The sequence below is a fragment of the Luteimonas sp. AC640a genome, assembly GCF_979256585.1.
In genome coordinates this window covers 486243-543913 of sequence record NZ_CEEDOV010000007.1, presented here as the reverse complement: position 1 = coordinate 543913, position 57671 = coordinate 486243, and the positions used below count along the sequence as shown (strand labels likewise).

The following is a 57671-nucleotide window of genomic DNA, read 5'->3' as shown; positions in this document are numbered from 1 at the left end:
CGGCGACATCATCTCGGTCATCGACGGCATCGCCTTCCAGACCAATATCCTGGCCTTGAATGCTGCGGTCGAAGCCGCGCGCGCCGGCGAACAGGGCCGCGGGTTCGCGGTCGTCGCCGCCGAGGTCCGCACGCTGGCCCAGCGCAGTGCCGGCGCCGCGAAGGAGATCAAGCAGCTGATCGACGACTCGACCGGCAAGGTCTCCGACGGTGCCGCACTGGCCGGCCAGGCCGGCAAGACCATGGGCGAGATCGTCGCCTCGGTGCAGCGCGTGACCGACATCATGGCGGAGATTTCCGCGGCCTCGCAGGAACAGGCCTCGGGCATCGACCAGGTCAACCAGACCATCACCCAGATGGACGAAACCACCCAGCAGAACGCCGCGCTGGTGGAAGAAGCCTCCGCCGCTGCACGCTCGATGGAAGAACAGGCCGCGGGCCTGGCGCAGACGGTCTCGGTGTTCCGGATCGAGGCCGCGCAGGCATCGGTGCAGGCCATATTGGCTGCGCACCAGGCGCCCGCGAAGACGGCGCCCGCCGCCCGTCGCCCGGCGACGCCGGCACGTCCGCCAGCCAAGCCTGCGACCGCGGTCGCCGAAGCCGACTGGGCGGAGTTCTGATCCAGCGCCTGACTGCCTGATAGGACGCGACGCCCCGGTCATCGACCGGGGCGTTTTTCATGGGAAGCATCGGTCAGCGCCTGACCGACCTCGACGCCGAGATCTGAGCGGCCTCCCAGGCGCATGTACCGGCATCGAACAGGCCAAGCGGACCATCACCGGGTTGGAGAATCGCCTAAAGCGCCGCGCTGGCGGGTCGCCGGTGACCGGTCATCACGTCATCAGGACCGGACAGACGGGGCGCCGTCCTGAACCGGTGTCGCCGTTCTTCAACACACGCTCAAGCTCGGATTTCACTCGCCGATAACGGAGTACATCCCGAATGCGATCCCCATTGGATCGGAGTGAACGTCATGACCCGTTTCCTGCACCGCGCCTCGATCGGCACCAAACTGTCGATCGCCGCCGCCGCCGCTGCCGGCCTCTGCCTGCTGCTGCTCGCGATCGTGGTCTATCGCGACTCGGCGAGCGCGTACGAGCGCGAAGCAGGTCTGGCCCTGGCCGACGCCGCCGATGCGATGCGCGAAAGCGTCGCGCTGTACGAGCGCACGCTTGCCGACAACACCGAGCGTCTCGGCAGCGCATTCGCCGCCGTGCTGCCGGCCGAAGAGCCCGTCCTGGATGCGGATCGCACCATCCTGGTGGCCGAGCGCGAGACGCCGCAACTGTCCTTCGGCGACCGCGTGGTCAATCTCGATTTCGACGTCGTCGACCGTTTCACCGATCACACCGGCGCAGTGGCGACCGTCTTCGCACGCGATGCGGACGACTTCGTGCGCGTGACCACCTCGCTGAAGAACGACAGCGGCGAGCGTGTGATCGGCACCGTGCTCGATGCCTCGCACAACGCCTACGCGCGCCTGCTTGCCGGCGAGTCCTACACCGGACGCGCGCGGCTGTTCGGCCGCGACTACATGACCCATTACCGCCCGCTGCGTGATGCGACGGGTGAAGTCATCGGCAGCCTCTTCATCGGCCTCGACTACACCGAAGGCCTCGCTGCCCTGACCACGCGTCTGCGCGAGACCCGCATCGGCGGTGACGGTTACTTCGTCGTCGTCGATCGCAGCCGCGATGCCGACACCCTGGTATCGCATCCCGCCGGCCTGCAGGGCGATGCGCTCGAGCTGACTGCGCCCGACGGACGCGACGCCCTGACCGCCCTGCTCGCCGGCACCACTGTCGATGCCCGCATCGCGATCTCCGCCGACGGCACGACCACGCCGGGCGCTGCCGATCTGCACGCGGCAGCGTTCGCGCCCTGGAACTGGACGCTGCTTGCGGTGAAACCGCGCCAGCACGCGGAAGCGGCACTCGCCGCGATGCGCTGGACGATCGCAGGCGTGTCGCTGCTCGCGCTCGTGGTGCTGGTGATCGCAATCGTCGTCGTCAGCCGTCGCCTGGTGTCGCGTCCACTCGCGCGCGCGATCGCAATCGCCGACCGCGTGGCCGGTGGCGACCTCGATACGAACATCACGTCCACCGGCCAGGACGAGACCGCACAGTTGCTGCAGGCGCTGGCGCGCATGCAGGACGGCCTGCGCCAGCGCGCCGAACACGACCAGATCAGTGCCCGCGAAAACCTGCGCATCCGCACTGCGCTCGACAGCGTGACTGCGAATGTGATGATCGCCGACACGGCGCGCGACATCCTTTATGTCAACCGCCCGTTGCAGCAGATGCTGGCCGAGGCCCAGGACGACCTGCGTCGCGACCTGCCGGCTTTCGATGCCGCGACGCTGGTCGGCAACAGCATCGACGGCTTCCACAAGGCGCCCGAACACCAGGCCACGATGCTGGCGCGCCTGCGCGATACCCACCGTGCACAGATCAAGGTGGGTGGCCGCACGATGCTGTTGATCATCAATCCGGTCCTCGATGCGGAGGGTCGCCAGGAAGGCTTCGTCGTCGAATGGGCCGATCGCACGTCCGAGGTCGAGGTTGAAGCCGAGGTGTCGCGCATCGTCGCCGCGGCAGCCGCCGGTGATCTGTCGGGCCGCATCCGTACCGAAGACAAGCTTGGCTTCATCCTGCAGTTGGCGACCCAGCTCAACGGCTTGCTCGACGCGAATGCGACGAGCCTCGACCAGGTCTCGACCGTGCTCACCGCACTGGCCGACGGCGACCTCACCGTGCGCATGGACGGCGATTACCAGGGCGTGTTCGCGACCATGCGCGACAACGCCAATGCCACCGTCGCGCAGCTGACCGGCATCGTCGCGCGCATCCAGGACGCCTCGGGCGCCATCGGCACCGCGTCGTCGGAAATTGCCGCCGGCAACCACGACCTGTCGCGCCGCACCGAGCAGCAGGCCGCGAACCTCGAAGAAACCGCCGCATCGATGGAGGAACTCACCTCCACCGTGCGCCAGAACGCGGATCACGCACGCCAGGCCAACCAGCTGGCGATCGGCGCGGCCGCAGTCGCCTCGCAGGGAGGTGAAGTGGTCGGCCAGGTCGTCACCACGATGGCCGACATCGAGCGCGCCTCGCGCAAGATCGGCGACATCATCTCGGTCATCGATGGCATCGCCTTCCAGACCAATATCCTGGCCTTGAATGCTGCGGTCGAAGCCGCGCGCGCCGGCGAACAGGGCCGCGGGTTCGCGGTCGTCGCCGCCGAGGTCCGCACGCTGGCCCAGCGCAGTGCCGGCGCCGCGAAGGAGATCAAGCAGCTGATCGACGACTCGACCGGCAAGGTCTCCGACGGTGCCGCACTGGCCGGCCAGGCCGGCAAGACCATGGGCGAGATCGTCGCCTCGGTGCAGCGCGTGACCGACATCATGGCGGAGATTTCCGCGGCCTCGCAGGAACAGGCCTCGGGCATCGACCAGGTCAACCAGACCATCACCCAGATGGACGAAACCACCCAGCAGAACGCCGCGCTGGTGGAAGAAGCCTCCGCCGCTGCACGCTCGATGGAAGAACAGGCCGCGGGCCTGGCGCAGACGGTCTCGGTGTTCCGCGTCGATGCGGTGCAGTTGGCGACGCCCGCGCCGAAAGCCGCACCCGTGCGGCGCACCGCGCCGGTGTCGCAGGCGAGCGCGCGTCGCGCGCCCGCAACACGCGCAACCCGTCCAGCCTCGCCGCGTCCCGCGCCGGCGCTCGCCGAAGCCGACTGGGCCGAATTCTGATCGTCGCCCTGTACGCGCGCCCTCGACATCCCCGGCGGTCAACTTTCCCCCGTCGGGGTCGATAAATCTGCTGACACTCCGCTCGAGCCCAATCGGCCCATGGCTGCGACCCACCTGCCCCACCCGCCGATCGGCAAACGCGATTTCGATTTCTCGGAGCGCGACTTCCGCCGTGTCTGCCAGCTGATCCACGACCGGGCCGGCATCGCCCTCGTGAACAGCAAGCGCGACATGGTCTACGGCCGGCTGTCGCGGCGTCTGCGCGCGCTCGGCCTGAGCGGATTCGGTGTCTATCTCGACCGTCTGGAGCAGGACAGCGACGGCGAGGAGTGGCAGGCCTTCACCAATGCCCTGACCACCAACCTCACCGCCTTCTTCCGCGAGCCACATCACTTCGAGCATCTGCACGAGCAGCTCGCCGCGTCCGGCGCGACCACGCGCAACCCGCTGACGTTGTGGTCGTGTGCGGCCTCGACCGGCGAAGAGCCGTATTCGATCGCGATCACCGCCTGCGAGGCATTCGGCACGATGACCCCGCCGGTGCGCATCCTGGCCACCGACATCGATACCCAGGTGCTGGCAACCGCGCAGCGGGGCGTGTATCCGGTCGAGCGCGTGGCCGGCATGGACGATGCGCGTCGTCGCGCGTTCTTCAAGCGAGGCACCGGGCCCAACGAAGGCCAGTGCCGGGTGCATCCACAACTGCAGGCGCTGATCGACTTCCGTCCGCTGAACCTGCTCAGCCCCCGCTACGACATCGGCGGTCCGTTCGCGGCACTGTTCTGCCGCAACGTGATGATCTATTTCGACAAGCCCACCCAGCGCGGCATCCTCTCGCGCCTGGTCACCCACATGGATGCGAGCAGCCTGCTGTACACGGGGCACTCGGAAAATTACTTGCACGCCGCGGATCTGATCCAGCCCTGTGGTCGCACGCTGTACCGGCGCAATTTCGGGACGGACGTGCGATGACCCGCACTGCCGTGCGTGAGGACGACGTCCTGCGCTATCGCGACCCGCACTTCAAGGTGCCGGCGGCCAAATTGATGCCGACCCAGTACCTGGTCGTCGACGACGGCACCGCGCTGGTCACGGTGCTGGGTTCCTGCGTCGCGGCCTGCGTGCGCGACCCGCTGCTGCAGTTGGGCGGCATGAACCACTTCATGCTGCCCGAAGGCAATGTCGGCGACGGCGCACCCGCACGCTACGGCAGCTACGCGATGGAACTGCTGATCAACGAACTGCTCAAGCGCGGCGCCAACCGCCGCCGCCTGGAAGCCAAGGTGTTCGGCGGCGCCAACGTGCTCAAGGGCTTCACCACCAACCCCGTGGGCACCCGCAACGCGGACTTCGTGCTGGCCTATCTCGCCGCGGAGCAGATTCCCGTCGTCGCCGAGGACATGCGCGGCATCCATCCGCGCAAGGTCTGGTTCTTCCCGCAGACCGGACGTGTGATGGTCAATCGGCTGCCGCACGCGCACGACGCCGAAGTGCTGGCCGCCGAATCCGCAGTGCGCGCGCGTCTGTCGACAACGCCCGTCAGCGGCGGCGTGGAACTGTTCGAGTGACGCGCTGCAAGGTGCTGGTGGTGGACGACTCGGCCGTCGTCCGCCAGTTGCTGAGCGAGCTGTTGGCGCGCGATCCCGGGATCGAAGTCGTCGGCACCGCCGCCGATCCTTTGATCGCCCGCGAGAAGATCAAGCGGCTCAATCCCGACGTGCTGACACTCGATGTCGAGATGCCACGCATGGACGGCCTGGCGTTCCTCGAAAACCTGATGCGCCTGCGCCCGATGCCGGTGGTGATGGTGTCATCGCTGACCGAGCGCGGCGCCGACATCACGCTGCAGGCGCTGGCGCTGGGCGCAGTCGACTTCGTGACCAAGCCCAAGATGGGCCTCACTCAGGGCCTGGGCGAATATGCCGACGAGATCACCACCAAGGTCAAGGCGGCCGCACGTGCACGCGTGCGGCCGCTGGCGGCTGCCGCAACGCCGGTCGTTCGCCTCGCAAGCGCGGCCGCCGCACCCGCGGTCGCCAACCGCTTCCGCACCACCGATCGTCTGATCGCGATTGGCGCATCGGCCGGCGGCACCGAAGCCATCCGTTGCGTGCTGGAACGCATGCCCGCGGACGCGCCGGCGATCGTGCTGACCCAGCACATCCCCGCGAGCTTCAGCCGGCCCTTCGTCGAGCGCCTGGACAAGCACTCGGCGATGCTGGTGCGCGAGGCGCGCGACGGCGAGATGATCCTGCCAGGCCATGCGTATCTGCCGCCCGGCGACCACCACCTGCGTGTGACGCGCGACGGTGCGCGCTGGCGCTGCCGCCTGGACGCAGGCCCGCCGGTCAACCGCCACCGCCCCGCGGTCGACGTGCTGTTCCACTCGGTGGCGCAGGCTGCCGGCAGCAATGCGGTCGCTGCCATCCTGACCGGCATGGGCGACGACGGTGCACGCGGCCTGCTCGAACTGCACCAGGCCGGCGCAGCCACCCTCGTGCAGGACGAGGCCACCAGCGTGGTCTGGGGCATGCCCGGCGCCGCAGTCCGCCTGGGCGCAGCGCAGGAGCAACTGCCGCTGGATGAGATCGCCGAACGCCTGATTGCGTTGACGCGCGCGTGATGCGCCAGCCGGCGCGTTGATCCCATTGACCCCCGCTGCCGTCCGACCCGCGTGACGCACTCGCGGCGGGCGTGCACTCGCATCCCATCCCGCGCCTCGGCGTGGCATGCGCTTCGGGGGGCCTCCTCTCCTCGAGGGACAAGGACCGGATGCGACAGCCGCGCGCACATAGGCCCGACGGCGTCAAGAAAAAACCCGGCGCAAGGCCGGGTTTTTTTGTGACCGCGAACCGCTGCCGTCAGGCGGCGGTCTTCTCGCCCGCGTCCACATACTCCGAAATCTGGTCGAAGTTCATGTAGCGGTAGATCTCGGTCGCCGACGCATCCAGCACGCCGACGTCGGCCATGTACTCGGCCTTGGTCGGGATGCGGCCCAGGCGCGAGCAGATCGCGGCGAGCTCTGCCGAACCCAGGTACACGTTCGCGTTGCGGCCCAGACGGTTCGGGAAGTTGCGCGTCGAGGTCGAGAACACCGTCGCGCCTTCGCGCACCTGCGCCTGGTTGCCCATGCACAGCGAGCAACCCGGCATTTCCATGCGTGCACCGGCGGCGCCGAAGGTGCCGTAATGGCCTTCCTTGGTCAGCTCGGCGGCGTCCATCTTGGTCGGCGGTGCAACCCACAGCTTGGTCGGAATGTCGCGCTTGCCTTCGAGCAGCTTGGAGGCCGCGCGGAAGTGGCCGATGTTGGTCATGCACGAACCGATGAACACTTCATCGATCTCGACGCCGGCGACCTCGGACAGCATTTTCACGTCGTCCGGATCGTTCGGGCAGGCCAGGATCGGCTCGTGCACGTCGGCCAGATCGATCTCGATAACGGCCGCGTACTCGGCATCGGCGTCGCCCTTGAGCAGCTGCGGATCGGCGAGCCAGGCTTCCATCTTTTCGATGCGGCGCTGGATCGAGCGGGCATCGGCGTAGCCTTCGCTGATCATCCACTTCAGCATCACGATGTTCGACGTGATGTATTCGATGATCGGCGCCTTGTCGAGGTGCACCGTGCAACCGGCCGCGGAACGCTCGGCCGAGGCGTCGGACAGCTCGAACGCCTGTTCGACCTTCAGATCCGGCAGGCCTTCGATCTCGAGGATGCGGCCGGAGAAGATGTTCTGCTTGCCCTGTTTGGCGACGGTCAGCAGACCGGCCTTGATCGCGTACAGCGGAATCGCGTTGACCAGATCGCGCAGGGTCACGCCGGGCTGCAGCTTGCCCTTGAAGCGGACCAGCACCGATTCCGGCATGTCGAGCGGCATGACGCCGGTCGCCGCTGCGAACGCGACCAGACCCGAGCCGGCCGGGAACGAGATGCCGATCGGGAAGCGCGTGTGCGAATCGCCGCCGGTGCCGACGGTGTCGGGCAGCAGCATGCGGTTGAGCCAGCTGTGGATGATGCCGTCGCCCGGACGCAGCGAGATGCCGCCGCGCGTGGAGATGAACTCCGGCAGCGTGTGATGCGTCTTGACGTCGACCGGCTTCGGGTACGCCGCGGTGTGGCAGAACGACTGCATCACCAGATCCGACGAGAAGCCCAGGCACGCGAGATCCTTGAGCTCGTCGCGGGTCATCGGGCCGGTGGTGTCCTGCGACCCCACCGAGGTCATGCGCGGCTCGCAATAGGTGCCCGGACGCACGCCCTGGCCTTCCGGCAGACCGATCGCACGGCCGACCATCTTCTGCGCCAGCGAGAAGCCCTTGCCGGTGTTGGCCGGCTGCTGCGGCAGACGGAACAGTTCCAGCGTCGGCAGGCCCAGCGATTCGCGCGCCTTGGCGGTCAGGCCGCGGCCGACGATCAGCGGAATGCGGCCACCGGCGCGCACTTCGTCGAACAGCACGTCCGACTTGACCTGGAATTCGGCGATGACGGTGCCGTTCTTGAGCGCCTTGCCGTCATACGGGCGCAGTTCGATGACATCGCCCTGCTCCATCTGCGACACGTCGAGTTCGATCGGCAGCGCGCCGGCGTCTTCCATCGTGTTGTAGAAGATCGGCGCGATCTTCGAACCGAGGCACACGCCGCCGAAGCGCTTGTTCGGAATGAACGGAATGTCCTCGCCGGTCCACCACAGCACGCTGTTGGTCGCCGACTTGCGGCTCGAACCGGTACCGACCACGTCACCGACGTAGGCGACCAGATGGCCCTTGTCCTTCAGATCGCGGATGGCTTGGATCGGGCCGCGCTTGCCGTCTTCTTCCGGCACGAAGGCCGCGCCTTCGCGCGCGTTCTTCAGCATCGCCAGCGCGTGCATCGGAATGTCGGGACGCGTGGTCGCGTCGGGCGCCGGCGACAGGTCGTCGGTGTTGGTCTCGCCCGGCACCTTGAACACCGTCAGCGTCATCGACTGCGGCACTTCCGGCTTGCTGGTGAACCATTCGGCGTCGGCCCAGCTCTGGATCACGGCCTTGGCGTTGGCGTTTCCGGCCTTGGACTTCTCTTCGACGTCATGGAACGCGTCGAACACCAGCAGCGTGTGCTTCAAGCCTTCGGCAGCGATCGCGCCCACTTCGGCGTCGTCGAGCAGATCGACCAGCGGCTGCACGTTGTAGCCGCCGAGCATCGTGCCCAGCAGTTCGGTGGCGCGCGCGCGGGTGATCAGCGCGCTGCGCTCGGTACCGAATGCGATCGCGGCGAGGTACGAGGCCTTGACCTTGGCCGCGTCGTCGACGCCGGCCGGCACGCGGTGGGTCAGCAGGTCGAGCAGGAATTCCGCTTCCCCGGCCGGCGGATTCTTCAACAGTTCGACCACGTCGGCGGTCTGCTGCGCATCGAGCGGCAGCGGCGGGATTCCCAGCGCTTCGCGCTCGGCAACGTGGTGGCGGTAGGCTTCCAACATGCGGGCAACTCCAGAGTCTTGTTCGTGTAGTACCGGGAGAACCGGTCTCAGGCCGACGGTACGATCAGCTTGAGACCCTTGAAATAGGTGCGGAAGAACGCGTCGTCGCGAGTGATCAGGCCATTGCATTGCAACAGCGCATGCGCGCCGACGAGGAAATCGCGCGACGGGCGACCGGCGATGTCGCCGCGCTGCCAGGAGCGTCGCTGCATCTCACCGGCGCGCAACGCGGACTTGGCTTCGATCGCGGAGAAACGCACGCCCATGTCCTCGAGCACGGACATCGTGTCGGCGCCGTCGTGCAACGCACCGCAGATCTCGGCCAGTGCGACGTCGCAGACCACGACCGGGCCCGCGCTCAGGTACTGGCGCAGGCAGGCCTCGGCGGCGTCGGCCTGCGGGCCGTCGGCCAGCAGATCCACCAGCACGGGCGCGTCGACGGCGATCACCGGTCGGCGTCTCCGTCCGTGGCGACGTCGACCTCGACCTCACCGGCTGGCTGGCCACGCACCGCGCGCATCGCGGCATCGGTGTTATCGAAACCTTCCAGCTTGAAACGACCGCGGGCGCGCGAGACGGCGTCGTCGACGCTCTTGCGCAGCACGATCCGGCTGCCTTCCAGTTCGACCTTGAGGATCGTGCCCTTGCTCAGGCCCAGCGCATCGCGCACAGCCTTGGGCAGGGTGATCTGGCCGCGTTCGGCGACGGTAGCTTCCATGGCGGCCTCCGGAAAGTATGCGCGCATTATACATACCTGAACCCGCATACCCAAGCCGAGCGCCCGGAATGCGACGGGCCGGATTCATGCGAACCCGGCCCGTTGGAATCACCGTGATGCCGGTCGAAGCCGTCAGAACGCGAGCTGGAACCGGGCATTGAGCGTGGTGCCACGGTCCTCGCCCTGATAGGCGCCGCTGCGGTTGTCGGTTTCCCAGCGAATCGCGTCGAGCATGACCCGGCTGAAATCGTTGAGATACCAGTTCACGCCCACGGTCAGCGCATCGCCGGTGCCGCCCGTCGGCAGCTCGGCATAGTCGGCGTTCTCATAACGCGCCTTGATTTCCCAGGCGCCCGGGCCGCCCGCAGTGACAGGACGTGCGATCTTGACCCGGCTCCAGGTGCCGGTTTTCGTCGCGTACGACGGGCTCGCGCCGGACAGGAACCAGCCTGCCGAGAGCGCCCAGGCATCGTGGGTCACCCCGTAGCGGCCGCTGCCTCCAAGCCCCGAGACCTCGCGCGTGCCCCACTCGCCATAGCCCCAGAATGGGCCGCGCACGCCGAGCAGTTCGACGCCGTAACCGTGGCCGTGGGTGGCGCCGTTGAGCGTACCGGGCGCGATCTTCACCAGATCGTTGAGATGACCGGAAATCGCCGAGCTGCGGAACACGCCGGTGCTGTTGGGCGCGATGTCCTCATAGAAGCCCCAGGCGCCGAGATGCAGCAGGCCGCCCTCGCCCTTCACCGGATTCCAGTGCGCGCGGCCCGCGACGGTCATCGAATCGTTGCTGTCGCCGACGTTGTTGAGGTCGTTGCCGGCGACCGACAGGCTGCCGTGCCAGCTGTCGCCGTAGACGCGCTGGGTCAAGCCGACGCCGAAGAGGCCGCGCTGCGGCACGATCAGGGTGCCGACCACGTTGCGGTCCGGGAACGGTGTATTGCCTGTTCCGCTGGAGCCGTCGATGCCGCGGTCGTTGAGGCGGTTGCCGACGGTGAGCTCCGCCTCGCGCCCGAACAGCGTGTGGCCGAGGGTCACGTAAGCCGACTTCCAGGCCACGCCGTTGTCGGCGAAATCACCCTCGACCGCGTAGCCGAGATTGCCGTAGCTGCCTTCGAAGCCGAGACGCACCGAACGGATCTCGGTGCCGGTGATGTTGCGCGCGTCGAAATCCGAGCCGCGTGTGCTGGAGGTGTCGACGAAGACGCGGCCGCGCGGACGGAACGTGATCTGCCCGTCGTTGCTGGTGAACTGCGGCGCCCCCTTGGACCAGCTGACCGCCGGCGCCTTGGCCTGCGCGGCTTCGACCTTCGCGATGCGCTCGACGAGCGCAGGATCGGCAGCGGGGGCGGCCGGCGCCTGCGCAGTGACCGGCGGCGTGCCGGTTTCAAGCACGGACAGGCGCGCTTCGAGCTGGCGGATCTGTTCGGCCTGCTGGCGGACCAGGGCTTCCAGTTCAACGGGCGCGGTCTGCGCGAAGGCGGTGGACGAAGCGAGCAGCAGGCCGACGGCCAGTGCGGTGGGACGGGGGCGGAACAACATGCGCATCGTGATCTCCGGGCACGGCACGCCCTCGGTACAGGCGGCCGCAGACAGGCCCGCCGGGTGGCGACGGGCAAAAATTCGGTAGGAAGGCGCCGGTGCCGACGAGGTGGCACCGGCGCGGAAGCGCACCCGGACGTGGGGAACGGGTGTCGAAGACGTCCCGGCGCAGCGCGCGTCGGGACGTCGGCGGTCAGCTCGTGGCTTCGCGCGAGGCGTTGGGACGCCAGGTGATCAGGCGGTTCTCGGCGATGTCGAGGAAGAAATCGATGATCAACACGAAGCCCGCCAGGATGATGATGCCGGCGAACACACCGACCGCATTGAAGTTGCCTTCCGCCTGCGCGATCAGATAGCCCAGACCCGCGGACGCGCCGAGGTACTCACCGATGATCGCGCCGACCACCGCGAAGCCCACTGACGTGCGCAGCGAGGACAGGATCCAGCTCGCGGCTGCCGGGAAGTACACATGCCGCAACAGGTCACGACGGTTCGCGCCAAGGATGCGTGCATTCGCCAGCACCACCGGGTTCACCTCGCGCACGCCCTGCATCGCGTTGAAGAACGTGATGAAGAACACCAGCGTCACTGCCAGCGCGACCTTCGACCACAGACCCAGGCCCAGCCACAACACGAAGATCGGTGCCAGCACGACACGTGGAATCGCGTTGAATCCCTTGATGAAGGGATCGAGGATCCGCGCCGACCGCGGACTCAGACCCAGCCAGACACCGCCGGTGACGCCGAGCACGGTACCGATCACGTAACCCAGCACGGTTTCGGTCAGGGTGATGTAAACATGGTTGTAGAAACTGGTGTCCATCAGCCAGGTGACCATCTGCTGGACGATGTCCCACGGCGCCGGGAAGAAGAACGGATCGATGAGGCCGGCCGATACACCGGCCTGCCAGCCGCCGAACACAACGACGACGAGCATGATCTGGATGGCGCGGTCAGTCTTGGCGTGCATAGCTCTTCTCCACTTCGCCGCGCAGGCAGGCCCAGATATCGCGATAGAGGTCGGTGAACCGCTGGTCGAGCTTGATTTCCGCCACGTTGCGCGGCCGCTCGAGATCCACCTGGAAACTTTCGACCACCCGGCTTGACGGGCCGGACGACAGCACGACAACGCGGTCGCCGAGCGCGATCGCTTCCTCGAGGTCGTGGGTGATCAGGATCACCGCGCGGCGGTCTTCCTGCCACAGGCGCAGCAGTTCGTTCTGCATCAGATGCCGGGTGTGAATGTCGAGCGCCGAGAACGGCTCGTCCATCAGCATCACCTTCGGCTCGACGATCAGCGCCTGCGCCATCTGCACACGCTTGCGCTGGCCGCCCGACAACTGGTGCGGATAGCGGTGCTCGAAGCCCTTGAGGCCGACCTTCGCCAGCCAGGCGTTCGCCCGCTGCTCGCGTTCTTTCGTATCGACGCCACGGAAACGCAAGCCGAGTTCGACATTCTGGAACGCCGTTTTCCACGGCAGCAGCGCGTCCTGCTGGAACAGGTAGCCCACCGATTCCTGTACGCCGCTGACCGACGTGTCGTCGATGCGGATGCCACCCTTGGTCGGGTTCAGCAGGCCGGCGACGGCATTGAGGATGGTGCTCTTGCCACAGCCGGTCGGTCCGACGATGGCGACGAACTCGCCGTCGGCGACTTCGATATTGACGTCGCGTACCGCGGTGAAATCACCGAAGGACATCGTGACGTTGTCGACCGACACCATCGAACGCGACGGGGTCGACATCGGTATTTCATCCCGGATGCGGGCAACACTGGCGACAGCCATGGAACCTCCTTACTGCTTCGCGTCCGCGGCGACGCGGTCGACGAATACGTTGGTGTAGGTCTTCTCGAGGTCGATATCGGCATTGGCGACATCGGTGTTGAACTCGCGCAGCACGAGCAACGGCGTTTCCAGATCCTTCGGTTCGAAGCGGCCGTCGCGGGTGAAGATCGCGCGGGCCTGCTCGACCGCCTTGGCATAGGTTTCGCGGTCGCCGGAAATGTATTTGTCCGGTAGCGCGGCCACGACTTCCGCCGAGGTGTGATCGGCGATGAACTCCAGCGCCATGCGCTCGGCGCGGACGATCTTCTCGACCGCTTCAGGACGCGAATCGAGGAACGACTGCTGGGCATACATCACCGAGGTCGGATAGATGCCGCCGTAGACCGCACGCGCACCTTCGTCGCTGCGCGCATCGATGATGATCTTGCCGACGCCACGCTCGACGAGCAGCGTGCCCGCCGGGTCGTAGTTCACCAGCAGGTCGATCTTGTCTTGCTGCAGCGCTGCGACCGCCGCCGCGCCCGAGCCCACGCCGATGATCGAAATGTCGTCGACCGGAATATTGTTGCGCGCGAGATAATGCCGCACGAAGAAATCGGACGACGAACCCGGCGACGTGATGCCGACCTTCATCCCGCGGATCGACGCCGGATTGGCCGGGTCGAACGTGCTGTCGGGACGACCGGCCAGCACCAGCCCGGAGTTGCGCGACAGCAGCACGAACGCGACGACGTCCTTCTGCTTGGCCTGCATCTGGATGGTGTGGTCGTAGAAGCCGACCGCGACGTCGGTGGAGCCGGCGACGAGCGCCTGCAGCACCTTGGAACCGCCCTGGGCGAAGTTCTCGGTCTGGACGTTCAGGCCCACGTCTTCGAAGTAGCCGTTCGCATCGGCAATGAAGAACGGCAGGTTGTTGAGGTTGTATGAGCCGACGCTGATGCGTACAGACTCGCCTTCAGCGGATCCGCGGCTACCGCTGCAACCGGCAGCACAGACGATGGTCGCCGCGAGCACGGCGGTGATGAGACGCTTGTACATCGATCCCTCCCAGGATGTTGATTGCTTCGAACCGGGCAGACGCCCGGCTTTTTTTCAGTTCACGCAGCCGAACTCCATGGCGCTGCTGCGTTGCGCCGCGGGTCCGTGCTGGCGAAGACGCGGCCCTCGAACAGTCGCCGTGCGGTCCGCACGACGCTGGCGACAATCGGGGCATCCATTGCGGGTCTGTGCAGTGCCACATCCAGGCAACCGCTCGGGTGTTCCAGCCGCACGCTGCCGGGCAGCGAGAGGCTGCCGGCCATGCGCTGCGCCACCGTCCCCTCGGTGACGCACGCGGTCGAGATGCCGACCGCGCCGGTGATCGCCAGTGCGCTGTGGCACTGGTGGGGCATGAAATAGCGCACCTGCAGCGCGCCGCCCGCGCGGGGCGGCAGCAGCAGTACGGGCTTGGGAATGACGCGATCGGCCGCATCGGCGATGCCCATCCTGCGCCCGGCCTCGATACGGATCCGTTCCAGACGGACCAGCATCTCGGTGTTCGCGTTGAGTTCGGCCACCGACTCCGATCCGGTCACGCCCAGGGCCGCGCCCTCGAGCATCACCATCGGCATCGCGCAGTCGATACAACTCACTTCGACGCCATCGATCCATTCGCTGGCCTCGCCTGTGGGCAGCAGTTTGCCGGTCCGGGCGCCGGCGGCATCGAGGAAGGCCAGCGAGATCGGCGCCGCAGTGCCGGGCGCGCCCGCGATCGCGGTCTCGCCGCGGTAGTGCACGCAACCCTGCGGCGTCTCCACGGTGGCCAGGATCACCTTGCCGGTATTGACGTTGTGGATACGCACCTCGGTCCTGGGATCGCCGGCGGCGACCATGCCCGACTCGATCGCGAACGGGCCCACTGCAGCGAGCATGTTGCCGCAGTTGGGCGTGGTGTCGACCAGTTCGCGGTCCAGACGCACCTGCGCAAACAGATAGTCGATATCGGCATCAGGCCGGGTCGGCGGGCCGACGATGGCGACCTTGCTCGACAGCGCGTTGCCACCGCCGATGCCGTCGATCTGCAGCGGATGCCCCGCGCCCATGACCTCCAGCAGCAGGCGGTCCCGCTCGGCGGGATCCGCCGGCAGGTCCGACGCGCGGAAGAACGGCCCTTTCGAGCTGCCGCCACGCATCAGCACACAAGGAACGCTGTAGAGATCGTTGGACATAAGGGTCGCAGATTGATATGAATATCGAATCAATTGATCGATTCGTTCCGATACTGGCATGGCCGAAATTGATCTGTGAAATGCTGATTTCAGGAGAATTGATACGTTATGAGCATCAATTGCGAAATCCTCGACCTGCGTGCGTTCCTGCTGGTTGCCGAGACCCGCAGCTTCCATCGCGCCGCCGAGGCCCTGCATGTCTCGCAGCCCGCGCTGAGCCGACGCATTCAGAAATTGGAGAGCGCGGTGGGCGCCCCCCTGCTCGAACGCACCACGCGCAGCGTTGCGCCGACGGCCGTCGGGCAGAATCTGCTGCCGCTGGTGCGCCGGATGATCGAAGAGTTCGACGGCTCGCTGTTCGCCTCGCGCGGCGTCGATGACGGCCGTGGCAGCCAGGTCACGATCGCCTGCCTGCCGACGGCGGCGTTCTACTTCCTGCCGAGCGTCATCGCGCGCTTCCACGAAGACCATCCCAGCGTCCGCTTCCGCATCCTCGACATCCCGGCCACCGAAGGTCTGCAGGCGGTCGAACGCGGCGAGGTCGAGTTCGGCATCAACTTCATGGGCGCGTCCGATCCCGAGCTGGAATTCGACTCGCTGGTCGAGGACCCGTTCGTACTCGCCTGTCGCCGCGATCATCCGCTCGCGACCAAGCGCCGCGTGACCTGGAGCGACATTGCCCAGCACCCGCTGATCACCGTCCATCGCACCAGCGGCAACCGCACCCTGCTCGACGGCGCGCTCGCCCGCGAAAACCTCAAGCTCAGCTGGTTCTACGAGGTCACGCATCTGTCGACCTCACTCGGCCTGGTCGAAGCGGGCGTCGGCATTTCGGTGCTGCCACGGATGGCCACGCCGCAGCAGGAACACTCCATTCTGGTGACCCGAGAGATCGCGCCGCCCGTGGTGTCACGTACGATCGGCATCGTGCGCAGGCGTGGCGCGATGCTCTCGCCCGCTGCCGAGCGGTTCCTGCAGATGCTCAAGAGCACCTGGCAGACACCGTGAAGCGCACCCGACCGATGACATGCCCGCCACGCCGGCCTGTCTACACTGGCCGCCTCGAAGCGGTGACGCGCATCGACCGGGCGTCGCTCTGCACCATCCCGCAGTACCCCCGGATGCCCGCGCATCCACGCATGCCCGCCACGACCGGCTCGACCGCGTCACCGCCAGCAACCCGCGACAGGAGCTTCCGCATGACCGATACCTTTTCCACGCGCGCCGATCTCGAAGTCGGCGGCCGCCGTTACGCCTATTCCAGCCTCCCGGCGCTGGGCAAGCAGTTCGATATCGCCCGCCTGCCCTACGCGATGAAGATCCTGCTCGAGAACCTGCTGCGCCACGAGGACGGCGAGACCGTCGCCGCGCACCACATCGAAGCCGTGGCGAAGTGGGATCCGAAGGCCGAACCGGACACCGAGATCGCCTTCATGCCGGCGCGCGTCGTGCTGCAGGATTTCACCGGCGTGCCCTGCGTCGTCGACCTCGCCGCGATGCGTGATGCGGTGGTCCGTCTGGGCGGTCGCCCGGAGCAGATCAATCCCCTGATTCCGTCGGAGCTGGTGATCGACCACTCGGTGCAGGTCGATGTGTTCGGCCGCCCGGATGCGCTGGACCTCAACGGCAAGATCGAATTCCAGCGCAACAAGGAACGCTACGGCTTCCTGCGCTGGGGCCAGAAGGCCTTCGACAACTTCAAGGTCGTGCCGCCCAATACCGGCATCGTCCACCAGGTGAACCTGGAGCATCTCGCCCGCGTGGTGATGACCGCCGAGCGCGATGACGGCGTGCAGTGGGCGTATCCGGACACCGTGTTCGGTACCGACAGCCACACCACGATGATCAACGGCATCGGCGTGCTCGGCTGGGGCGTCGGCGGTATCGAAGCGGAGGCCGCGATGCTCGGCCAGCCGTCGTCGATGCTGATTCCGCAGGTCGTGGGCTTCAAGCTCACCGGCCGCATGCCGGAAGGCGCGACCGCGACCGACCTTGTACTGACCGTCACCGAGACGCTGCGCAAGCACGGCGTCGTCGGCAAGTTCGTTGAGTTCTTCGGCGAAGGCCTGCAGCACCTGCCGCTGGCCGACCGCGCGACGATCGGCAACATGGCGCCCGAGTACGGCGCGACCTGCGGCATCTTCCCGATCGACCAGGAATCGCTGAACTACCTGCGCCTGTCGGGCCGCAGCGAAGACCAGATCGCACTCGTCGAGGCGTATGCGAAGGCGCAGCAGCTGTGGCACGAACCCGGTGCGCCGGAAGCCGAGTACAGCAGCGTGCTGGAACTCGACATGGCCGACGTGCGCCCGTCGCTCGCTGGCCCGAAGCGTCCGCAGGACCGTGTGCTGCTGGAGAAGGTGCAGCAGAACTTTCGCGACAACGTGGGTCCGCTGGTCGCCAAGCGCACGCAGGCCGGCAGCGAAGATCCGCAGGTCGACCGGTTCGAGAAGGAAGGCGGCGACCAGCCGCAGGCCGAGCGCCTCGCCGCCAAGCCGGTCTCGAAGATCACGCTCGATGACGGCGAGCACGAACTGACCGATGGCTCGGTCGTCATCGCCGCGATCACGTCCTGCACCAACACTTCGAACCCGGCCGTGATGCTCGGCGCCGGCCTGCTGGCACGCAACGCCGCGGCCAAGGGTCTCAAGGCCGCGCCGTGGGTCAAGACCTCGCTCGGGCCGGGCTCGCTGGTGGTCACCGATTACCTGGAAAAGGCCGGTGTGCTCGATGATCTCGAGAAGCTCGGCTTCTACGTCGTCGGCTACGGCTGCACGACCTGCATCGGCAACTCCGGCCCGCTGCCGGACGCGGTGTCGAAGGGCATCGCCGAGAACGATCTCGCAGTGGCCGCCGTGTTGTCGGGCAACCGCAATTTCGAAGGCCGCATCCACGGCGAAGTGAAGATGAACTATCTCGCCTCGCCGCCGCTGGTGGTCGCCTATGCGATCGCCGGCACGGTCGACATCGATCTGACGCACGATCCGCTGGGCAAGGACCAGGACGGCAACCCGGTCTACCTGCGCGACATCTGGCCGACGAACAAAGAGATCGGTGACTTCATCGCCAAGACGATCGGACCGGAGATGTTCGCCAAGAACTACGCCGACGTGTTCAAGGGCGACACGCGCTGGAACACGATCGAATCGCCCGACGGCGATCTCTACGCGTGGGACGAGGCCTCCACCTACATCAAGAACCCGCCCTATTTCGATGGCATGACGATGGACGTCGGCAGCATCGACGATATCCACGGCGCGCGGATCATGGGCCTGTTCGGCGACTCGATCACGACCGACCACATCTCCCCGGCCGGCAACATCAAGGGCGATTCACCCGCGGGCCGTTTCCTGCAGGCACGCGGCGTGCAGCCGACCGACTTCAACAGCTACGGCTCGCGCCGCGGCAACGACGACGTCATGGTGCGCGGCACCTTCGCCAACATCCGCATCAAGAACCTGTTCTTCGGCGGCGAAGAAGGCGGCAACACGCTGTACTTCGGCGACGGCGAACCGGAGAAGCTGTCGATCTACGACGCGGCGCAGAAGTACAAGGCCGCCGGCGTGCCGCTGGTGGTGTTCGCCGGCAAGGAATACGGCACGGGTTCGTCGCGCGACTGGGCGGCCAAGGGCACCAACCTGCTGGGCGTGAAAGCCGTGATCGCCGAGAGCTTCGAGCGCATCCACCGCTCCAACCTCGTCGGCATGGGCGTGCTGCCATGCAGCTTCCGCAACGGCGACAACGCGCAGAGCCTGGGCCTCGACGGATCGGAGACGGTGGAACTGACCGGCCTCGCCAACGGCAAGTCGAAGACCGCGCAGATCGTCGCGAAACGCGCCGATGGCACCGAGATCCGTTTCGAAGTCGACGTGCTGCTGCTGACGCCGAAGGAAGTCGAGTACTTCCGCCATGGCGGTCTGCTGCATTACGTGCTGCGGCAGTTGGCGGCGAAGAAGGCGGTGTAATACCGCGTTCGCATGACCTGCTCCTTCCCCCGCACGCGGGGGAAGGCTGGGATGGGGGCAAAGCCACAGGTCGCGCCGGAGCGCGGCCGCAAAGCAGAAATGCTCTCTCGTTTTTTCGTATACGCAATCTGAGGGTTTGCCCTCCCAACCCTCCACCCGTAAAGGGCGCAATGCCCCGCGTTCGGGGGAGGGCTTAGAGCGATGGCGCGATGCGCGCGTTCTAACCTCGCCTCAACCCACCGGACAGCGCGGCAAACCGTCGCCCACGCTGCACTCCACACAGCACGGCGCGGTCTGCGGACGCGGCGTCGTCTGACCCGGCTGCAACACGTCCGGCACAGCCGGCATCGGCGCCGGTGCGACATAGAGCCCCGGCGAAGGCGACAGCGCAGCGAGCTCGTTGGCCGGCCGCAACTGCAGCAGCACCGCCCAGTCCTGCCGGTTCGCGTTGCAGGCCTGCGGCGCATCCGGGCTGCACGGCGGATCGTCCAGTCCGCGCTGCGCCAGCGCGGCGAATTGTCCGCCAGCGGTCAGCGGCATCAGCCGCATCGTCACGCCGTCGAGCACGTTGCCACCGACCAGCTGCGCCTGCCCACCCTCGGCACCGACGACGATGTCGCAATGCATACCGAGTCCGCCGTCCTCGCTGCTGAGCAGCGTGGCGAGACCGGCGAAACCGAATACGCGATTCGCCGCGCGCACGTAGCAGAGCATGTCGCCGCGCGCGGGGCGCGACGTCATCGGATCGGCGACGCGATAGGCGTTGGTCTCCGGGCTGCGATAGGCGTTGCGCACGTAGTCGACGTGGCTCGGTGATCCGCTGAAGCCCGGCAGCGTCGCGCGCCGCGCGACCCACGACACGAACGCCGCCGACCACGGCACGTCGACGAGAAAGCTGCGGCAGGCCGGAGATGGCTGATTGCTTGTCGGCGCGAACATGCAGTCGTAGGCGCCCGGACGATGCTGGAGTTGCGACAGCTGATCCGCGCCGCGCCAGTAACCCGCGACGCGGCGCCAGGCCTGTTCGCCATTGGTCAGCAGCGCGGTCTCGGCCTCGCGCACGGTCGAGCCGGCGTAGCGGCCTTCGACATCGATAAAGGGTCGATGCCAGAGCAGATGTTCTTCGCACGCAGCGGCGGCGAGCCGGGTCGCCGGATCAGGCGATGCGACCTGCGCGCGCAGCAGTGGACAGGGATCGGCCGCCAGCGCGGTAAACGGCGCGGACAGCAGCAGGCAGGCAAGCAGAAACAGGTAGCGCGTCGATCGCATCGGGGCATCCATTCCGCGCGGAACGCGCGGTCGCCGCCATCGTGCCCCACAGACACGTGAAGAGCGGGTCCGCTCGTGCGGTCAGCCCGCGCAGAACGCCGCGTAGTCGATGTAGCCGGGGAACGCGCGGCCCGGTGCGCAGACCGGGCAATCGGGATCGGGCGCCAGTCGCGTTTCCCGGAACTGCATGCGCAGCGCGTCGAACTGCAACAGACGGCCGGCCAGTGGCGCACCGATGCCGAGCAGCAGCTTCAATGCTTCGGTCGCCTGCAGCAGACCGACGACGCCCGGCAATACGCCGAGCACACCGACTTCCGAACAGTTCGGCGCAGCCTCGGCGGGCGGCGGTTCGGGAAACAGGCAGCGATAGCAGGGGCATGCGCCGCGCCGGCGGCCGGCATCAAAGACGCTGACCTGTCCGTCGAAGCGATGCACCGCGCCGTAGACCAGCGGCACGCCATGCAGCACGCACGCGTCGTTGAGCAGATAGCGCACGGGGAAATTGTCGGCACCGTCGAGTACGAGATCGACGCCGTCGAGCAGGCGATCCACGTTGTCGCTGGTCACGCGCTCGGCAATCGCTTCGATACGCGTGCGTGGATTGAGCGCGCCGAGCGTCGTCGCCGCCGATTGCACTTTCGGCTGGCCGATGCGGTCCTCGGCATGCAGGATCTGCCGCTGCAGATTGCTGCGGTCGACGACATCGTCGTCAGCAATCCGCAACGTGCCAACACCGGCCGCGGCGAGATAGTACGCGGCCGGCGAACCGAGGCCGCCGGCACCGATGACCAGCACCGTCGCCTCGGCGAGCCGCTGCTGGCCGGCGAGACCGATCTCGGGAAGTTTGAGATGCCGCGAATAACGCTCGTGGAAATCGAGGTCGACATCGCCATCCGGCAGCACCGTCGGCAAGCCGTCGGCCTGCCAGGCGCTGGTGCCGCCGGCGATCGATGCGATGTCGGTGTAGCCGAGCGCGGCCAGCATTTCCGCCGTCTGCAGGGAGCGGCGACCGCTCTGGCAGATCAGCAGCAGCGGTGCCTGCAGGTCCGGCGCATGGGCCAGCGGCGTGGCTTCGAGCGTCGCGCGCTCGACCCCGTCCGCGCCTTCGGCCATGCCGGTCACGCGCTCGTGCGCAGCGCGCACGTCGATCAGGCGCACGCCCTGTTGCTGGCGTTGCCGGGCCTGCGCCGGCGTGAGTTCCTGTATGGCCATAGCGCGATTATCGCGCGGACGCGGTGCGTGCGCGGGGAACGCTTCGGTTCGATCAGCAGCATCCGGCCGACGCCCGCGGACTGTGTGCTTCCCTTCCCCCTTTGGGGGAAGGTGCCCGGAGGGCGGATGAGGGCGCTTTTGGACGCTTTCCTATAGAGCCCCAACCCTCATCCGACGCGCTTTGCGCGTCGACCTCTCCCAGGGGGAGAGGTGCTCAGGCTCTGCAGCACGCAGAAGCCGGACGGGTCCTCATGCGTCAGGGAGTCCGGGCGCCCGCGAGTCCGCGCGGCCCTGACAGCGCAGCACTCAGTACGGCAACACATCCACCGGCGTGCCGCTCGCGTATTCGCGCGGGCCCGCATCGAGCACGATCAGCGCGTCCGAATCCGCGGCGGCCTGCATGCGGTGCGAACCGTCTGCCGGATTCGGTTCGACCCAGGAGATGCCGTCGTCGTCGATCCACCAGCGGCCGCGCAGCAGTTCGAGGCGTTCGTGCGTTTTGGTCCAGTCCGACGCCAGACGCGCGCGTCGCAGCGCCCGCGGCGCCCTGCCCTGCAGGCCGTCGACGAGACGACGACCGAGCGCGAGCCAGGTCGCGAGCACCGACACCGGATTGCCCGGCAGGCACAGGAATAGTGCGGGACCGAGCGTGTCGCCCTCGGCCAGCAACAGCGGCATACCGGGTTTCATCATCACCTTCCACACCCGAACGCGGCCGCGGCGCTGCAGCAGCTCGGGCAGCAGGTCCTTCTCGCCGGCGGACACGCCGCCGCAGGTCAACACCAGGTCGAAGGCTTCGCCGGCATGACGCAGCGCCGACGTCACCTGCGCGGCGTCATCGGGCAGCGTCGGAAACGCGACCGGCTCGAGACCTTCGGCGCGCAGCAACGCCATCAGCTGATCGCGGTTGGAGTTGTAGATCTGCCCGGGACCGAGCGACATGCCGGGTTCGACGAGTTCGTCGCCTGTGGCGAACACCGCGACGGTCGGACGCCGTACGACGTCGAGCTGCGCGAGCCCCTGCGAGGCAGCGAGACCGATGCGCGCCGGCGTCAGCGTGTCGCCCGCGTGCAGCAACAGATCGCCGACATTCGAATCCTCTCCGGCGCGGCGCACGTGCTGGCCAAGTCTCGGTGCGATTTTCACGACCACATCGTCGCCATCGAGCGCGGTGTTTTCCTTCATCACCACGGTGTCGGCGCCGGCCGGCAGCGGCGCGCCGGTGGTGATGCGCACGCAACTGCCCGCCTCGACCGTCAGCGCCGCATCGGGGCCAGCGAATTGCTCGCCCGTGAGACGCAACCGCGTCAGCGCGCCGTCAGCCGCGAGATCGGCATGACGCAGCGCGAAGCCGTCCATCGCCGAGTTGTCGAACGGCGGCTGCGGCAGCGTCGCGACCACATCGCGCGCCAGCACGTGGCCATGCGCGCGCGACAGCGAGACCGTCTGCGGCTGCAGGCGACGCTCTGCGGCGACGGCATCGACGATCGCGCAGGCCTCGTCAAACGACACGCGGAACGGGAACGTGGGCTCAGTCATGGGTGACTCCGGCCCGGACCAGATCGTCGGGCGTGTTGAGGTTGCCGAAGCGCACCTGCGCGAAGCGCAGCGTGCACATGCCGAGTGCGCGCTGCAGACCGCGCACGGAGAAGTCGTCGCCGGTCAGCGCGTCGGCAGCGGCCACGCGCAATGCGGCCACCGGCCACAGCGCGACCAGCGGCTGCAAGCCGTCGTCGTCCTCGGCGCTCGCGCCCGTATCGCCGGCGGCATCGATCAATCGGGACAGCACGGATGAATCGACATGCAGCGCGTCCACCGGCAGCGTGAACAGCCACGGCGTCGTGGCCGCGGCTGCGAGCGCGTCGAGTCCCGACAGGGGACCGGTATCAGGATGGCGATCGGGGATCGCGTCGATGTGTGCGTCCACATAGCGCGACAGATCGCGATTCGCACTGACCAGCACGCGCGACGCATGCGCGGCGAAACGGTCACGAAGGCGTTCGACCTGCGACACGCCCCCGCGCAGCAGCCAGGCCTTGTCCAGACCGCCGAGCCGCGTCGCACGGCCGCCGGCCAGCAGGCCGACGGTCAGCGTGTCGCGGGACGGCGGCGGGATCACTTGCGCTTGACGTGCCGGATCAGCCGCTTCTTCTTCGCCAGCTGGCGATCGTTGAGCACGTTCTTCTTGTCCTTGTAGGGGTTGTCGCCCTCGCGGAACAGGAAGCGCACCGGCGTGCCGACCAGCTTGAAGCGCTTGCGGAAGAAGTTCTCCAGATAGCGCTTATAGCTGTCTGGCAGCGTCCGCAGGCGGTTGCCGTGCACGATGATCGTGGGCGGATTCTCGCCACCCGGATGCGCATACCGCAGCTTCGGCGCGTGGCCGCGCACGACCGGCGGCGGATTGGTCTCGTAGGCGATCTCGAGCGCCTTGGTGACTTCCGAGGTGCCGAACTTGTAGTTGGCCGACGCGTGCGCGCGGTGGATCGCCTGGAACAGCTCGCGCAGACCCGAGCCGTGTTTGGCGCTGATGCGCACCGCTTCGGCCCACGGCACGAACGCGAGCTTGCGCGACAGCAGCGCTTCGGTCTGCTCGCGCTGGTAGTCAGTCAGGCCGTCCCACTTGTTGACCGCGACGACGAGCGCGCGGCCCGAATCGAGCACCGCGCCGAGCACGCTGGCGTCCTGGTCGGTCACACCCTCGCTGGCGTCGATCATCACCACCGAGACCTGCGAATGCTCGATCGCCTGCAGCGTCTTGATGATGGAGAACGTCTCGACCGCCTCGTCGACCTTCGACTTGCGGCGGATGCCGGCGGTGTCGACCAGCCGATACTTGCGACCATCGCGTTCGAGATCGACCTCGATCGAATCGCGCGTGGTACCGGCGACCTCGGAGGCGATCATCCGCTCCTCGCCGAGGATGCGGTTGACCAGCGTCGACTTGCCCACGTTCGGGCGGCCGACGAAGGTCACGCGGACGCGTTCGGGATCGCTGTCGAGCTGTTCGGACTGCCCGACTTCCGGCAGCCGTTCGAGGATCTCGTCGACCAGTTCGTCGATGCCATGCCGATGCGCGGATGAGATCGCATGCGTGTCGGAGAAACCGTAGCGTGAGAAATCCGCCTCTGCCGCGCGCGCGTCCAGTCCGTCGGTCTTGTTGATGACCAGGAATGTGGGTTTGTCGATCTTGCGCAGCCAGCGCAGGATCTCGTCGTCCAGCGCCGAGGCGCCTTCGCGGCCGTCGACGACGAACAGCACGAGATCGGCCTCGGCCGCGGCGGCGCGCGACTGCTTCGCAGTCGGGCCTGCCAGACCTTCGTGTTCGAGATGGATGCTCTCGCCGGCGATGCCGCCGGTGTCGACCAGCGCGAACGGCACGTCGGGATTGAGCCGGCACACGCCGTAATGGCGGTCACGGGTGACGCCCGGCTCGTCGTGGACGAGCGCGTCGCGGGTGCGGGTCAGCGCGTTGAACAGCGTCGACTTGCCGACGTTGGGGCGGCCCACGAGGGCGACGAGGGGAAGCATGCGGCGGATTCCGTTCGAATGGGTCTTGCGAGTCGCGCGGGCGTGGCCCGGAAGCACACGGCCCCGGGCAGGTGGCTGCCCGGGGCCGTCATTGTCGCACTTGCGGCGAAATTACTGGGCCAGGCGCCAGGCGGTCACATTGCCGTCGACGTTCTGGACCACCAGCACACCGTCGGCGACGACCAGCGCGCCGCGGATCGGATCACGGCCGGCGCGTTCGCGGGCGACGAATTCGCCGTCGTCGAGACGCATCCAGTGCAGGTAACCGTCCAGGTCTCCGACCACGGCGTAGTCGCCCTGGATCGCCGCACCGGTCAGGTTGCGACGCGCGAGCGCCGGCTGCTGCCACGCGGCGGTGCCGCTGAACTTGTCGAGCGCCCAGACGGTGCCGTTGGCATCGGTCACGACCACGCGCTGCGGCGACAGGCCCGGACGGTTCGCACCACCGTGCTCGCTGACCCACAGCGGACGGCCGCTCGGGCCTTCCAGCGCCATGGTGCGGTGACGGTAGCTGCTGGCGAACAGCACGGCATCGTCGAGCACCGGAGTGCCGTCGACGTCGGACATGCGCTCGAGCTCGGTACGACCGTCGGGCTGCGCCACGGCCTGTTCCCACAGCGTGCGGCCGTCGGACAGCGACAGCGCGGCAACCGTGCCATCGTCGTTGCCGACGAACACGAAGCCCGGGCCGAGCACTGGCGCATCGTTGCCGCGCACGGTCAGCGACGGCATCTCGCGCACCCAGAACCAGCGACGTTCACCGCTGGCGACATCGAACGCGGTGACGCGACCGTCGTTGGACCGCACCAGCACCACGCCCTGCCCGATCGCGGGCGCGGCGATGACTTCGTTGGAGACCTTGGCGGTCCAGCGCTCTGCACCCGTGGCCGCGTCGAGCGCCACCACTTCGCCGTCGAGCGTGCCGGCCACGACCAGACCTTCACCGACACCGGGACCGCCGCTCAGGCGCAGGTCGGAGTCGTATTTCCATACCGAAGCACCGGTCTGCAGATCGAATGCCCGCACACCGCCCTTGATCGCGGCGACGTAGACGCGGCCATCGGCGACCGCCGGGGACTGGCGCACGCCGAGACGGTCCTCACCCTTGCCGGCATTCGCCGACCACAGCCGCGAGACACTCAGCGTTTCGGTGATGTCGGTCAGCGGTGCGGGTTCGGACAGCGCCTTGGCCGCGGCCTTGTCGCTGTTGCCGAACCAGCCGCGCACGGTGCTGCAGCCGGTGACGGTCATCACGCAGAGCGCGATCGCCGCGATCCGCGCGAGGCGGGCCGGCGCAAGGGAAGACGCGGCGCGCGCGGTCTGGTCGGTCATCAGGATTCAACCTCGGGTTCGTCCGGCGTACCGCCGACTTCGGAAAGCTTGAGTTCGAGCAGGCCACGCTGTTGCGCGGCGCTGTCGAGCTGGCGCAGGGCCTGCGCGTAATCCGCGCGGGCCTGTTCGTTCTGCTTGAGTGCGAAATGCGCATCGCCGCGCGCTTCGAGAGACACGGCATCGTCGGCATCGGCGAGCAGCTTGACCGCATCTTCGCCGCGACCGGCATCGGTCAACAGACGCGCAAGACGCTGCTGCACCACTGCCGCCACGCCGGGTTCGGCGCCTTTGACAGACTCCAGTGTGGCGATCGCAGCGTCGCGATCGCCCTTGTCGACCTGCGCCTTGGCCAGTTGCAGGGCGGCCAGTTCGCTGTACGCGGTATCCGGCAGGCCGGCAACGGCCTGCGAGGCCTTGTCGAACTCGCCGGAACGGATGTCCAGCAGCGCGGTCTGGTAGGCCGCGTGCTGCTCGACCGCCTGCGCATGCGTGTGGTTCTTCCAGTACTGCCAACCACCGATAATCGCGGCGCCGACCACCAGGCCACCCACCAGCCCCAGAGCGTTATCGCGAAGCCAGGCCTTGACCCGCTCCCCCTGCTCGCGTTCGTCCAGCAACTCGTCAATCGCCATATGGTCTCTACGCCCGCTGTCGAAGGCGGGTCAAACGGATGAAAGAAGGATCGCGGGACCCCGCATCGATGCGGTGATCCGTCACCTGGTGCGGTCGCCCGGAATTACTCGGCAGCCGGCGCCAGCGCGCCGTCGGAGGATACCGTAAAGCGTGCCACGTTGGCCCGCTGGAACCGGGACAGATCCTGAACGTCCCCACCGCTCGACACTTCCACCGCAGTGGCATTGCCCAACTTGACGCGGGCGACGCTGCCCGCCTCGAAGCGGCGTTCCTGGCCAGCCTGCACCAGCGCCTGCTCGATCTGCGCGCCATCGGAACCGATCACCTCGATCCAGCTGTCGCCACTGAAGCGCATCACCAGATCAGCACCGGTCTGCGCTTCGGGTTCGGGCGCCGGCTGAACGGCCGCCGCACGCTTGGGTAGTGCGCCGAGCGACGCGGTCACCGGCGTCGGACGCGCAGACGGGGTGGCCTCTGCGGGACCCTGGATGTTGCCGTCCAGACCCAGCGACGCGGTTTCGACCGGACGGCTGTTGTCGACGTGCGAACGCGTCGCCACCCAGACCGGCACTGCGATCAGCGCGGTGATCACCACATACACCGCGCGGCCCATGGCCTTGTCGAGCATGCGCTGCATCGGCGGGGTGTAGGTGCGCGGAGTGAGTTCGGGCGGACGCACGTTCGCGTCCGAGACGCCGTCGGCCAGCGATTCGGGCAACTTCAGCAGGCGCAGGTAGCTGCGCAACTGGCCACGAATGAACACCGGCGCGCCGAGACGGGCCCACTCTTCGGCCTCAAGCGCTTCGATGACCCGAAGCTGCATCCGCAGCCGGGTGGCGACATCAGCGACCGTGAGGCCGGCCTCCATGCGCGCGACGCGCAGACGTTCTCCGACCCCAGGCGAAGACGCTGGCATGGTCTGGTTCGAAGAACTCATGGTGGACTGGCTTCCCTTGGCTGTAGGTTCGGCGCAGACGGAAACTCCGCCTGCAAGCGTCGCTGGTATCGGTCGGCGGCCCCTCTGTCGCCGAGCGCGGTTTCGATCTGCACCGCAAGTTGCAATGCTGCCGTACTTGCAGGGGCTGCGGCAAGCCGTCTTTGCGAAAAAGCCCGCGCGTCGAAGTAACGACGCTCGCCAGCGAGGTAACGCGACATCGCATCCAGTGCGACGACGTTCTCAGGATCGAGCTCCAGCGACGCCCGCAGATCGCGTTCGACACGCGCCGTGTCGCCGGCGCTCATCGCACAGGCGCCGGCATTGGCCAGCGCGCCGGACGGATCGGCGTAGGCGGGATCGCGCACCGCCGCGTCGAAATACGCCAGCGCATCGGTCGCCCGACCATTGCGGCACAGCCAGGTGCCGTAGTTGTTGAGATAGGCGCCCTGGTCCGGTGCGCGTTCGGCCGCGGCCTTGTAGTAACCACCAGCCTGGGCGCTGCGGCCCCGGCGATCCTCGATCACGGCGAGCAGCGTATTGGCATCCGCCGCGGTGCCCTCGCCCTTCAGCGCACCGCGCGCGGCGCTGGCCGCCGCGTCGAAATTGCCGGCTTCGAACTCGCGGGACGCGAGCGACAGCTGGCTGCGTGCCGCCTCACCGCGCCGAAAGTCCGCATTGCCGCGGGTTTCATATGTGCGCTGGTCCGGGCGGAAATTGCTTTTGCCGCTGGGCTTGACGAAATCGAGACGTGAACAGCCGGCCACCGCCAGCAGAAGAACAACGAAGCAGGCAGCCTCAGGCAGCCGCATCGACACCTGGACCGCCCTGCGCTTCGAGACGCTTGAGATGTTCGGCCTGGCGACGCGTGCGATCGGCGACCTGGCCCTTGAGCTGGCCGCAGGCCGCATCGATGTCGTCGCCGCGGGTGCGACGCACCGGCGCGATTCGGCCCGATTCGTTGAGCAGCTTCTGGAACCGGCGGATCACCGCATCGTCCGGGCGCTCGTAGCGCGTGCCCGGAAACGGATTGAACGGAATCAGATTGACCTTCGCCGCATCCTTCATCTGCATGCGATTGTCGAAATCACGCATCAGTCGAGCCAGTTCGCGCGCGTGCTGCGGCTGGTCGTTGACGTCCTTCATCAGCGTGTATTCGAACGTGATCGAGTCACCACGCTTGCGCTGCGCATACCGCGCGCAGGCTTCCATCAACTCGGCGATTGGATACTTCTTGTTGAGCGGGACCAGCTCGGTGCGCAACGCGTCGTTGGCCGCGTGCAGCGACACCGCCAGCGAGACATCGCTGACCTCGCCGAGCTTGTCGATCATCGGCACCATGCCGGCGGTCGACAGCGTGACCCGCTTGTTCGCCAGCCCGTAGCCCAGATCGTCGCGCATGATGCTCATCGCGCGGACGACGTTGTCGAAATTCATCAGCGGCTCGCCCATGCCCATCATCACGACATTGGTCAGGCGGCGCTGCTTGTGCGGCACGTTGCCCAGATGCTTCGCCGCCACCCAGACCTGGCCGATGATCTCGGCGGTCGACAGGTTGCGATTGAAGCCCTGGGTCGCGGTGGAACAGAACTGGCAATTGAGCGCGCAGCCGACCTGCGAGGACACGCACAGCGTGCCGCGCGACTTGTCCGGGATGTAGACGGTCTCGATCGCGTTCTTGCCATCCATCGCCAGCAGCCACTTGTGGGTGCCGTCGACGGAGGGCTTTTCGAACTGCACCTGCGGCACGAGGACTTCGGCATGCGCCTCGAGCTTGGCGCGCAGCGCTTTGCCCAGGTCGGTCATCTCGTTGAAGTCGGTGACGTACCGGTGGTGGATCCACTTCATGATCTGGTGGGCACGGAAGCGCTTCTCGCCGAGAGTCTCGGCGAAAAAGCGCTCCATACCCTCGCGGTCGAGGTCGAGCAGGTTCTGCTTGGCGACGGTGGCGTCGATGGCGACCTCGGTCACGATGGCATTACTCAGCGGGAAACGACTTCGTCGTTCTTGAAGAAGTACGCGATCTCGGTCTGCGCGTTCTCGACCGAATCCGAACCGTGGGCGGCGTTGGCATCGATGGAGTCGGCGAAGTCGGCGCGGATCGTGCCCGGCGCAGCGTCCTTCGGATTGGTGGCGCCCAGCAGGTCGCGGTGTGCGGCCACGGCGTTCTCGCCTTCCAGGGCCTGGATCATCACCGGGCCGGAGGTCATGAACTCGACCAGCGCGCCGAAGAACGGACGCTCCTTGTGCACGGCGTAGAAGCCCTCGGCTTCTTCACGGGTCAGCTGCTTGTACTTGGCGGCCACGATCTTCAGGCCGGCCTTTTCGAAGCGGGAATAGATCTCGCCGATGACGTTCTTGGCAACGGCATCGGGCTTGACGATGGAAAGAGTGCGCTCGAGCGCCATCTGGTGTTCTCCGGTCTGGAATGGGGCCGTCCACTCCGGAACGGCCGAGTCTACATGGAAAAACCCGCGCCGAAACGCGGGTTTAGCCAACATGGCTGCGGCAATTCTAACGTATCCGCTGCAACGGCGTCGCCCGCAGTCCGGTTGCCGGTCATTGACGCGTCAGGCGCTCGCCCCCCAGAATCCAAACAAGCGTTTGATCGAGGCACCCGTTGTCATGGCCAGTACCGCCCAGTTCTCCACCAAGGACAAGATCCTCGGCGCCGCCGAAGAACTGTTCGCGACCCACGGGTTCGCAGGCACGTCGCTGCGCCAAGTGACCAGCCGGGCGGATGTCAACATCGCGGCGGTCAATTACCACTTCGGTAGCAAGGAGAACCTCGTCAACGAGGTGTTCCGCCGCCGGATGGACCAGATGAGCGCGCAGCGCCTCGCCCAGCTGAAGCGTGCACTGGCAGAACAGACGGGCGAGATCGAGCCGATCATCGCCGCCTTCGTCGAGCCTGCGCTGGACATGGCCAGCGGTCGCGCCGGCAGTGGCGCGTTCGTCCGGGTGATCGCCCGGGCCTACGTAGAGAAGAACGATGCCCTGCGCAAGTTCCTCTCCGAGCAGTACGGGCATGTGCCGCGCGAGTTCGCAGGCGCCCTCGCCGTCTGCCTGCCGGATCTCGGCAAGGCCGAGCTCTACGGTCGCCTCGATTTCCTCGCCGGCGCGCTGACCTATGCGATGGCCGATTTCGGCCTGATCAAGCGTCCGCCGGGCACCACCGAACATGCGCACCGCACCCGGATCGCCGGCGAGCTGATCCGCTTCGCCGCGGCCGGGTTCCGCGCCTGACCACCAGCCCGGCTCGCGCCGGGTTTCTTTCGAAACAAAGGGATGGAGCAAATGTCTGAGAAATTGCTTGTACGTCGCGCCGCGGTTCTCGGCGCCGGTGTCATGGGCGCGCAGATCGCCGCGCACCTGACCAACGCCGGGATCGACACGGTCCTGTTCGACCTGCCGGCCAAGGAGGGCGACAAGGACGGCGTGGTGCGCAAGGCACTCGCAAACCTCGCCAAGCTGAGCCCGGCCCCGCTGAGCAGCAAGTCCCTGGCCGAGGCCATCGTCCCGGCGAATTACGAAACCGGCCTGGCCGAACTCGAGAGCTGCGACCTGATCATCGAGGCGATCGCCGAGAAGATGGACTGGAAGCAGGACCTTTACCGCAAGATCGCCCCGCACGTGCCGGCACACGCAGTGCTCGCCAGCAACACCTCGGGTCTTGGAATCAATGCCTTGGCCGACGTTCTTCCCGAAGAACTGCGTCATCGTTTCTGCGGCGTGCATTTCTTCAACCCGCCGCGCTACATGCATCTGGCCGAACTGATCCCGGCCAAGACCACCGACCAGTCTGTGCTCGAAGGCCTCGAAGCCTTCCTGGTGACCCAGCTCGGCAAGGGCGTGGTCTATGCCAAGGACACCCCGAACTTCATCGGCAACCGGATCGGCGTGTTCTCCATCCTGTCGACGATCCACCACACCCAGGAATCGAAGCTCGGCTTCGATGAAGTGGACGCGTTGACCGGCCCCCTGCTCGGCCGTCCGAAGTCGGCGACCTACCGCACCTCGGACGTCGTCGGTCTGGACACGATGTCGCACGTCATCAAGACGATGGCCGACACGCTGCCTGAGGATCCCTGGCACCAGTACTTCGCCTCGCCCAAGTGGCTGACGGCGCTGATCGACAAGGGCGCACTCGGCCAGAAGACCGGCGCCGGCATCTTCCGCAAGGCCGGCAAGGACATCCTGGTCCTCGATCTCGAGAAACAGGACTACCGCGCCTCCGACCGCAAGGCCGCCGACGAGGTGGTCGCGATCCTCAAGAACAAGGACCCGGCGCAGCGCATGGCGCAGCTCCGTGCCAGCGACCACCCGCAGGCCCAGTTCGTCTGGGCGATTCTGCGCGACCTGTTCCACTACAGCGCCGTGCATCTGGAAGACATCGCCGAGACTGCGCGCGACGTGGATCTGGCGATCCGCTGGGGCTACGGCTGGCAGCAGGGTCCGTTCGAACTGTGGCAGGCCGCCGACTGGAAGCAGGTTGCCGACTGGATTGCCGAGGACATCGTCGCCGGCAAGACCATGAGCAGCGCGCCGCTGCCCGACTGGGTGTTCGACGGCCGGGAGGGTGTGCACGCCGCCGAAGGCAGCTACAGCCCGTCCAAGAACGCCAAGTTGCCGCGCTCGGCGCTGCCGGTGTATCGCCGCCAGCGCTTCCCCGATCCGCTGCTGGGCGAGCGCTTCGAGCAGGGTGAGACGGTGTACGAGAACGACGGCATCCGGCTGTGGACGGACGGCGACGACATCGGCGTGATCAGCTTCAAGACCAAGATGCACACGGTCTCCGACCACGTGCTCGACGGCATCCAGGAAGCGATCGGCATCGCCGAGCAGAAGTTCAAGGGCGTGGTGATCTGGCAACCGAAGGAGCCGTTCTCGGCCGGTGCCGATCTCGCTGGCGCGCTGGGCCTGCTGCAGGCCGGCAAGGTCGACGCGTTCGAGGCGATGGTCGAGAACTTCCAGAAGACCAGCCAGCGCATCAAGTATTCGCTGGTGCCCGTGGTCGCGGCCGTCCGCGGTCTGGCGCTGGGCGGTGGCTGCGAGTTCCAGATGCACAGCGCGCGCACCGTGGCGCATCTCGAAAGCTACATCGGCCTGGTCGAGGCCGGCGTCGGCCTGCTGCCGGCCGGTGGCGGCCTGAAGGAGCTGGCGGTGCGTGCGTCGGAAGCCGCAGGCCCCAACGGCGACGTGTTCGCCGAGCTGAAGAAGACCTTCGAGACAATCGCCATGGCGAAGGTGTCGAACTCGGCGGTCAACGCGAAGGAACTCGGCCTGCTGCGCGCCGACGACATCGTGACCTTCAACGCGTTCGAACTGCTGCACGTCGCGCGTCAGCAGGCGTCCGCGCTCGCCGAAGCCGGCTACCGCCCGCCGCTGCCCGCACGCGCGATCCGCGTCGCGGGTGACGTGGGCATCGCCACGTTCAAGATGCTGCTGGTGAACATGCTCGAGGGCCGCTTCGTCAGCGAGTACGACTACGAGATCGCCGAGCGTATCGCCACCGTGCTGTGCGGCGGCGACGTGGACCGCAATGCGGTCGTCGACGAGGACTGGCTGATCCGTCTGGAGCGCAAGCACTTCGTCGAACTCGCCCAGCAGGACAAAACCCAGGCGCGCATCGGCCACATGCTCAAGACCGGCAAGCCGTTGCGGAACTGAACAAGCGCCGTGATTGGTGATTCGTCATTCGTGATTCGAAGAAGCGGCATTCCCGCTTTTTCGAATGACCAATCACCAATCCACGAATTACGAATTGCATACGCGTCAAGATTCCGGAGTTTCCAATGAGCAATCAGATCCAGGATGCCTACATCGTCGCCGTCACCCGCACTCCGGTTGGCAAGGCGCCGAAGGGCGTGTTCCGCAATACCCGTCCCGACGACATGCTGGCGCACGTGCTGAAAGCCGTCGTCGCGCAGGCGCCGGGCATCGACGTCAACCGCATCGACGACGCCGTGATCGGCTGTGCGATGCCGGAAGGCGAGCAAGGCATGAACGTGGCGCGCATCGGCGTGCTGCTGGCCGGCCTGCCCGATACCGTTGCCGCGCAGACCATCAACCGTTTCTGCTCCTCCGGCCTGCAGGCCGTCGCGCTGGCGGCGAACGAGATCCGTCTCGGCAACGCCGACCTGATGCTCGCCGGCGGCACCGAGTCGATGTCGATGGTGCCGATGATGGGCAACAAGGTCGCGCTGTCGCCCAGCGTGTTCAAGGACGACCACGTCGCCATCGCGTACGGCATGGGCATCACCGCCGAAAAGGTCGCCGAGGAATGGAAGATCTCGCGCGAGGACCAGGACGCGTTCGCCCTCGCCTCGCACCAGAAGGCGATCGCCGCGATCCAGGCAGGCGAGTTCAAGGACGAGATCAGCCCCTACGAAATCATCTCGCACCAGCCCGACCTCGCCGGCAACACGGTGCGTCTGCGCAAGCTGCTGGTCGACACCGATGAAGGCCCGCGTCAGGACTCGTCGATCGAGGGCCTGACCAAGCTGCGCCCCGTCTTCCGCAACGGCCAGTTCGGTGGTTCGGTGACGGCCGGCAACAGCTCGCAGATGAGCGACGGTGCCGCCGGCATCCTGCTCGCCTCGGGGCGCGCGGTACAGGATTACGGCCTCAAGCCGCTGGCGCGTTTCGTCAGCTTCGCCGTCGCCGGCGTGCGCCCGGAAGTGATGGGCATCGGCCCGATCGCGGCGATTCCCAAAGCGCTGGCCCAGGCCGGCCTCACGCTCGACGACATCGACTGGATCGAACTCAACGAAGCCTTCGCCGCGCAGGCGCTGGCGGTGATCCGCGATTGCAAGCTCGACCCGTCCAAGGTCAATCCGCTGGGCGGCGCGATCGCGCTGGGCCATCCGCTGGGCGCGACCGGTGCGATCCGCACCGCGACCATCGTCCACGGCATGCGCCGTCGCAAGAAGCGCTACGGTCTGGTGACCATGTGTATCGGCACGGGCATGGGCGCGGCGGGTGTGATCGAGGCGCTTTGAGCTTGTTGCTCCGGTAGGAGCGCGCTCGCGCGCGAATCGGCTTATCGGTCCCAGCCCATCGCGCGCAAGCGCGCTCCTACAGGACAATAAAAAAGCCCCGGCATTGCCGGGGCTTTTGCGTGCAACCTGCAGCGAATTACGACTGCAGCGGAATCACGCGGATCTCGACGCGGCGGTTCAGCGCGCGGCCCTGATCCGTGCTGTTGTCGGCGATCGGACGCGTCTTGCCGAAGCCGACGATCTCGAAGCGCTGGCGCAGCAGGCCCTGGCCGATCAGGTAATTGCCGACCGAGTCCGCGCGCTGCTGGGACAGACGCTGGTTGACCGCGTCCGTGCCGACGCTGTCGGTATGGCCGGAGATCTCGACGATCGTCTGGTCGTACTCGGCGAGCGTGCGCGCGACGTTATTGAGCGCCGGGTAGAACTGCGACTTGAGGTCGGCCTTGCCGAAGTCGAAGGTCACGCCGTCGGGCAGGTTGAGCTTGATGACGTCGCCATCGCGATCGACCTGGATGCCGGTGCCCTGGGTCTGGCGACGCAGTTCGGCTTCCTGACGATCCTGATAGACGCCGACAGCGCCGCCGGCAAGACCGCCGACACCGGCGCCGACCATTGCGCGCTGACGGCGCTCGGTCGCATCGCCACCGCTGAGCAGACCGGCGACCGCGCCGATGCCCGCGCCGATCAATGCGTTGTTGCGGGTGCGGTTCGCGTCATCCGGTGCGTTGGTCTGGCCGGTGTACGTGGCGCAGCTCGACAGCAGCAGCGTGCTTGCGAGCGCGGTGGTGAGGCCTGCAGTGGTGAGTCGGCGCATGGTGTCGGTCTCCTGGTGTCCGGTACGGGCGAAGGTGCCCGGAGCGTTGAATTCGGAGCCGAACTTAGCGTGTTCAGAATGCACGCTGGGTGACGGGGTATGCGTCTGGACGGACATCGTTCAGCACGAATGCAGTGCATTGCACCATCGGTCGAGCATCGCCTCTGCCGCCTGCGCATCGAGTGCTTGCGACCAATCGCCCATCATCGCCAGATACAGCAGTGCATCGAACTCACGGCGGAAGTGCACGATCGCCGCGTCGGGGTCCGGCACCAGTCGCGCATCGGCGACGAGGCCGAAGTGCACCCGGTTGTCGTAACTGAGGATCGACAGACCGATGCCGATCGAACCGGTTTGCGGCACCCAGAACATCATCTCGCGCAATGCGCAGCCGGCCAGGTACAGCGGCTGCTCCGGTCCGGGCACATTGGTCGCAACTGCGGAGGCCTTGCGGCTGAAGAGATCGAGCGCGATGCCCTGCGCGGACTGTGGCGCCATCCCCAGCGCGGCCAGCAGGCCGAAGGCGACGATCGCCTGGCGCGATTCCTTGAGTTCGCGCATGCACGCAGCGACACGCTCGAGCCGACGCGCGGGATTGGGTTCACCCACCGGCAGCTCGAGGAACACCAGCCCGAAATGGTTGCCGAGCTTCTTCGCATGTTCGAGCGGACGCAGATTCACGGGGACGGTCGCGCGCAGCGTCAGGCCGTCGGGATCCGCGCCGCGTTCGCGCATGTACCCGCGCAACGCGCCGGCCGCTGCAGCCATCAGCACGTCGTTGACGGTGCAGTCGAACGCACGGCCAACAGCCTTGACCTCGTCCAGGCACAGCGGCTCGGCCCAGGCGACACGCTTGCTGACGCCAAGCTCGCCCCGCAGCATCGAAGGTGGATCGTCCGACAGTGACAGCGCATACAGCAGTTCGCGGGCGATTTCGCCGCCTTCGCGGGCCAGCATGTTCGCCAGCGTCGGATCGCGGTACATCGCCATGCCACGATCGAGCACCTGCCCGCCAAGTTTTTTGTAACGGGCGACCGCGCCGACACGTCGCTCCACACCAGCGCCATCGGCCTTGAGCCAGGCCTGCGGCAGGGTCTGCGCCGGCTGCGGATGGCGCTCGGTGTCGGTCAGCGACAGCAGCACCTGCACCAAGGCGATGCCGTCGGCGTAGCAGTGATGGATGCGCGCGACCAGCGCCGAACCGCCGGCGTAGTCCTCGACCAGATGGAACTGCCAGCGCGGCTTGCCGGGATCGAGCGGCGTCGAGGCGAGTTCGCCGGTGAACGCTTCCAGCGCGCGCTTTTCTTCGAGCGCACTGCTGCCCACCACGCGGCCCGGCAACGCGGCACGTCTGACATGCCAGTCGAGATCGAAGTGCCCATCCTCGATCCAGGTCGCGCCGGTTGTGGCGTCGACGGCTTTTTGCCGGAACCGCGCGTAGGCCAGGAACCGTTCGCCGACCAGGGCGCGCAATGCATCCACCGACATCCGCTCGGTGAACACCAGCACGGCGGTGATCATCATCGGATTGGTCGGCCGCTCCATGCGCAGCCATGCGGTGTCGACCCGCGTCATCGGCTGGCGGCGCAGGCGCCTGCGGCGCGGTGGTGCGGCGGTCTCGGCCATCTCCCCTCCCAAGAAGTCAGCCGGTCGAGTGGATCACGCGACCGCGGCAGGGTCAACGCTCGGTACCCACCTGCTCCAGTCCGTCTTGCGCGCGAACAGAGGGTCGCGTCGGCACACATCAAACCCAGGCTATCGTCGATGCGTGCGCATTCCGCACGCCGCAGCAGCGCGTCGAACGAAACTCAGCGCGAGGCCTGATAAGCGGCGAGCGCGGCCTCACGACCTTCGGCCAGATCCACAATGGGCGTGCGCGGGTAATCCGGCGCAACGGCCTTCAATCGATCGGGATCGGTCCAGGGACTGGCACGCAACGGCATCGGCAAGCCCGCGAGCTCAGGCACCCATCGGGCGATGTAGCTGCCATCGGGATCGAACTTCAGCGCCTGCGTGACCGGATTGAAGACGCGGAAATACGGCGACGCATCCGCACCGGTGCCCCCGATCCACTGCCAGCCCAAGGTGTTGTTGGCGAGATCCCCATCGACCAGGGTGTCCCAGAACCAGTGGGCACCTTCGCGCCAGTGGATGCGCATGTGCTTGCACAGCCAGCTGCCGACGATCATGCGCACGCGGTTGTGCATCCAGCCCACATGCCAGAGCTCACGCATCCCGGCGTCGACAATCGGCACGCCTGTACGCCCCTGCTGCCAGGCCTCGAGCCGGGCTGCGTCACTGCGTGCCCACTTGAAGCGCGCGAACCGCGGATTGAAATCCTGCTCGGGCGTCTTCGGAAAATGATGCAGCAGGTGATGGGAAAACTCGCGCCAGCCCAGCTCTCGGACATAGGCATCGATGTCGGGCGCGGTGGAAGCATTGCGTTCGCCCTCCAGAGCGGCGACCACGCGCCACGGCGCGATCTCGCCGAAATGCAGATGCGGCGACAGGCGCGAGGTGCCCGCCTGGTCGGGGCGATCGCGACCTGCGCGGTAGCCACGCAACGCGCCATCGATGAAGACTTCCAGGGCTTCGTGCGCGCCGGCCTCGCCCGGTTGCCAGAAGTCCCAGAATCCGGCGTCCCAGGACAACGATGTCGCCAGACGGAGATCCTCGAGCGCCACACCCGCCGGTCCGCTGTCCACGTCCGCCAGCACGCGCGGTGCATCCCAGGTCTCCGGCAAGCGCAACTCAGTCAGCGCCTTGCGCCAGAACGGCGTGAACACCTTGTACGGCCCGCCCTGCCCGGTCTGCAGTGACCAGGGTTCCAGCATCAGCGCGCCGTTGTGGCTCTCGGCGCGCACGCCTGATTCACGCAGATCGCGCTTGATCCGGGTATCGCGTGTTTCGATCGCAGGGTCGTAGCGCCGGTTCCAGAACACGGCTTCCGCGTTGCAGGTGTCGACGAGCGTTTCGAGCGTGGCCTGGCTGGGGCCATGGAACAGCCGCAGGCGGCTGCCACGTGCGCGCAGCTCGGCATCCAGGGCGGCCAGCGAACGATGGCGCCATGCATTTGAAGCGGCGCCCGGGCGCCAGTCGCCTTCCTCATCGGGCGCATGGATGTAGACACACACCGGTGCCAGACCTGCGTCCAATGCGGCGCGCAGCGCCGGGTTGTCATCGAGTCGGAGGTCGTTCCGGAACCAGACGATCGCATTTGCCACAGCGCCTCTCCCCTTGCGCCCAAAACTGCGGCGGACATTCTCTGAATAGCCGTGAGGATCGTGAGAAAACGATGCGCTGTAGACCACAGCGAACGCGGAAGCAGGCCATCAACGGCCGCCGCGCGGGAACCCGCGAACGGGATCGGTCACAATATCGGGCCTGCGAACGCGTTGTCCGCGTCTATGAGCCGATTGCCCCTGTGACTGCCTCCCCGTTTCCTCTCGAAGCCAGCCCGACCGACGCCCAGCGCGCGATCGCTGAAGAATTCGCGTTCTTCGGCGACTGGTCCGAGCGCTACCAGTACCTCATCGATCTCGGTCGCAAGCTGCCCGAGTTTCCCGATGCACTGAAGACCGAAGAACACCGCCTGCATGGTTGCCAGTCGATGGTGTGGATCGTCGCGTCCGGCGATGCGCAGCGTCTAGAGTTCGCAGCTGCCAGTGATTCGGCGATCGTCTCCGGCCTGATCTATCTGGCCCTGCGCGTCTACGGCGGCCGCAGCGCGCGCGAGATCGTCGACACCGATGCCGATTACATCGGCGACATCGGACTGGCGAAGCACCTGTCGCCGACCCGCAACAACGGCCTGGCCGCCCTGCTCGCCTTCATCCGCGACCGCGCGCAGCGCGCGCTGGCGTGAGCACGGCGCCACGGGAGCCTGACAAACCAGGCCCCTCTGATTCCAGTCGCGCGGCGCCGCTGCGCAACCGCAATTTCCGCGCCCTTCTGGGCTATCGCATCTTCACGATCCTGTCGTACCAGATCGTCGCGGTCACGGCCGGCTGGCACATCTACGCCGAAACCGGCAATCCGTGGATGCTCGGCCTCATCGGTCTGGCCGAGGTGCTGCCCTACTTCTGCGTCGCACCGTTCGCGGGCTATCTGGTCGACCAGCTGCCGCGGCGCACACTCGGCATGGCCGCCGCCGCGGGTCTGGCGGTCACGCCGCTGCTGCTCGCACTGCTGACCTCCGGGCTGATCACCGGCAGCATCTGGCTGTTGTACCTGCCGATCATGCTGACCGGCATGGTCCGCGCGTTTCTCGGGCCTGTTTACAACGCGCTGTTCGCCCGCGTGCTGCCGCGCGACCAGTTCGTGCGCGGCGCGAGTCTGGGCAGCATCGTCTTCCAGAGCGCGCTGGTGATCGGCCCGGCGATCGGCGGCCTGCTGATCAAGCCGCTCGGCATTCCCGGCGTGTTCCTGCTGGCGTCGATCCTCGCGCTGGTGGTGATCGTGTTTCTCGGCCGCATGGGCGTCACCGAACCACCGCAGCAGCTGCAGCGCGAGCCGGTATTCGCCAGCATCGCCGAAGGCGCGCGCTTCGTGTTCGGACATCAGATCCTGCTCGCTGCGCTGGCGCTGGACATGTTCGCGGTGCTGTTCGGCGGCGCGATCTCGCTGGCGCCGGCCTTCATCCACGACATTCTCGCCTACGGCCCGGAAGGTCTGGGCATCCTGCGCGGTGCGCCCGCGCTGGGCTCAGTTGCGATGGGCATCTGGCTGGCGCGCAATCCGATCCAGCGCAACGCAGGCCGTTTTTTGCTGTGCGCGGTCGCCGGTTTCGGCCTGTGCATGGTCGGCTTCGGCCTGTCGACGGCGTTCTGGCTGTCGGCATTCTTCCTGATGCTGTCGGGCATGTGCGACGGCGTGTCGGTGGTGATGCGCTCGACGATCATGCAGCTCTCGACGCCCGACCACATGCGCGGGCGGGTGTCGTCGATCAATGGCCTCTTCGTGGGATCGTCGAACGAGATCGGCGCGTTCTACATGGGCTCGATGGCACGCCTGCTGGGCCTGGTGCCGGCGGTCGTCATCGGCGGCTGCGTGACGATGGGCGTGGTCGCGACGACAGCACTGAAGGCGCCGAAGCTGCGCAGGTTGGATCTGCGGGAACTGACGTGACGGGCAGGATTGGAGATGACCAGCCATTCGGCTGTTGAAAACCGGGACTGGTGATTCGAAAATGCAACGGACGCACACGAAAAAGCCCGCCATTGGCGGGCTTTTTCTTCATGGAACCGAGGGAATGGCGGCGACCGAGTGCTTCAAATCACGAATCACCGCGTTCCGATCAGTCCCCCATCTGCTTCTGCATATGTTCCCAGCGTTCCTGCTCGTCGATCGTACGCTCGGCGGTCAGACGTGCTTCGAGTCGGTCGAGACCGATCTCCTCGCCCGAATCGACGCTGTACCCGTACTCGTTCGCATCCACGCGCTTGAGCGTGCTGTCGATCTTGCCGATCAGCTTGCGATAGCGGTCGCGGGTCCGCAGTTCGAGCGAGTTCTCAGTTTCGCGGGTCGCACGTTCGGCTTCGTCGCCGACGTCACGCACTTCGTCCTTGAGATTCTCGATCGTCTGCTTGGATTCCTCGACCAGATCCGCACGCCAGTTCAGTAGACGCTGACGGAAGTACTCGAGCTGCAACGCACTCATGTACTCCTCGTCGGCGCCGGGCTTGTAGCCCTGCGGAAGAATGGGACGACCTGTTTCTGCATCGGTCTTGTACTGCACGACCTTCACCTTTGTTCTTGGCGCCGGCTCTTGCTGGCGCGCAACGCCCGCGACGGCGACTTTGCCGACCGGACGTGGACGCTTCGTGGGAGTGGATGCCGGCACCGGCTTCGGCGCGGCGGCTTTCGCCGGAGCGGGAGCCTTCTTCGGGGCCTCCGTCTTCGGGGCGGCAGCGGACTTGTCGGCAATCGACTTGGCCGATGCTGCCTTCTTCGCGACGGGCTTGGTCACCGCTGCGGGAGCAGCGGCCTTCGGCTTCGTCACAGGCGGGGTGGCCGCGGCGTTCGCCGGGGTTGCCTTCGCCGTTTTCTTCGCAGGCGCGCCCTTCGCAGGCACGTTCTTGGCAGCCGCCTTCGCCGGCGCTGCCTTGGTGGCAGGCTTGGGCGGCGCCGGCTTCTTCGCGGGTGCCTTGACCGGCGCCTTCTTCGCAGCCGACTTGGCGGGCGCGGCCTTGGCGACGGGCTTCTTCGGGGCCGGTGCCTTCTTGGCGGGTGGCTTGGTGACGGGGGCAGCCTTCTTCCCGACGGCTGCCTTCGCGGCGGGCTTTGCGGCCTTCTTGACGGCCTTCTTTGCGGGTTTCTTGACTGCCACGTGCTGCGATCCTTGTCATTCCCTTGGGCGGGGAAGCGGCGTGTTATACCCTGCATGCCCCTGCAGCAGCAACCGTCCCGACCACCGTGTTCATCGCCCCTGCCGAGATGCCGTGATCGCGCGCCTGCTCATCTTCCTGCTGCGCGGCTACAAGCGCTTCATCAGCCCACTGCTCGGCCCGCGCTGCCGCTTCCATCCCAGCTGCTCGTCGTACGCGATGGTCGCCATCGCCCGCTTCGGCGTGTTGCGTGGCGGCTGGCTCGCGCTGCGCCGCCTGTCGCGCTGCCATCCCCTGCATCCGGGCGGGAACGACCCCGTGCCGATGCCGAACCTGGACCCCAAGCCATGACCTCGACCCTGATCCGCAACGCACGCCTCGTCAACGAAGGCCGCATCTTCGACGGCGACCTGCGCGTCGGCGCAGATGGCCGCATCGCCGCGATCGGCGGCGACCTCGCCGCCCGCGATGGCGACACCATCATCGACGCCGCCGGCCGCTGGCTGCTGCCCGGCATGATCGACGACCAGGTGCACTTCCGTGAGCCGGGCATGGAGCACAAGGCCGACATGGCGACCGAGTCGGCCGCCGCCATCGCCGGTGGCCTGACCAGTTTCATGGACATGCCCAACACCAGCCCGCCGACCCTCAGCGCCGACGTGCTGCAGGACAAGTACGACCGCGCAGCCGGCCGCGCCCGCGCGAACTACGGCTTCTACATGGGCGCGAGCAACGACAACCTCGACCACGTGCGCCGCATCGACCCGCTGACCACGCCGGGCGTCAAGGTATTCATGGGCGCCTCGACTGGCAACATGCTGGTCGACAATCCCGAGACGCTCGACGGTATCTTCCGCGAGACCCCGGTGCCGATCATCACGCACTGCGAGGACACGCCGACGATCGACGCGATCCAGCGCGAATACGTGGCCAGGTACGGCGACGACATTCCGGCCGAATTTCACCCGGACATCCGCTCACGCGAGGCCTGCATGAAGTCGACGCAGCTGGCGCTGTCGCTGGCGCGCCGTCACGACACCCGTCTGCACGTGCTGCACATCTCGACCGCCGACGAGCTGGCGCTGTTCGAGCGCGGCCCGCTGGTCGATGCCGCTGGCAGGCTGCGCAAGCGCATCACGGCCGAAACCTGCATCCACTTCCTGCGCTTCGACCGCGCCGATTACGCGCGCCTGGGCCACAAGATCAAGTGCAACCCGGCGATCAAGGACGCGTCCGACCGCGAAGCGCTGCTGCGTGCGCTGGCCGACGACGTCATCGACGTGCTCGCGACCGACCATGCGCCGCATCTGCTGAGCGAGAAGGAGAATCCGTACACGCGTGCGCCGAGCGGCCTGCCGCTGGTGCAGTTCGCGCTCAACGCCGCGCTCGAATGCGTGCACGAAGGCCACTTCGACATCACCCGCGTCGTGCAGAAGTTCGCGCACGCGCCGGCGCAGCTGTTCGACGTCGCCGAACGCGGCTTCCTGCGCGAGGGCTATTTCGCCGATCTGGTGATGGTGGAGGACACGCCGTTCACCGTGACGCGCGAGCAGGTGCTGTCGAAGTGCGGCTGGTCGCCCTTCGAAGGAACGACGTTCCGTTCGCGGATCGCCTCGACCTGGGTCAACGGTCGTCTCGCATGGGACGGCGCGCAGCTCGTCGGCGAAGCGGCCGGCCAGCGTCTCGCGTTCGCGCGCTGAGGCATCGGCGCGACACCGTGTCTTCATTGCCGGGTGCGTAGCGTGCCTGCGCATTCCATATCCCGCCCGGACCACCGCATGCCCCTGCCCCGCCTTTTGCCGCTCGCGTATCTCCTCATCGTTGCAGTGCTGGTATTCGCAACGCCGCTGTCTGCACAGGACGCGGGCGATGTGCGGTTCCCGGCGCAGGTGCAGCAGGGCAGCCTCGTGATCGGCAAGGTGCCGGCCGGCAGCCAGGTCCAATACCGCGACCGTGCGCTGCGCGTCAGCGGCTACGGCACCGTGGTGCTGGGCGTCGGGCGTGACGAAGCCGGCCCTGTGCAGGTCGACGTCACGCGCGCGGACGGCAGCCGCCAGTCGGCGTCGATCGCGATCACGCCCCGCGACTGGCCGGTCGAGCGCGTCAACGGCGTGCCGCCGGCCACGGTGAATCCGCCGCCGGCGATCGCGGAACGGATCCGCCGCGAACAGGCGCAGGTCACCGAAGCGCGCGTGCGCGACGACGACCGCGTGGATTTCGGGAACGGTTTCATCCGTCCGGTCGAAGGCCGCATCAGCGGACGCTTCGGTCGCGCGCGTTCGTACAACGGCCAGCCGGGCTCACCGCATTCGGGCATGGACATCGCCGCGCCCACCGGCACGCCAGTCAAAGCGCCGGCTGCGGGCATCGTCACGTTCGCGGGACCTGATCTTTATCTGACCGGCGGCACGCTGCTGCTCGACCACGGGCATGGCGTGAGCTCGAACTTCCTGCACCTGTCGCGCATCGACGCGAAGGTGGGCGATCGCGTCGAACAGGGCCAGATCATCGGCGCCGTCGGTGCGACGGGGCGCGCGACCGGGCCGCATCTGCACTGGGGCATGAACTGGCTGGACGTGCGGGTGGATCCGCAGCTGGTGCTGGAGCGTTGAGGTCGTGGCGTTGAAAGATACGACCGTCGCATTGTGGGCATCTCACCCCGCGTCGGCGCGATGTCTCAGCGTGATCTTGGGCATTGTCACCACGGTGGGTTGTGCCGGCGCGCAGCAATTGGATTCAGATCGTTTGCACGGCAATTCTCCCAACGCCGGCAACACGACGGGGCGCGAAATCCCCGATAGCGCAGTTCGCGTGCCCGCGAAGGTCGAGGCCCTCACAATTCTGGAAGGGCGCGCGCCGCCGACCAGTGTGGTCGAAACGCAAACTGGAAGCGTGACCGTCGGCGACGACGGGCGATTCGCCCTTCAGGCGCCTTCGGAAGGCACGTGGACGATCCGTGTGCGACGCCCTGCCCCGTTGACGCCGCTTCGCTTCAATGTGCTCGTGCATCGCGGCGGACAAGACTGACATCTTTGTGTTGTGCGGTTAGCATCGATGAACGCCTGCTGATCAAGTACGGCGTTCATCACACACAGGGATAGTTAGCATGACTTTACGCAGTTCTCGTTCCGTCCGGCCGCTTCGTTTTGCGCGCACGCCACTTGCGCTGGCGATCACCGGCGGTCTTTTGATGTCCACTGCATTCGGAAGCGCGAACGCTTCCGCCGCTGCAGCGGACGACGCAGTCCGCACGGTGATCCAAGAGGCCTTCGATGCGACGCAGCGGGTGTCGGCCGTGCCCACAGGCAACCTGGCCGCGTCCCAGAATTTCAGCAAGACCTGGCATCGCGCTGCGCCGATTGCAGCAGTGCGGAGCGATATGCACCAGCAGACAGTCGCCGCTGCTGACCTGCCTTCATCGCCTTCGGATCCGCAATCGTGGGTCACGGAAGAGTTCCAAGCCGACTGGGGTCTGGAAGTCATCAACGCACACCACGCGTATGCGAGGGGGTTGAGTGGTGCGGGCGTACGCCTCGGCCTGCTCGATTCCGGCGCGGGCTTCGACCATCCCGAGTTCGCGGGCAAGGAGCACCGCTCGATCACGATGGCCGATGTACTCGAAGACGGCACCCTGTGCGGCAATACCAGCGCGCTCGCCGGACCCGAAGCCTGTTTCTATTCCGAAGGCGACCAAGTCGCGATCGACGGCGAGTACTACGACCCGGCACTGGCCGCGTTCTTCCCCAACCCCGCCAATGACTACCTCTGGGGCAACACGTTCTTCTCGTTCAACAGCCACGGCACGCATGTCGCCGGAACGATCGCCGCCAACCGGGATGGCAGTGGCATGCACGGTGTGGCCTTCGGTGCGGACCTCAGCTCGGGCCGCCTGTTCAACGACAGCCTGACCATTGTCGACCTGCCTTGCATTCTGTTGAACCAGTGCGAGACGTACGGCACATCGGCCGGCAGCACTGCCTTCGCCCAGATGTACGATCAGGCGATCGATCACGGCGTGCGCGCCATGAATCACAGCTGGGGCTACACGTACACCGCCTATACCCCGGAGGAAGCGGCGTATTACCACGAACTGCTGATGGCGACGCCTTCTATCGCGGCGACGTTCGAGGAAATGACGGAAGCATCGCGCCGCTCCGGCATGATCCAGGTCGTGGCTGCCGGCAACAGTGGCGTCAACGCCTCTCCTGAAGCCAGCCCGCAGGCGACGGCACCCGCTACCTTGCCGGCGATCTTTGCCGACATCGAGCAGTACTGGGTCAGCGTGGTGAATCTCAACGAGACGGGCGTACTGAGCGATCGCTCGATGAAGTGCGGCATCACCGCACAATGGTGCATTGCCGCCCCGGGCAGCTTCATCACCTCGACGGTGTTCGACAGCGAACTCGTTCAGGGCGACTGGTTCATCGATGACGCGGGCAACCTGCGCTATGAGTTCGACAGCCGCGAAGGTCTGCCGGGCTTTGCCGATTACTCCGGCACGTCCATGGCCGCGCCCCACGTGACGGGTGCCCTCGGCCTGCTGTTCGAACGCTTCCCTTACCTGCAGGGTTTCCAGGTTCGAGATGTGATGCTGACCACCGCCACCGACCTGGGCGAGGAAGGCGTCGACGAGATCTATGGATGGGGACTGCTGAACCTGGAAGCGGCCATCGAAGGCTACGGTTCCCTGCGGGTGGATACCGACGTGGTGATGGACCTGGCGGCCGGTGGACGCAAGGTCTGGGAAGGTGACGCCTGGGACATGTGGAGCAACGACATCGGGGGTCCGGGTCGCCTCGGTTTCCACTCGAATGTTGGCGGCTGGCTACGCCTGGATGGCGACAACAGCTTCAATGGCGCCAGCGTCACCGGCGGCACCCTCGAAATGCGCGGCCGCAATACCCTGACAGATGATGTCGTGGTGTCAGGCGGGCGCTTGCTGATCGATGCACAGGGCAGCCTGGTCGGTAGCGCACTCACTGTGCGGGGGTCGGAAGATGGAACGACGGGCGGTATGGCGATCGTCAACGGCACCGTGACCGGCGCTTCGACGCGCGTTGAAGCCGGCGGCCTGCTCGGCGGCAGCGGCACGCTAGGCGATACCTGGGTGTCGGGCACCATCGCACCGGGCAATTCGATCGGCACGCTTACGATCGACGGGGATTACACCCAGACTGCAGGCGCGACCCTGGTCGCCGAACTGCAGCCACCGGATCAGGCCGACCTGCTCGAAGTCACCGGTTCCGCAACGCTGCTCGGCGGCACTCTGCTGGCGCGCCAACTGCCGGGTACGTTCCTGCTTGGACAGGAATACCGGATCTTGTCTGCAGCTGGCGGCATCACCGGGACGTTCGACACCGTCGACACCGGTGCACTGTCACCGTTCCTCTCGCTGTCGATGCTGTACGGCGCGAACGCGCTCGATGTCGGCGTTGTAAGGGGCGCAGCGCTTGCAAGTGCAGCCCGGAGTGACAACCAGTGGGCGGTCGCCAACGCCGTCGACGCGCTCCCCGACAACCAGGGACTGCTTGTTCCGATCACCCTTCTCAGTGAAGCTGCGGCGCCCCGCGCATTCGACCAGCTCTCCGGCGAGGTGCATGCGAGCGCCCAGCAGGTGTTGCTCGACAGCGGGCGCCTGGTCCGCGATGCCGCGCTCGCGCGCGCATCTGCAGGCTCAGACGCCTTCGGCGGGCAGCGCGATGCCGACGCCAACACTGGCGCATGGGTGGAGGTACACCGCCAAGGCGGGCACATCGCGGATGATGGCAACGCCGCGCGTACGCAGCACAACGGCTCCGCTGCCCTGGTTGGCATCGACCGGCAGTTCGACGGCGGATGGCGCATGGGCGTGTTCGGCGGTGTCGGCAGCACCGATTTCGACGTGCGCAGCCGCGCTTCGAAGGGCGAAGCCGACACGCGTCACGTGGGCATCTATGGCAGCCAGACATGGAACGGGTTCGGCATTCGTGCCGGCTACACGCACGCCTGGCATGAACTCGACATCCAGCGCGATGTCAGCTTCTCCGGTTTCGTCGACGGCGTGCACGGCCGTTACGATGCGGACGGCTGGCAGGCGTTCGCCGAAGTGGGCTATCGCTTCGACGCCGGCAACTGGGAGATCGAGCCCTACCTGCAGTACGCCCATGTCGAGCTCGACACCGACGGTTTCACCGAGGACGGCGGCGCGGCTGCATTGCGCGGGCGCGATGCCAACGCACGTGTGGATCTGGGAACGGCGGGCGTCCGGCTTGCGGTCAACCCGAGCGGCTCGTCTCAAGAGCAGAGCTGGCTGAGCCTGCGCGGCAATCTAGGCTATCGCTATGCGGGCGGCAACCAGGGGCAGACGACGCAACTCTCGTTCGACGGCACCCAGTGGTATGGCGTGCGGAGTCCTGTCATCCGGGACGAAGCCATGCTCGTCGAACTGGGCTTTGCCGCCAGAACGACCGCGAACAGCATGCTTGAGTTCGGCTACAGCGGCGCGCTGTCGGACGACGCACGCGACCACGGCGCCAACGCCAGGTTCTCACTGCAGTTCTGAGAATCCGGCTGCGCTGCAGACGAAGGGCGGCTCCGGCCGCCCTTCTTTTTTGTCTGGAGCATGTGCATCACAGCGTCCTACGTACCCGGGGCACGCCCCCCACGGTGGCCCCCTCTTACGCGTGGAAGCCCGACGCCCACAGTACCGTGCGATCTGCAGCGCATCGGCTGCTTTGCCTGGGGCAGCGCAGACAACCGGACTTACGGCCCACTCACCCGCGCCACCGCGTCATGCGCGTGCAGGCTTTCGAAGTGCGAGACCTTGGCTTCGAACCGCGTCACGCGCGGGTCGGCCGACAGCGCCGCGGCGACGCGGCGGGCGGCGTCTTCGCAGAACATCAGGTTTTCGGCATTGAGACTGGCGAACGCCTGCTCGTCCTCGCGCTTGACCGCGGTCTGCACCGGCGTGCCGAGCGCATGTTCCAGCGCATCGACGATCGCGAGAATCGGAAACGTGTCGACGTCCGCGCCCAGGGTCAGGCGGACGTCGGCGCGGCTGCGCTGGGCGTGCGGCGTCGCGGCGAGACCGCGCGGCGATTCCAGCCAGTCGCGCACCGCGTCGTATCCGCTCGTCTCCGGTGTGAAATCGCCGGCGAAACGCGCGGCGTTGAGCTGGCGCGACAGCGCTGCCGATGCCGGACAGGTGCTCGAATACTCGACCGACAGCGACAGCGTCAGCGCCAGACCATCCGGGCCGAGCACGGCGTCGATCTCGACCGGATAGGTTTTCCAGCCGCTGTGCGCGCTGGCCAGTGCGGCGCGTCGCAGCAGTTGGCCGTAGCGCAGCGTGAGCTGCACACGATCGGCGAGACCGCGCTGCGAGTCGATGCAGTCGCGCAGCACGCGCGCCAGCGTGTCGCGATCCAGCACCTGGCTCGACAGTGCGTCCTGCAGATGCAGGTACAGGCGCGACATATGGATGCCGCGTGCGTCGGGATCGATCAGGTTCACGCCGATGTCGGCCGAGGCCGGCACCGTGACCGCGCCGCCAGCCGCATTCTCGATGCGCAGCGGCAATGCGATGTTGCCCATGCCCACCCAGTCCAGCAGGCGCGCGGCCTGGGCCTGGTCGCCGGCGACGTCGGGAAGGCGGTCGATGGAGGATGCGGTGCTCAAGACGGGACTCGTGGCGTTGGGCGGGAATGACACGACGGGCGCCGGTGTGCGGCGCCCGTCGTGGGTGTCCAGTCTACCGGCTCGTCCGCATCGACCCCCGCAACGCTGCGTTTCCGCGCCCGGCCGCGCAGCCGATGTTCAGCGCGGACGCGCGGCCCGCCAGCTCGACCACAGCACGCGCGGACCGGGCACGGGACGACTCACGCCATCGCGCGCGAGCACACGCAGACGCGCGCCGAGGATCGCGTTCGCGATCCGTCGCGGACGCGTGCCGGCACCCGGCGCGGGCCATTCGGCCAGCAGATGCGCGGCGAGCGACTGGTCCGTGCGCACGAAGGCCTGCATCGCCAGCAGCGGCGTGGCATCGATACGACCGTCGCCGCTGTCACGACTGCCATCGCCGAACAGGCGCGATTCGCAGGCGGCGATCGCCAACGCGAAATCCTGCAACTGGGCGAGATTGCGCGCGGTATCGGCGGGATGCTCGCGGGTCGCGGGCAACAGGCGAAGCGCCAGGGCGAGCGTCTGCCAAGGCGCATCGACGCGCTGCAGCTGCGACCCGAGCGGATGCCGGCGCGCGCCCTTGCCCCAACCCTGTAGCTCGTCCTGCCACCACGCGAGTTTCGCCAGACCCGGCGTCGCGTCGGTGCCGGCCCAGGCCGCATCGCATAACTCGTCGAGCAGCGAGAACCACGGCGCCGCGCGCTCACGCTGCTCGGGTGCGACGAAGGCCATGCCGATGCGCCATTCCGGCCAACGCGCCTGCCACTTGCCGACGAAATCCTCGTCGCCCGATTGCATCACCGCGCTCATCGCTGCGGCCAGCCGGCGGGTTCGACCAGCGCATGCACCGCGTCCAGCATCACATCGCCCTGCCAAGTAACGGGATCGTCGTCGTCGAGCCGATAGCCCCACAAGGCGACGACCGACGGCATGCCGGCCGCGCGTGCCGCAGCGATGTCGCGTGCGTCGTCGCCGACATAGACGCAGTCCGCCGGCGCGATGCCGATCGCAGCCGCCGCGTGCAGCAGCGGCAGTGGATGCGGTTTACGTTCGGCCAGCGTGTCGCCGCCGATCAGCACGGCGCAGCGGTCCTGCCAGCCGAGCTGCGGCAGGATCTGCGCTGCGAGGTACTCGGGCTTGTTGGTGACGATGCCCCACGGCGTGCCAGCCGCTTCGAGCGCGGCCAGCATTGGTTCGACGCCGTCGAACAGCACGCTGTGGCGGCCGAGCTCTTCGGCGTAGACCGCCAGAAACTCGGGCACCAGCGCGGCCACGCCTTCGGCATCGAGCTCGGGAAACGCGACCGAGGCCATCGCGCGTGCGCCACGCGAGACCACCGGGCGGATATCGGGCAACGCCAGCGAAGGGCGACCGCGGCTCGACAGCATCCGGTTGACGGTCGCGAGCATGTCGGGCGCGCTGTCGAGCAGCGTGCCGTCGAGATCGAACAATGCGCCGGCCGGAAACCGGTTGGCGGGACTGGAATCGCTCACTGCGGTTTCCGCGCCCAGGCCAGGTAATTCACGTCGGTGCGCGGAATCAGCCGCGCGCCATTGCGCCACGGCTCGTACATCAGACCGGTGACGTCCTGCAGTTCAAGGCCGGCTTCGCGCAGCCAGCCGCCCAGCTCGGACGGCTTGATGAAGGCCGCGTACTGGTGCGTGCCACGCGGCAACAGGCGCGCCACATATTCGGCGCCGACGATGGCCAGCGCGAACGCCGCCGGCGTGCGGTTGAGCGTGGACACGAACAGCGAGCCGCCCGGCTTGAGCAGCGTGGCGCAGGCTTTCAGAATCGCGGCCGGATCCGGTACGTGCTCGAGCATTTCCATGCAGGTCACCGCATCGAAGCTGCCCGGCTGCTCGGCAGCCAGCGATTCGACCGACTGCACGCGATAATCGACCTGCACGCCGCTTTCGAGGCCGTGCATTTTCGCGACCTTGACCAGATCTTCGGCCAGATCGATCGCGGTGACGCGCGCACTGCGCTGCGCCAGCGCCTCGCTGAGCAGGCCGCCGCCGCACCCGACATCGAGAATGCGCGCGTCGTCGAGACGGGTGCGCTCGCGCACGTAGTCGAGCCGCACCGGATTGAGCGCATGCAGCGCCTTCTGCGGGCCGTCGGCATCCCACCAGCGGTTGGCGAGCGCGCCGAACTTGTCGAGTTCAGCCTGATGGAAGTTGTCGCGTGCTGCCGTCATTGCAGTGTCCTCATGCGCCGTTGCGCAGCGTGGCGATGCGTTCGCGCCATTGACGCGCGTTCGCGGTGATGGCGTCGAGATCGAAACCGATCAGGGTGCGCGACTGCAGCTTGGGCTGGCCGGCGATCCATACGTCGCCGACCTGGTGGCGGCCGGTCGCGTAGACCAGCTGCGAGACCACGTGATGCAATGGCTGGGTCTCGATCGGCGACAGATCGACGCAGATCAGGTCGGCCTGTTTGCCCGGCTCAATCGAACCGATGCGATCGCCGAAGCCGACCGCCTTCGCGCCGCCCAGCGTCGCCGCGCGCAGCGCGGTGAACGCATCGAAACCCGCGGCATCGTTGGCGACTGCCTTGGCCAGGATCGCCGCGGTGCGGGTCTCGCCGAACATGTCGAGATCGTTGTTGCTGGCCACCCCGTCAGTGCCGATCGCGAGGTTCACCCCGGCGCGTTCCAGCGCGCACGCCGGGCAGAAGCCCGACGCCAGCTTGAGATTGGATTCGGGGCAATGCACCACGCTGACACCACGCTCGGCGCACATGTGGATCTCGGCCTCGGTCAGCTGGGTCATGTGCACCGCGATCAGGCGGTCGTTGACCAGGCCGAGGCGATCGAGGCGTGCGAGTGGCCGCTGGCCGTGCTCGTCGATCGACTGCTGCACTTCCTGCGCAGTCTCATGCAGATGCAGATGTACCGGCAGATCCAGCTGGTCGGCGAGCATGCGGATACGTTCGAAGTTCGCGTCGCTGACCGTGTACGGCGCGTGCGGTGCGAAGGCCATCGAGATCAACGGATCGTCGCGCCACTGGTCGTGCACTTCGCCAGCACGTTCGAAATACTCGTCGTCGCTCGACGCCCACGCCGTGGGAAAATCGATGACCGGCAGGCCGACCCGCGCGCGGAAGCCGTGGCGCTTGTAGACCGCGGCCTGCACGTCGGGAAAGAAGTAGTTCTCGTTGACGCAGGTGGTGCCGCCGCGAATCATCTCGGCCAGCGCCAGGGTCACGCCATCGGCGACGAACTCGGGGCCGATCACCGCGCCTTCGATCGGCCAGATGTGCTCCTGCAGCCAGACCTTCAGCGGCAGATCGTCGGCGATGCCGCGCAGCAGCGTCATCGGGTTGTGCGTGTGCGCGTTGACCAGACCGGGCAGCAGCGCCGAATGTGGCCGCGACACCGTCTCGGCCGGTGCGAAACGCTGCCGCGCCTCTGCGATCGGCAAGACCGCGACGATGACGCCGCGATGCACTGCGACCGCGTGGTCGTCGAGCACCACCGCGTGCGGCTCGACCGGCACCACGTGCGCGGCTTCGATCAGCAGGTCGATGGATTGCGGGGTCGCGTCATGCATGCTCATTCGTCCTCGGGGGCCTGGGTCCAGAAGAAGCCGTTTTCCAGTGCGCTCGTGTCGTAGCGCGTACCGTCGTAGCGCACGACCCGGCTGTCGCGGCGGCGCACGGTCTGCTCCGCGTCACTGGTCGCGGCGCTTTCGATACGCGCGACGTTGGCGGTCACGCGCAGATCGGCGAAACCGTTGTGTGCACTCCGCTCCACGCCGATGGTGAACGCCGCTTCCTCGGTCACCAGACGCTGGTTCTGGTCCCAACTGCAGGGCTCGCCTTCCACCCGCGCCCAGAAATCGGTGTACGAATTGAACACCGGTCGGAGCGCATCACCTTCGCGCACGTACAGCGTGAGCTCGTCGTTGAAGCGGCCGTCCGGACAACTCGGGCCCGGTGCCGAACTGCGCACCTTCACACCGAACGCGCGCACGCCCTGGGCGAGGTCATAGCGCGCGGTGTCGAGCATCAGTCCGTCTTCGATCAATGCGAATGCCGCATCCTCGGTGAGGTCGGTTTCGTGCACGGCGAGAATGTCGGCCTCCTGCGCACCGAGCACCGCGATCACCAGACGCAGCACGCGCCCGTCATCGTCGGACTCCGGCAGGGGGTAGGCCACTGCCGCGAGTGCGAGCGACTCGTCGTACGGCCAGACCTTGCAGGCCTCGGCCACCAGCGGCACGTCGTCGCCCGTCGGCAGCAGCGACGCCTGCGTCAATGCATACAGGGTCTGCAGCGGACAGGCGTCCTTGGCGGACGCCATGCCCGACGCGCCTGCAGCTGCGAATATCAGAACGCTTGCGGCGAGGCACCGGCGCACTCGCTTCAAGGTGCCTTCAACAACGCGCACGGGCACTGGATCCCCGCCTGCGCGGGAATAATTGATCCGCGACGCAAATCGCTTCGCAATTTTGCTGCGGATCAATCACTTCACCCGGCTGACGTACTCGCCCGAACGGGTGTCGACCTTGATCACTTCTTCCTGGCCGACGAACAGCGGCACGCGGACCACGGCGCCGGTTTCCAGCGTCGCCGGCTTGCCGCCGCCGCCGGAGGTGTCGCCGCGCACGCCGGGATCGGTCTCGGTGATCTGCAGTTCGACGAAATTCGGCGGCACCACCTGGATCGGCGTGCCGTTCCACAGCGTGACGACGCACTGCTCCTCGCCCTTGAGCCATTTCTCCGCGCCGCCCATGCCGGCCTTGTCGGCCTGGAACTGCTCGAAGGACTCGGGGTCCATGAAGTGCCAGGACTCACCGTCGCTGTAGAGATACTGCATGTCGGTATCGACGACATCGGCCGCTTCCAGCGAGTCGGTGGCCTTCATCGTCAACTCGACGACGCGGCCGGACTTGATGAAACGGTATTTGATGCGGGTGAACGCCTGACCCTTGCCCGGCTTGACGTATTCCGTCTCGGTGATCACGCAGGGTTCGTTGTTGACCAGGATCTTCAATCCGTTCTTGACGTCGTTCAAGCCATAGCTGGCCATCGTTCACTCCTGCTGGGCCGGTCGCGCCGGCGTCTACAATATGGGGTTTCCCGGCCGCGACTCACGCGGACGGCTCTACGGATTCAATCGCACATGATACCCGCAGCCCCCCTCACGATGCAGCCGCGCCGCTGGCAGCAGGCCTGGCGCGAGGCCGTCCGGGACCCCCGCGAGCTGCTGGCCCTGCTCGGCCTGCCCGAGATGGCGCTGGGTGTGTCCGACGCGGCCGCCGCGCAGTTCCCGTTGCGGGTGCCGCGCGCTTTCGTGGCGCGCATGCGTCATGGCGATCCGCACGACCCGTTGCTGCGCCAGGTGCTGCCGCTCGACGACGAGATGCGCCCCGCCCCCGGTTTCGACCTGGACGCGGTCGGCGATGGCGCCGCCAAGGCGGGCCACGGCGTGATCCACAAGTACGAGGGCCGTGCATTGCTGATCACGACCGGCAACTGCGCGGTGCATTGCCGCTACTGCTTCCGCCGGCATTTTCCCTACGCCGAAGAAACCGCGGCCGCGAACAACTGGCGCGAGGCGATCGCGGCGGTCCAGGCCGATCCGAGCATCGACGAGGTACTGCTGTCCGGCGGCGATCCACTGTCGCTGGCTACAGCCAAGCTCGTCGAACTGACCGACGCCCTGCGCGCGATTCCGCACCTCCGCCGGCTGCGTCTCCACACGCGCCTGCCGATCGTGCTGCCCGATCGCGTCGACGGCGAGCTGCTCGCCTGGCTGGCGTCGCTGCCCTGGCCGGTCGCGATCGTGGTCCACGCCAACCACGCCAACGAATTCGATGACGGCGTCGATGCGGCCCTGCGCGCCCTGCGCGGCACCGGCGCGGTGCTGTTGAACCAGGCAGTACTGCTGCGCGGTGTCAACGACGATGTGGACACGCTCGCCGCCTTGGCCGAACGCGGCTTCGCCGCCGGCGTGCTGCCCTATTACCTGCACCAGCTCGACCGCGTGGCCGGCGCGGCGCATTTCGAGGTGGAAGACGCCACCGCGCTCGCCCTGCACGCGGCGCTCGTCGCCCGCCAGTCCGGGTATCTGGTCCCGCGTCTTGTGCGCGAGGTCGCAGGTGACGCATCCAAACGTCCGATGACCTGTCACGACGATGGACGGATGCCCCCCCCCGTGGCATAAGGCGGTCTGCCTCCGGAGACCCGAATGTCGACACGAGCCGACACCGCCCTGCGCCTTCTGATCGTCGACGACCGCGTCGAGGATGCCGAGGCGCTCGCCAGCGGACTGCGCAATGCCGGCATTGCGGTGCGTCCCCTGCGGCCCGAATCCGACGACGACCTGGGTCGCATCATCGGCAGCCAGTCTCCCGACGTGGTGATCGCCGCGCGCGACTCGACCCTGCTCCCGTTCGCGCAAGTGATGCAACGCATCGCCGACAGCGGCCGTGACCTGCCGGTCGTCGCGCTGGTCGACACGCTGGTCGAGGCGGACTACATCGACGCGATCCATTCCGGCGCGCGCGCGGTCGCGTTGCGCCATGCGCCGCAGCAGCTGCTGGCCTGCGTGAGCGAGGCCTGGGCCGATCGCGACGCGCGACGCGGCCTGCGTCGCCTGGAAGCACGTGTGCGCGAGACCGAGCGCCGCTGCGATGCGTTGATCGATTCCTCGCGCGACCCGATCGCCTACATCCACGAAGGCATGCATATCCGCGCCAATGCGGCGTATCTGGAGATGTTCGGCTACGACAGCTTCGAGGATGTCGAAGGCATCTCGCTGCTGGACATGGTCGCGCCGCAGCACGTGGAATCGTTCAAGGCGCTACTGAAATCGCTGAGCAAGGGCGAGCCGCCACCGCCGCGCCACGAGATCGAAGCGCGCGATGTCAGCGGCAATGCGTTTCCGGCCTCGATGGAGTTCGCCACTGCGCAGTACGAAGGTGAGCCCTGCCTGCAGGTGGTGTTCCGCCGCCGCGAGGAACTCGATGCCGATCTCGTGCTCGAGCTCGAGGAGCTGCGCAACCGCGATCAGGTCACCGGCCTGCTGAACCGCCCGACATTCCTGCGCGCGATCGAAGACGCCGTCGACGACGCCGCGCAGTCCGACCGCCAGTACGGCTTCCTGATGCTCGAGCCCGATCATCACCAGCAGTTGCTGGCCGACATCGGCCTCGACCATGCCGACGACCTGCTGGCTGCAGCGGCCGAGCGTCTGCAGACGCTGGTCCGCGACGACGCGACGATCGCCCGCTACGCGGGTCACACGCTCGCCATTTTGCTGCGCGGCCACGACTACCACGCTACATCCGCGACCGCCGAACGCATCCGCGCGGGCTTCGCCGACCACGTCTTCGATGTCGGCGAACGCTCCAGCGTCATCACTGTCAGCATCGGTGGCGTGCAGGTCGGCGAGAAGATCGCCAATGTCGCCCAGGTGCTCGCGCGTGCGACGACGTCGCTGGAATCGGCGTCCGGCACCGGCGGTAACCGCTGCGAGGTATTCGACCCGAGCGCCGTCGATCGCGTCGAGGAAGAGCGCATCCAGGCTTGGG

At 67.0% G+C, this 57671-nt stretch carries 49 protein-coding genes (2 of these 49 cut by a window edge); 19 read left to right on the top strand and 30 right to left on the bottom strand.

What is annotated here, in order from left to right:
* The 5 genes from ACZ9YD_RS06715 to ACZ9YD_RS06695 form a co-directional block, all read left to right on the top strand.
* Nucleotides 1-619, top strand: the 3' portion of a protein-coding gene (locus tag ACZ9YD_RS06715) for a methyl-accepting chemotaxis protein (protein ID WP_465074341.1). It extends 1739 nt beyond the left edge of the window; only the last 619 of its 2358 coding nucleotides appear in the window; the start codon falls outside the window, past its left edge; its stop codon occupies nucleotides 617-619.
* Nucleotides 620-972: 353 nt separating this feature from the next.
* Complete coding sequence (locus ACZ9YD_RS06710; protein ID WP_465074340.1) at nucleotides 973-3753, top strand: methyl-accepting chemotaxis protein; 2781 nt, start codon at nucleotides 973-975, stop codon at nucleotides 3751-3753.
* A gap of 99 nt (nucleotides 3754-3852) precedes the next feature.
* Complete coding sequence (locus ACZ9YD_RS06705; protein WP_465074339.1) at nucleotides 3853-4725, top strand: CheR family methyltransferase; 873 nt, start codon at nucleotides 3853-3855, stop codon at nucleotides 4723-4725.
* Nucleotides 4722-5321, top strand: a complete 600-nt coding sequence (gene cheD, locus ACZ9YD_RS06700) for a chemoreceptor glutamine deamidase CheD (RefSeq protein ID WP_465074338.1) — start codon at nucleotides 4722-4724, stop codon at nucleotides 5319-5321. Before ACZ9YD_RS06705 ends, cheD begins: the two co-directional genes overlap by 4 nt.
* Nucleotides 5318-6376 (top strand): protein-glutamate methylesterase/protein-glutamine glutaminase, encoded by a 1059-nt coding sequence (locus ACZ9YD_RS06695; RefSeq protein ID WP_465074337.1) that lies wholly within the window; start codon nucleotides 5318-5320, stop codon nucleotides 6374-6376. Before cheD ends, ACZ9YD_RS06695 begins: the two co-directional genes overlap by 4 nt.
* A 238-nt stretch (nucleotides 6377-6614) precedes the next feature.
* On the opposite strand, the gene acnB is transcribed toward ACZ9YD_RS06695, so the two are convergent.
* The 8 genes from acnB to ACZ9YD_RS06655 all read right to left on the bottom strand — a co-directional run bounded on the left by acnB (nucleotide 6615) and on the right by ACZ9YD_RS06655 (nucleotide 15655).
* Nucleotides 6615-9206: a bifunctional aconitate hydratase 2/2-methylisocitrate dehydratase gene (gene acnB / locus ACZ9YD_RS06690; protein WP_465074336.1), complete on the bottom strand. Its 2592-nt coding sequence runs from the start codon at nucleotides 9204-9206 to the stop codon at nucleotides 6615-6617.
* 47 nt (nucleotides 9207-9253) lie between these two features.
* The gene (locus tag ACZ9YD_RS06685) at nucleotides 9254-9655 is read right to left on the bottom strand and encodes a type II toxin-antitoxin system VapC family toxin (RefSeq protein ID WP_332077238.1); all 402 of its coding nucleotides are present in this window, start codon (nucleotides 9653-9655) and stop codon (nucleotides 9254-9256) included.
* Nucleotides 9652-9924, bottom strand: a complete 273-nt coding sequence (locus tag ACZ9YD_RS06680) for an AbrB/MazE/SpoVT family DNA-binding domain-containing protein (RefSeq protein WP_465074335.1) — start codon at nucleotides 9922-9924, stop codon at nucleotides 9652-9654. The genes ACZ9YD_RS06685 and ACZ9YD_RS06680 overlap by 4 nt, the downstream gene beginning before the upstream one ends.
* Before the next feature lie 132 nt (nucleotides 9925-10056).
* Entirely contained in the window at nucleotides 10057-11469 is a 1413-nt protein-coding gene (locus ACZ9YD_RS06675) for an OprO/OprP family phosphate-selective porin (protein WP_465074334.1), read from the bottom strand.
* Between the two features lie 187 nt (nucleotides 11470-11656).
* Nucleotides 11657-12433 (bottom strand): ABC transporter permease, encoded by a 777-nt coding sequence (locus ACZ9YD_RS06670; RefSeq protein ID WP_465074333.1) that lies wholly within the window; start codon nucleotides 12431-12433, stop codon nucleotides 11657-11659.
* Nucleotides 12417-13208: an ABC transporter ATP-binding protein gene (locus ACZ9YD_RS06665; RefSeq protein ID WP_465074332.1), complete on the bottom strand. Its 792-nt coding sequence runs from the start codon at nucleotides 13206-13208 to the stop codon at nucleotides 12417-12419. The genes ACZ9YD_RS06670 and ACZ9YD_RS06665 overlap by 17 nt, the downstream gene beginning before the upstream one ends.
* A 51-nt stretch (nucleotides 13209-13259) precedes the next feature.
* Nucleotides 13260-14288: an ABC transporter substrate-binding protein gene (locus ACZ9YD_RS06660; RefSeq protein WP_465074331.1), complete on the bottom strand. Its 1029-nt coding sequence runs from the start codon at nucleotides 14286-14288 to the stop codon at nucleotides 13260-13262.
* Between the two features lie 59 nt (nucleotides 14289-14347).
* Nucleotides 14348-15655, bottom strand: coding sequence for a 4-oxalomesaconate tautomerase (locus tag ACZ9YD_RS06655; RefSeq protein ID WP_465074330.1), 1308 nt, complete (start codon nucleotides 15653-15655; stop codon nucleotides 14348-14350).
* Here ACZ9YD_RS06655 and ACZ9YD_RS06650 point away from each other — a divergent pair.
* On the top strand, nucleotides 15566-16465 hold the full coding sequence (locus ACZ9YD_RS06650) for a LysR substrate-binding domain-containing protein (RefSeq protein ID WP_465074329.1): 900 nt from the start codon (nucleotides 15566-15568) through the stop codon (nucleotides 16463-16465). The two genes, ACZ9YD_RS06655 and ACZ9YD_RS06650, sit on opposite strands and share 90 nt — an antisense overlap.
* 14 nt (nucleotides 16466-16479) lie before the next feature.
* On the top strand, nucleotides 16480-19422 hold the full coding sequence (gene acnA, locus ACZ9YD_RS06645) for an aconitate hydratase AcnA (protein WP_465074694.1): 2943 nt from the start codon (nucleotides 16480-16482) through the stop codon (nucleotides 19420-19422).
* A 231-nt stretch (nucleotides 19423-19653) separates the two neighbouring features.
* On the opposite strand, the gene ACZ9YD_RS06640 is transcribed toward acnA, so the two are convergent.
* From ACZ9YD_RS06640 to ndk, 11 genes are all read right to left on the bottom strand, one after another.
* Nucleotides 19654-20691 carry a DUF2272 domain-containing protein gene (locus tag ACZ9YD_RS06640; protein WP_465074328.1) on the bottom strand — a complete coding sequence of 346 codons (1038 nt, stop codon included), beginning with the start codon at nucleotides 20689-20691 and terminating at the stop codon, nucleotides 19654-19656.
* Between the two features lie 81 nt (nucleotides 20692-20772).
* Nucleotides 20773-21903, bottom strand: a complete 1131-nt coding sequence (gene moeB, locus ACZ9YD_RS06635; protein ID WP_465074327.1) for a molybdopterin-synthase adenylyltransferase MoeB — start codon at nucleotides 21901-21903, stop codon at nucleotides 20773-20775.
* Between the two features lie 306 nt (nucleotides 21904-22209).
* The gene (locus ACZ9YD_RS06630; RefSeq protein WP_465074326.1) at nucleotides 22210-23442 is read right to left on the bottom strand and encodes a molybdopterin molybdotransferase MoeA; all 1233 of its coding nucleotides are present in this window, start codon (nucleotides 23440-23442) and stop codon (nucleotides 22210-22212) included.
* Nucleotides 23435-24022 carry a molybdenum cofactor guanylyltransferase gene (gene mobA / locus ACZ9YD_RS06625; protein WP_465074325.1) on the bottom strand — a complete coding sequence of 196 codons (588 nt, stop codon included), beginning with the start codon at nucleotides 24020-24022 and terminating at the stop codon, nucleotides 23435-23437. The genes ACZ9YD_RS06630 and mobA overlap by 8 nt, the downstream gene beginning before the upstream one ends.
* The gene (gene der, locus ACZ9YD_RS06620; protein WP_465074324.1) at nucleotides 24019-25431 is read right to left on the bottom strand and encodes a ribosome biogenesis GTPase Der; all 1413 of its coding nucleotides are present in this window, start codon (nucleotides 25429-25431) and stop codon (nucleotides 24019-24021) included. Before der ends, mobA begins: the two co-directional genes overlap by 4 nt.
* A 111-nt stretch (nucleotides 25432-25542) precedes the next feature.
* Nucleotides 25543-26763, bottom strand: coding sequence for an outer membrane protein assembly factor BamB (bamB, locus tag ACZ9YD_RS06615; protein ID WP_465074323.1), 1221 nt, complete (start codon nucleotides 26761-26763; stop codon nucleotides 25543-25545).
* A complete protein-coding gene (locus ACZ9YD_RS06610; protein ID WP_465074322.1) occupies nucleotides 26763-27395 on the bottom strand; it encodes a YfgM family protein in 633 nt (210 codons plus the stop codon). Before ACZ9YD_RS06610 ends, bamB begins: the two co-directional genes overlap by 1 nt.
* Before the next feature lie 104 nt (nucleotides 27396-27499).
* Nucleotides 27500-28333 carry a RodZ domain-containing protein gene (locus ACZ9YD_RS06605; protein WP_465074321.1) on the bottom strand — a complete coding sequence of 278 codons (834 nt, stop codon included), beginning with the start codon at nucleotides 28331-28333 and terminating at the stop codon, nucleotides 27500-27502.
* Nucleotides 28330-29142, bottom strand: coding sequence for a type IV pilus biogenesis/stability protein PilW (gene pilW / locus ACZ9YD_RS06600; RefSeq protein ID WP_465074320.1), 813 nt, complete (start codon nucleotides 29140-29142; stop codon nucleotides 28330-28332). The genes ACZ9YD_RS06605 and pilW overlap by 4 nt, the downstream gene beginning before the upstream one ends.
* Nucleotides 29129-30304, bottom strand: a complete 1176-nt coding sequence (gene rlmN / locus ACZ9YD_RS06595) for a dual-specificity RNA methyltransferase RlmN (protein WP_465074693.1) — start codon at nucleotides 30302-30304, stop codon at nucleotides 29129-29131. Before rlmN ends, pilW begins: the two co-directional genes overlap by 14 nt.
* 8 nt (nucleotides 30305-30312) lie before the next feature.
* Complete coding sequence (gene ndk, locus ACZ9YD_RS06590) at nucleotides 30313-30738, bottom strand: nucleoside-diphosphate kinase (protein ID WP_133392641.1); 426 nt, start codon at nucleotides 30736-30738, stop codon at nucleotides 30313-30315.
* A 217-nt stretch (nucleotides 30739-30955) separates the two neighbouring features.
* Between ndk and ACZ9YD_RS06585 the strand changes: the two genes are divergently transcribed.
* The 3 genes from ACZ9YD_RS06585 (at nucleotide 30956) to ACZ9YD_RS06575 (ending at nucleotide 35331) form a co-directional block, all read left to right on the top strand.
* Entirely contained in the window at nucleotides 30956-31576 is a 621-nt protein-coding gene (locus ACZ9YD_RS06585) for a TetR/AcrR family transcriptional regulator (protein WP_465074319.1), read from the top strand.
* 51 nt (nucleotides 31577-31627) lie between these two features.
* A complete protein-coding gene (locus ACZ9YD_RS06580) occupies nucleotides 31628-34000 on the top strand; it encodes a 3-hydroxyacyl-CoA dehydrogenase/enoyl-CoA hydratase family protein (RefSeq protein ID WP_465074318.1) in 2373 nt (790 codons plus the stop codon).
* Nucleotides 34001-34125: 125 nt separating this feature from the next.
* Entirely contained in the window at nucleotides 34126-35331 is a 1206-nt protein-coding gene (locus tag ACZ9YD_RS06575) for an acetyl-CoA C-acyltransferase (protein WP_465074317.1), read from the top strand.
* Nucleotides 35332-35467: 136 nt separating this feature from the next.
* Here the strand turns inward: ACZ9YD_RS06575 and ACZ9YD_RS06570 are convergent, their stop codons facing one another.
* The 3 genes from ACZ9YD_RS06570 to ACZ9YD_RS06560 form a co-directional block, all read right to left on the bottom strand.
* A complete protein-coding gene (locus ACZ9YD_RS06570; protein ID WP_465074316.1) occupies nucleotides 35468-36145 on the bottom strand; it encodes a YiaD family glycine zipper/OmpA-like lipoprotein in 678 nt (225 codons plus the stop codon).
* A 120-nt stretch (nucleotides 36146-36265) separates the two neighbouring features.
* Entirely contained in the window at nucleotides 36266-37771 is a 1506-nt protein-coding gene (locus tag ACZ9YD_RS06565; protein WP_465074315.1) for a WS/DGAT/MGAT family O-acyltransferase, read from the bottom strand.
* A gap of 182 nt (nucleotides 37772-37953) precedes the next feature.
* Complete coding sequence (locus tag ACZ9YD_RS06560; protein ID WP_465074314.1) at nucleotides 37954-39369, bottom strand: cryptochrome/photolyase family protein; 1416 nt, start codon at nucleotides 39367-39369, stop codon at nucleotides 37954-37956.
* 200 nt (nucleotides 39370-39569) lie between these two features.
* Between ACZ9YD_RS06560 and ACZ9YD_RS06555 the strand changes: the two genes are divergently transcribed.
* Nucleotides 39570-40010: a SufE family protein gene (locus ACZ9YD_RS06555; protein WP_465074313.1), complete on the top strand. Its 441-nt coding sequence runs from the start codon at nucleotides 39570-39572 to the stop codon at nucleotides 40008-40010.
* The gene (locus tag ACZ9YD_RS06550; protein ID WP_465074312.1) at nucleotides 40007-41272 is read left to right on the top strand and encodes an MFS transporter; all 1266 of its coding nucleotides are present in this window, start codon (nucleotides 40007-40009) and stop codon (nucleotides 41270-41272) included. The genes ACZ9YD_RS06555 and ACZ9YD_RS06550 overlap by 4 nt, the downstream gene beginning before the upstream one ends.
* Before the next feature lie 169 nt (nucleotides 41273-41441).
* On the opposite strand, the gene dksA is transcribed toward ACZ9YD_RS06550, so the two are convergent.
* Complete coding sequence (dksA, locus tag ACZ9YD_RS06545) at nucleotides 41442-42473, bottom strand: RNA polymerase-binding protein DksA (RefSeq protein ID WP_465074311.1); 1032 nt, start codon at nucleotides 42471-42473, stop codon at nucleotides 41442-41444.
* Between the two features lie 112 nt (nucleotides 42474-42585).
* Between dksA and yidD the strand changes: the two genes are divergently transcribed.
* The 5 genes from yidD to ACZ9YD_RS06520 all read left to right on the top strand — a co-directional run bounded on the left by yidD (nucleotide 42586) and on the right by ACZ9YD_RS06520 (nucleotide 49012).
* A complete protein-coding gene (gene yidD / locus ACZ9YD_RS06540) occupies nucleotides 42586-42822 on the top strand; it encodes a membrane protein insertion efficiency factor YidD (protein WP_232149548.1) in 237 nt (78 codons plus the stop codon).
* Entirely contained in the window at nucleotides 42819-44171 is a 1353-nt protein-coding gene (locus ACZ9YD_RS06535) for a dihydroorotase (protein WP_465074310.1), read from the top strand. The genes yidD and ACZ9YD_RS06535 overlap by 4 nt, the downstream gene beginning before the upstream one ends.
* Before the next feature lie 78 nt (nucleotides 44172-44249).
* Entirely contained in the window at nucleotides 44250-45083 is an 834-nt protein-coding gene (locus ACZ9YD_RS06530) for a M23 family metallopeptidase (RefSeq protein ID WP_465074309.1), read from the top strand.
* A 4-nt stretch (nucleotides 45084-45087) separates the two neighbouring features.
* Complete coding sequence (locus tag ACZ9YD_RS06525; RefSeq protein WP_465074308.1) at nucleotides 45088-45498, top strand: hypothetical protein; 411 nt, start codon at nucleotides 45088-45090, stop codon at nucleotides 45496-45498.
* Between the two features lie 163 nt (nucleotides 45499-45661).
* On the top strand, nucleotides 45662-49012 hold the full coding sequence (locus ACZ9YD_RS06520; protein ID WP_465074307.1) for an autotransporter domain-containing protein: 3351 nt from the start codon (nucleotides 45662-45664) through the stop codon (nucleotides 49010-49012).
* 200 nt (nucleotides 49013-49212) lie between these two features.
* Here the strand turns inward: ACZ9YD_RS06520 and folE2 are convergent, their stop codons facing one another.
* From folE2 to efp, 7 genes are all read right to left on the bottom strand, one after another.
* Complete coding sequence (gene folE2 / locus ACZ9YD_RS06515) at nucleotides 49213-50127, bottom strand: GTP cyclohydrolase FolE2 (protein ID WP_465074306.1); 915 nt, start codon at nucleotides 50125-50127, stop codon at nucleotides 49213-49215.
* A gap of 138 nt (nucleotides 50128-50265) precedes the next feature.
* A complete protein-coding gene (locus tag ACZ9YD_RS06510; RefSeq protein ID WP_465074305.1) occupies nucleotides 50266-50940 on the bottom strand; it encodes a hypothetical protein in 675 nt (224 codons plus the stop codon).
* A complete protein-coding gene (locus ACZ9YD_RS06505; RefSeq protein WP_465074304.1) occupies nucleotides 50937-51623 on the bottom strand; it encodes a phosphoglycolate phosphatase in 687 nt (228 codons plus the stop codon). The genes ACZ9YD_RS06510 and ACZ9YD_RS06505 overlap by 4 nt, the downstream gene beginning before the upstream one ends.
* Nucleotides 51620-52330 carry a bifunctional 2-polyprenyl-6-hydroxyphenol methylase/3-demethylubiquinol 3-O-methyltransferase UbiG gene (gene ubiG / locus ACZ9YD_RS06500; protein ID WP_465074303.1) on the bottom strand — a complete coding sequence of 237 codons (711 nt, stop codon included), beginning with the start codon at nucleotides 52328-52330 and terminating at the stop codon, nucleotides 51620-51622. Before ubiG ends, ACZ9YD_RS06505 begins: the two co-directional genes overlap by 4 nt.
* A 10-nt stretch (nucleotides 52331-52340) precedes the next feature.
* The gene (locus ACZ9YD_RS06495; protein WP_465074302.1) at nucleotides 52341-53684 is read right to left on the bottom strand and encodes a TRZ/ATZ family hydrolase; all 1344 of its coding nucleotides are present in this window, start codon (nucleotides 53682-53684) and stop codon (nucleotides 52341-52343) included.
* 2 nt (nucleotides 53685-53686) lie between these two features.
* Nucleotides 53687-54436, bottom strand: a complete 750-nt coding sequence (locus ACZ9YD_RS06490; RefSeq protein WP_465074301.1) for a PA3715 family protein — start codon at nucleotides 54434-54436, stop codon at nucleotides 53687-53689.
* A 162-nt stretch (nucleotides 54437-54598) separates the two neighbouring features.
* Complete coding sequence (gene efp / locus ACZ9YD_RS06485; RefSeq protein WP_465074300.1) at nucleotides 54599-55165, bottom strand: elongation factor P; 567 nt, start codon at nucleotides 55163-55165, stop codon at nucleotides 54599-54601.
* Between the two features lie 93 nt (nucleotides 55166-55258).
* Here efp and epmB point away from each other — a divergent pair, with 93 nt between their 5' ends.
* The gene (gene epmB, locus ACZ9YD_RS06480; protein WP_465074299.1) at nucleotides 55259-56302 is read left to right on the top strand and encodes an EF-P beta-lysylation protein EpmB; all 1044 of its coding nucleotides are present in this window, start codon (nucleotides 55259-55261) and stop codon (nucleotides 56300-56302) included.
* 24 nt (nucleotides 56303-56326) lie between these two features.
* On the top strand, nucleotides 56327-57671 hold the 5' portion of the coding sequence (locus tag ACZ9YD_RS06475; protein ID WP_465074298.1) for an EAL domain-containing response regulator. The gene runs 737 nt beyond the window's last position; only the first 1345 of its 2082 coding nucleotides appear in the window; its start codon is at nucleotides 56327-56329; the stop codon falls past the right edge of the window.

Excerpts from the sequence above, each read along its gene's own strand:
- ACZ9YD_RS06710 (WP_465074340.1), top strand. The coding sequence starts at position 973 with ATGACCCGTTTCCTGCACCGCGCCTCGATCGGCACCAAACTGTCGATC.
- ACZ9YD_RS06705 (WP_465074339.1), top strand. The coding sequence starts at position 3,853 with ATGGCTGCGACCCACCTGCCCCACCCGCCGATCGGCAAACGCGATTTC.
- cheD (WP_465074338.1), top strand. The coding sequence starts at position 4,722 with ATGACCCGCACTGCCGTGCGTGAGGACGACGTCCTGCGCTATCGCGAC.
- acnB (WP_465074336.1), bottom strand. The coding sequence starts at position 9,206 with ATGTTGGAAGCCTACCGCCACCACGTTGCCGAGCGCGAAGCGCTGGGA.
- ACZ9YD_RS06680 (WP_465074335.1), bottom strand. The coding sequence starts at position 9,924 with ATGGAAGCTACCGTCGCCGAACGCGGCCAGATCACCCTGCCCAAGGCT.
- ACZ9YD_RS06675 (WP_465074334.1), bottom strand. The coding sequence starts at position 11,469 with ATGCGCATGTTGTTCCGCCCCCGTCCCACCGCACTGGCCGTCGGCCTG.
- ACZ9YD_RS06670 (WP_465074333.1), bottom strand. The coding sequence starts at position 12,433 with ATGCACGCCAAGACTGACCGCGCCATCCAGATCATGCTCGTCGTCGTT.
- ACZ9YD_RS06665 (WP_465074332.1), bottom strand. The coding sequence starts at position 13,208 with ATGTCGACCCCGTCGCGTTCGATGGTGTCGGTCGACAACGTCACGATG.
- ACZ9YD_RS06660 (WP_465074331.1), bottom strand. The coding sequence starts at position 14,288 with ATGTACAAGCGTCTCATCACCGCCGTGCTCGCGGCGACCATCGTCTGT.
- ACZ9YD_RS06650 (WP_465074329.1), top strand. The coding sequence starts at position 15,566 with ATGAGCATCAATTGCGAAATCCTCGACCTGCGTGCGTTCCTGCTGGTT.
- ACZ9YD_RS06655 (WP_465074330.1), bottom strand. The coding sequence starts at position 15,655 with ATGCAGGGCCTCGGCGGCGCGATGGAAGCTGCGGGTCTCGGCAACCAG.
- acnA (WP_465074694.1), top strand. The coding sequence starts at position 16,480 with ATGACATGCCCGCCACGCCGGCCTGTCTACACTGGCCGCCTCGAAGCG.
- ACZ9YD_RS06640 (WP_465074328.1), bottom strand. The coding sequence starts at position 20,691 with ATGCGATCGACGCGCTACCTGTTTCTGCTTGCCTGCCTGCTGCTGTCC.
- moeB (WP_465074327.1), bottom strand. The coding sequence starts at position 21,903 with ATGGCCATACAGGAACTCACGCCGGCGCAGGCCCGGCAACGCCAGCAA.
- ACZ9YD_RS06630 (WP_465074326.1), bottom strand. The coding sequence starts at position 23,442 with ATGACTGAGCCCACGTTCCCGTTCCGCGTGTCGTTTGACGAGGCCTGC.
- der (WP_465074324.1), bottom strand. The coding sequence starts at position 25,431 with ATGCTTCCCCTCGTCGCCCTCGTGGGCCGCCCCAACGTCGGCAAGTCG.
- bamB (WP_465074323.1), bottom strand. The coding sequence starts at position 26,763 with ATGACCGACCAGACCGCGCGCGCCGCGTCTTCCCTTGCGCCGGCCCGC.
- ACZ9YD_RS06610 (WP_465074322.1), bottom strand. The coding sequence starts at position 27,395 with ATGGCGATTGACGAGTTGCTGGACGAACGCGAGCAGGGGGAGCGGGTC.
- ACZ9YD_RS06605 (WP_465074321.1), bottom strand. The coding sequence starts at position 28,333 with ATGAGTTCTTCGAACCAGACCATGCCAGCGTCTTCGCCTGGGGTCGGA.
- pilW (WP_465074320.1), bottom strand. The coding sequence starts at position 29,142 with ATGCGGCTGCCTGAGGCTGCCTGCTTCGTTGTTCTTCTGCTGGCGGTG.
- ndk (WP_133392641.1), bottom strand. The coding sequence starts at position 30,738 with ATGGCGCTCGAGCGCACTCTTTCCATCGTCAAGCCCGATGCCGTTGCC.
- ACZ9YD_RS06585 (WP_465074319.1), top strand. The coding sequence starts at position 30,956 with ATGGCCAGTACCGCCCAGTTCTCCACCAAGGACAAGATCCTCGGCGCC.
- ACZ9YD_RS06580 (WP_465074318.1), top strand. The coding sequence starts at position 31,628 with ATGTCTGAGAAATTGCTTGTACGTCGCGCCGCGGTTCTCGGCGCCGGT.
- ACZ9YD_RS06575 (WP_465074317.1), top strand. The coding sequence starts at position 34,126 with ATGAGCAATCAGATCCAGGATGCCTACATCGTCGCCGTCACCCGCACT.
- ACZ9YD_RS06570 (WP_465074316.1), bottom strand. The coding sequence starts at position 36,145 with ATGCGCCGACTCACCACTGCAGGCCTCACCACCGCGCTCGCAAGCACG.
- ACZ9YD_RS06565 (WP_465074315.1), bottom strand. The coding sequence starts at position 37,771 with ATGGCCGAGACCGCCGCACCACCGCGCCGCAGGCGCCTGCGCCGCCAG.
- ACZ9YD_RS06535 (WP_465074310.1), top strand. The coding sequence starts at position 42,819 with ATGACCTCGACCCTGATCCGCAACGCACGCCTCGTCAACGAAGGCCGC.
- ACZ9YD_RS06530 (WP_465074309.1), top strand. The coding sequence starts at position 44,250 with ATGCCCCTGCCCCGCCTTTTGCCGCTCGCGTATCTCCTCATCGTTGCA.
- ACZ9YD_RS06520 (WP_465074307.1), top strand. The coding sequence starts at position 45,662 with ATGTCCACTGCATTCGGAAGCGCGAACGCTTCCGCCGCTGCAGCGGAC.
- ACZ9YD_RS06510 (WP_465074305.1), bottom strand. The coding sequence starts at position 50,940 with ATGAGCGCGGTGATGCAATCGGGCGACGAGGATTTCGTCGGCAAGTGG.
- ubiG (WP_465074303.1), bottom strand. The coding sequence starts at position 52,330 with ATGACGGCAGCACGCGACAACTTCCATCAGGCTGAACTCGACAAGTTC.
- ACZ9YD_RS06495 (WP_465074302.1), bottom strand. The coding sequence starts at position 53,684 with ATGCATGACGCGACCCCGCAATCCATCGACCTGCTGATCGAAGCCGCG.
- ACZ9YD_RS06490 (WP_465074301.1), bottom strand. The coding sequence starts at position 54,436 with ATGGCGTCCGCCAAGGACGCCTGTCCGCTGCAGACCCTGTATGCATTG.
- efp (WP_465074300.1), bottom strand. The coding sequence starts at position 55,165 with ATGGCCAGCTATGGCTTGAACGACGTCAAGAACGGATTGAAGATCCTG.
- epmB (WP_465074299.1), top strand. The coding sequence starts at position 55,259 with ATGATACCCGCAGCCCCCCTCACGATGCAGCCGCGCCGCTGGCAGCAG.